Below are 57,671 nucleotides of genomic sequence, written 5' to 3' on the forward strand. Positions count from 1 at the left end.
CTGTATATGTGCTCTAAATAAACTCATCTCTTTGGCTTCTCTAAATGCATCAATCACAGCATAAAACCCTTGCAAGTCGCGTGAGTCAAGCGCAAAAATGTCTTTTTGAATAATACTAAGATGTGTATCTTGTAGTATGAGCTTTTTGGCATCTCCGACAAAAGCACTCACTTCATGCCCTCTTGCCAAAGCCTCTTTGGTAATGAGGCTTCCAGCCTTCCCGCTTGCTGCCAAAACCGCTATTTTCATCACTTCTCCTTGAGATCACCCCTAGGATTCACCTTATCAGCCTTGCCTCCATAACTCACACTATACATTACCATTACAATTCCTAATATACAAGTAAGCAAATGCCAAAATCAAAATTTTTGTGGTTTTCATCATTTTGAGATATAAGTTAAGATACAAGCAAGCAGATTTTAGGGTTGTGTAGAAATTTTTAGACAAGCAAAAACACAAAAAGTGTAACATAAGCGTTCATTGTAGGTTTGCAGGCTAAAAATTTCAAACTCCCTGAAATATAGCTTCTCAAGCAAAGCGTTCGGGCAAAGCCCCATTAGTGCATAGCAAAATAGCAAAAAAGAGAAGATTTAGCTCTCATGGAAACGAGAATCTAGAATCTAAGATTCCTATCTGTGCGATTAAGATTCTCGTTTTGTAGAATCTAAAATTTTCTCAATGCTTTGAAAATATTTTAATTATTTTCAATCACAAGATAATAAACTCTATGACAAAAGCTAGGTTCTACCAAAAGATTTTTTCATATCAATCACATAGCGGAATTTTGCCTTGCCGCTTGTGAGGTTATGATACGCCTCATCGATTTTATCAGCAGTGATAATCTCTGTCTCTGGGTAGATTTTATGTTTCAAGCTAAAATCTAGCATCTCTTGCGTCTCAGCGATTCCGCCGATCATAGAGCCATAGACTTTTTTATTTGCCGCAAAGACTAAGCGCGTCATATCGTTTTCTACGCTCTCTCCTGTTGGCGGTAGCCCGACAATCGCAAGCTCTCCGCCGTGTTTAAGCAGATTGACATATTCCATTGGATCATAGCGCGTAGGAATGGTAGAGATGATAAAATCAAAACGTTCTTTCACATTAGCTAAAGAATCTGTCGTATAAAGCGCCTTTGCGCCAAGTTTTAGTGCTTCAGCCTCTTTGTTTTTATTGCGGGCAAACACGCTAACTTCTGCGCCAAGTTTTAGCGCGTATTTGAGTGCCATTACGCCAAGCCCGCCAAAGCCAGCCACGGCTACCTTGCTTCCTTTGCCAACTTTGCTAAATTTTATGGGGCTGTAAGTTGTGATACCAGCACACAAAAGCGGCGCGACTTTTTCTAAGGGTGCATCTTGTGGCACACATACCGCAAAATCCTCGCTCACCACGATGTTATTGCTATATCCTCCGTAAGTTGGCTCATCATTATGAAAGCAATCTTTGCAGTCATAAGTCAGCACCATTTTGCCATTGTCGCAAAACTGCTCGCGCCCTTCTTTACACGACTCGCATTCTCCGCAGGAATTCACCATGCAGCCAACGCCCGCATAATCGCCGGGCTTAAACTTAGAGACTTTCTCGCCCACGGCTACCACGCGCCCAGCGATTTCATGTCCGGGCACCATAGGGTAGATTCCCTCATGCCATTCACTCCTTGCGCTATGAATGTCGCTGTGGCAGATTCCAGCAAACAAAATCTCAATCAAAATGTCGCGCTCACCTAATGCGTGGCGACTGCCCTCAAAACCCCTAAAATTTGCACTCTTAGAATCCACCGCAAAGCCCTTAAAGCTTATGCGCTTGCCCTCTTTTGCCTCGTTGATGTAGTTTTGCATAGTTGCTCCTTTGTATAAAATTACAATGGCATTATAAAGCCTAACACCTAGTGTTTGTCAAGAGTAAATCATAAAAAATGACAAGAATTTGTAAGCAAGTAAGATAAGTAAGCAAAAAAGTATCGTATAAGTCGTGGATAAAATCGATTACAAAAAAAGAAAAGAAAAGAATAATCCCAACCCAAAAAGGTTAAGGATTATTAATGATTAAAGCTTGCTTGCGTGAGATTTGAGGTATTGTTTGACGCCATCAGCTGTTGGTTTCATTCCTTCTTGACCTTTTTGCCAACCAGCAGGGCAAACTTCTCCATGCTCTTGCACAAACAATAGCGCATCTGCCATTCTTAGCATTTCGTCCATATTGCGACCGAGTGGAAGATCATTGATTACAGCATGTCGCACGACTTGATCTTTATCAATCAAAAAGCTTCCACGCAGTGCAACAGCGCCATTTACAAGCACATCATAATCTCTTGAGATTTGTTTTGTGATGTCAGATACCATAGGAAATGTTACATTGCCGATTCCGCCTTGATCGATAGGTGTGTTTTTCCATGCGAAATGCACTACATCAGAATCGATAGAAACACCAATTACATTGAATCCTTTTTCAGCAAAATCTTTTACTCTATGATCCATTGCTAAAATTTCACTAGGGCAAACAAAAGTAAAATCTTTTGGCCAAAAAAACACTATTGCGCCATTTTTTCCTAAATTTTTTGAAAGTTCAAAATCTTCAACAATTTGATTATTTGGTAAAACTGCTGGAGCCTTAAAATCTGGGGCTTTTCTTGTTACTAACATAGTTATGTCTCCTTGTTTAATATGTAATTTAGACTGATAACAATGGATAATTATTATCATTTGAGATTGTAGCTTGTAATTGTTAATTTATTCTCAGACTTCTAGAGTTTTCATCTCTAAATAATGGAATAAATCATATAAACTTATATTTTTTTGCTAAGATTAGGTTTTTATGTTTTGAGAAGGAGTGTTATGCAGCATTTATTTATTATAGAAGTCAAATACCAAACAAGCCTTGAAGTCGTAGAATCCCACCTTGCCAACCACCGCTCATTCTTGCAAGAATGGTATAAAAAAGGTGTCTTGCTTGCCTCAGGACCGCAGAATCCAAAAGTAGGCGGAATGATTATCGGCAGATTTGAATCCCTTGACAAAGCCAAAGAATTTACCAAACAAGATCCTTTCTACACGCATAATATCGCTACATATCATTTCACAGAATTTGATCCTGTGCTTCATGATGAATGTATAAATAATTTCTTAAATCACAACTAGCACAAGGACAAAAGTCATGAATCAAATCATTCATTTTATCGTAGATACAATTGGTAGCTTTGGCTATCCGGGCATTTTTATCATGATGTTTTTAGAATCAAGCTTTTTTCCATTTCCTTCAGAAGTGGTGATGATTCCGGCTGGATATTTGGCTTACAAAAACGAAATGAATATATCCCTAGCTCTACTTTCTGGAGCATTAGGAAGCCTGGCTGGAGCGATTTTTAATTATATTTTGGCGATATATTTTGGTCGTGCGTTTTTACTCAAATTTGGCAAATATTTCTTTTTCACCGAAAAAACAATGACTAAAATGGAAAATTTCTTTACCAAACACGGAGAAATAAGCACTTTTTTGGGGCGACTTATCCCAGGTATAAGACAATACATCTCTCTTCCTGCGGGCTTAGCGCGAATGAATCTAGTTAGATTCTCGATTTATACGACTATCGGAGCGTTGATTTGGATCACGATTTTGGCGTGGTTTGGGTATTATGTGGGTGTGTGGTTTGGTGATGATTTATCAATCAGCAATCTCCTTGAAATGCTTAGCTCAAAAGCGGATTCTAGCGTGCTTAAAGACAAGCTTCACTATATTGTTTTAGGCACGCTTGGGTTTGTGGTTGTGATTGCAATTATTTATGTGCTCATCTACAAAGCCAAGCACAAAAAGCGCAACAATAAAGCATAACAATGAAACTTGTCATCGCCCTAGACTTAGCAAGCCAAGAAGAAAATCTCGCTCTCTTAAGACAAATCCAAAATAGTGCGGGCATTTTAGACGCGAGCAATGATTGCGATAGTCATGATAGTCGTGATATTTGGGTAAAAGTTGGATTGCGAAGCTTTATTAGAGATGGAATTAAGGGTATTGAGATGATCAAAAATATCGCTGATTTTAAAATCTTTCTTGATCTCAAGCTCTATGACATTCCAAACACAATGGCTGATGCAGCATATGAATGCGCCAAACTTGATATTGATATGATAACTCTTCATAGCAGCTCTGGCAAAAGAGCCATGCACGCTGTAATGGAGAGATTAAGCATACTTTCTAAGCGACCTCTTGTAATGGGTGTGAGTGCGCTCACAAGCTTTGATGAAGCGGAGTTTGCAGCTATCTACAATACAAATATCCAAAATGGTGTGCTGAATTTAGCGCGCATATCTCAAGAAGCAGGGATTAATGGAATGGTATGCTCCGTGCAAGAAAGCCTAGCTATCAAGACAAAATATAATACCCTCCTTACGCTTACACCCGGAATCCGACCTTTTGGCGCAGAATCTTGCGCGAAACCAAACATAGATTCTTGTATAGATTCTCATCTAAACTCTAGCACAGAATCTAGCGTAAATAGCGCAAACAAAGATGATCAAAAACGAATCGCGACAATCCAAGATGCCAAAAACGCAAAATCTGATTTTATTGTTATTGGACGTCCGATCTATGCTTCAGCCACACCGCAACAGGCAATCACATCTATCCTTAAGGAAATCAACGCACAATGAAAGTTATCTCTACGACAGACGAACTCATCGCCTTTAGAAGCGCGCTAGATTCTACGCACTCTTGTATCGGAATTGCTCGTATCGGGCTTGTGCCAACTATGGGCGCGCTCCACAAAGGACATCTCTCGCTTATCACGCGCAGCACCAAAGAAAACACCCACACAATCGTATCGATTTTTGTCAATCCTACGCAATTTTTGCCTAATGAAGATCTCTCCACATATCCAAGACAGCTTGAATCTGATTTGCGTTTATGTGAGGAAAACGGCGTGAGCGCGGTATTTGCACCACATATTAATGAAATGTATCAAAGCCAAAATGAAGTTAAAATCCTAGCCCCAAGCACTATGGCATATATTTTAGAAGGCTTTGCGCGTCCGGGGCATTTTGATGGGGTATTGCAGATTGTATTAAAGCTTTTTTGTCTGACTCGACCTCATAATGCGTATTTTGGGCAAAAAGACGCACAACAACTCCTTATCATCAAGCAAATGGTGCAGAATCTATTTTTGCCAATCACAATCAATCCATGCCCGATCGTGCGCGATGATGACGGGCTTGCCTTAAGCTCGCGAAACATCTACCTAAGCCCGCAAGAGCGACACCTCGCCCTAGCACTGCCAAAGGCGATAAATGCGATACAAAAAGCATATCAAAATGGTGAAACTTCTTGTGAGATTCTGGTGCAAATCGGCTTAGAGCAATTACAACACATTCAAGTCGAATACCTCCAAGCCTGCAACCACAGCCTAGAATCTATCACAACAATAATCCCAAACCAAAGTTTATTTTTACTTTGCGCAAGAATCGGCAAAACAAGGCTTTTAGATAATTTATGGATATAAGGAGAGAGTGATGAGAGCGATAGCAATGATGACAAAAAAACTCAGCATAGCAATGCTGCTTTTTACGCATGCAGTCTTTGGGTTTGAAAGCATTGATGAAGCGTTGAGAAATGGCGTAAGCAAGGGCGATGTGATTTTGTATGGAAATTATGTCGGAATCCAAAAAGGTAGGGCTGTGGAAGTAGGAAGCCCCACTATGGGATTAGCCAACTACGCTCAACTCACAAATCTAGGCTATTTATTAGGTAACGTCGGACTAAGCTATACTTCTGGATTCTACAAAAATTTTAGAGCTGCCATTGGCTTTAGGGCAGTGGCTTCTTTTTATGACGCACACAAAGGATTTCTTGCCCCCACAGGCGGAAGTGGCGATACAAAGGCTGATTTTTTCAATCAAAATCAAGCCACAATCGCAGAATCTTTTATTGAATATTTTGATGGCGATACAAGCCTAAAAGGCGGTAGGATAGCCATTGCAAATGATTGGATAAATACTCTAGGCGATGGAATATGGCTTCGCAATAGATCAATTAAAAACCTTATGCTTGAAGCATTTTGGGTGCATGATTTTGGGCGGATTGATTATTATCAAATGACAAGATTCTATAAGCCAAACACCATAGGGCTTTATAATATCGCTGCCAAATACTACATCATCGATGACGCCCTCACAATCAAAGCCTACACATATTTCGCACCACCGATTTTTACAGCTATGGGAGCAAGGCTTGATGGCAAATTTAGTTTTTTAGATTTTGATCTCAAAGGCTATGTAGGCTACGCATATAGCCTTGAACATAGCAACTCTCTTGCCTCAAGCAATCTCATCAACACAGGCAAAGATGGCAATGCCCTATATGCGCAGATTTCTTTTGGGTTGCCAAATGTATTTGAAATCGCGGGAGGATATATCCACACAGGCAAAGATTCTGGCTGGGGAAGTTTAGGCATTATGGGTAGTAGCATTGATCCGTTTTTTGTATGGGGTAGCAAAGCTCTCAAAACCCAACCAAATGCAAATCTCTTATACGCGCTTGTCAAAACAAAAGTAAGTCGCTTTAATTTTCTCATCGCCTATGGCACAACCTCTTATGACGCTATTTTGAGTCCGTCAGCGCGCGCCTCTGCTCACCAAAATGAGCTCAATATCGCCTTTGAGATTGGCTTTACACGCAATGTGATTGGCGTTCTTAATGTGCTAAATACACATCTTGATTCTAGCGGTATTCCAACTCTTACTCAAGTTAATGGTGGATTAAGGCTTGCATTTTAGCTATCCTAAAGATAATAATTAATCTTAATGCGATAAAATAACGCCATTTTATTTAAGATTCTAGGATTATAATGCAAAAAATAACTGCTGTGCTCGTTGGGCAACCAAATGTCGGAAAAAGCTCCCTGCTTAATGCCATAAGTGGCTCAAACTTTAAAGTCGGTAATTTTAGTGGCGTAACCATTAGCAAATCACAAGCAACTTTCATCTACAAAGATATTGAATTTACCATTATCGATCTGCCCGGCACATACTCGCTCAATGACTATTCACCTGAAGAAAAAATCACAAAAGATTTTTTGCAGACGCGCCAATATGATGTGATTATTAATGTTGTAGATTCTACAAATCTTGAGCGCAATCTCAGTCTATCAGCGCAGATTCTAGATCTTAGTGCAAAAACAATCCTCGCGCTTAATATGATCGATGAGGCACAAAAAGAACAAATCCATATCGACATTCACAAGCTCAATACTATCTTAGGAATCCCATGTATCCCCATATCAGCGGATAAACACTCAAATATCAGCGCGCTTTTAGACGAAATTATCATTACGCACAATAAGCCATTTTGTGAGCCAAGACGCATTTATTCAGACATTCTAGAATCTCAAATCAGCTCCATAGAGCAATTTTTATTACAAAAATCTTTTTATGAGCTCAACACCTACCCAAGCCAAGATAACGCACTATCAATGCGCCAAATCGCGATTTTGCTCCTCAAGCTTGATCCAAATCTCTATGAGTATATTCACAATAAGCCGTGCTATTCTCAAGTTACACATAAAGTCAATGCCACAATCACGCACATCGAGCAAGCATATGGCGGGTGCAATATGCGGGCGATTTTTTTTGATGATGCGTTTTCTTTTGGGCATGGAGTCGCGCAAGAAGTCGTGCATTACCCCAAAAACCTTATGCAAAACACGCACAAAATAGATTCTATCTTGCTTGATAAATATTGGGGCATTCCTATTTTTTTATTTCTTATGTTTGTGTTATTTGAGCTTACTTTTGTCGTTGGCGGGTGGGTGAAAGACCACATAGAAGAAGGCTTTGGCGCGCTTGGAGAAATACTAAGAGAAAGCATTCCTTCAGCGGATTTTGCCTCATTGCTTTGTGATGGCATCATCGGTGGCGTTGGCACTATTTTGGCATTTTTGCCACTTATCATCGTGCTATATTTGGGGATCGCACTGCTTGAAGGCACAGGATATATGGCAAGGGTTGCATTTTTGCTTGATGGTTTGTTTCACAAATTTGGCTTGCATGGCAAAAGCTTCATTCCTCTTGTGGCTGGATTTGGCTGCTCTGTGCCAGCATATATGGCAGCGCGCACACTCAAAAACCCAAACGAGCGACTCATCACATTATTTGTGATAGGTTTTATGAGTTGTAGCGCAAGATTGCCTATTTATGTGCTTTTTGTCGGGGCTTTTTGTCCGCAGCAATACGCCGGCTTGGCATTATTTGGAATCTATTTTTTAGGCACGATTGTTACACTCTTAATGGCAAAGTTTTTGAATCTTACGATATTTCGCGGATATGAAGAGCCATTTGTCATGGAAATGCCAAAATACCGACTTCCAAATTGGCGGACGATTTGGTTTGGGATCTACTCAAAAGTGCTGATGTTTCTCAAAAAAGCAGGTGGCTTTATTTTGTTTGGATCTATGCTTATTTGGTTTGCCTCTCAATACCCCAAAAATCCAGCCCTCCAGCAAGAATACGACACTAGAATCCAAGCTGTGCAAAACTCAAACCTTGATGATGTCAAAAAACAACAAGAAATTTGGTTTCTCACCAACGAGCATAATGAGCAATTCCTCAAGCAAACCTACTCAGGCAGAATCGGGCAGGCGATTATGCCATTTTTTGCGCCTATGGATTTTGATTGGCGATTGTCAATCTCGCTTGTCGCTGGATTTGCCGCAAAAGAAGTTGTCGTCTCAACACTTGGAATCTTGTATGCGCTAGGCGATGAGACAGATGAGCATTCACTCTCGCTCCAAAAAAATCTCAAAGACACAATCTCGCTTTCATCAGCGGTTGCATTTATCGTGTTTGTGATGTTTTATATTCCTTGTTTTGCAGCGACAATCACTTTTGGTAGAGAAGCTGGTGGAATGAAATTTGTCGCGTATTTGTTTATTTTTACCACCGCAGTGGCGTATATTTTCTCACTTTTGGCGTATTATTTGACGCAGTTTTTTTATTCGCATCTTATGTATTTTTTCTAGATTCTAGAATCTAAAATAGATTCTGGTTTGATTCTTTGGATTCTTCGCTAATGCTTAAGACATGACGGGTAAGAGTGCGTCAAAACAATATAGAATCTAGAATCTAATTTACATATTTACATAAAATCCAAATTCTCTCTTTTTTGCTATGCAACTCTAGGGCTTTGCTTGAGAAGCCATATTTCAGGGAGTTTGAAATTTTTAGCCTGCGATGAACTTTTATGTTACACTTTTTTGTGTTTTTGCTTGTCTAAAATTTCTACACAACCCTGACTAAATCTACCTAAAAATAGAGGATTTCTTAATGTGCCATTGCGGTTTGCATAGAATTTAAAACTTGTCATTAGCTTATAGCGAGTAAAACAAACAAAGAATCCATAAAAATCGTCATTGCGAGCAGTTGCAAAACTGCGTGGCAATCCATAGAATCCACTTTTGATTTTTGGATTCTAGAATCTAGATTCTCTTTTGCTTCGTCCTATCGTCCTCGCAATTGATTGGGCAGGTTTGTCATTGCGAGGACGATAGGACGAAGCAATCTAGTCAAAAGGATTGCCGCAACCCTAAGGGGCTTCGCAATGACGACAAAAATAACATAGAATTTTAGTAGAATCTATGCAAACACAATGGCCCACAAAGAAATTCTCTATTTTTAGCTTATTTTTGTAGTTTTGAAAGCTTTGGCGCAAGAGAAAACCAAGTGAGTCACACTATATCGTGCGTCGCCAAAATAACACAAGATAAAGCCAAACGAAGCAATCTGCAAAAAGAGGGGATTTAGATTTATGAAAACTAGAATCTACCCGTAAGCTTACAATCTAATAACCCTAAAACTCAAAATCCCCTTCTTGTCCCTTATTCATACTTCTATATACAGCATTCACATAGCTTTTTCTGACTCCACAGCCAAGCAGTTCTTCGCATTTGAGGCAAGAATCTACATTTTTGCTTTTTTGGCAGTTTTGCAGTTTTGCACTCTCTTCTTCTAGGATTTGCTCAAACATATCTTTATCATTTTGATGACTCATGCGCTCTCCTTAATATTATTTTTTCGCTTCATCATAGCCCAGAGCTGCCCTTACTTGCGCGATCTCATCTTTGCTTCCAAAGTAGCACTCCATTGTGTCATGCAAATTTAAACATGCAGAATCTAAGATTCTGCCATTTGTGCTAATCGCCTCTCCACCGGCTTTTTCATAGATAAATGCAAATGGATACACTTCAAAAAGTTTGCGTAATTTTCCATTTGGCGCATCACTTGTAGCAGGATAGCTAAAAATCCCTCCACCTTTGATGAGAATCTGATGCAAATCCGGCACCATTCCCCCAGAATAGCGCAAACGATACCCTGCTGCAAAAAACGATTCTACTAAGGCTTTATGTGTTGGCGACCAATTTTTTTGCGTGCCACCGGGCGCGTTTATTTTGCCTTTTTGCTGAAGCTTGATTTGAGGTTTGAGAATCCAGCTTTTGCCATCATAAAAATAATGCTCCACCACATTTGAAGCAAACACCAGCTCTAGCCTTGGACCATACACGATATAGCTAGCACCCACAAGGTTTTTTGTCTCAAAGCTCTCTTTATAAATCCCAAAAATACTCCCCACACTCAAATCACTATCAAACAAGCTTGATCCATCAAGCGGATCATAGGCTACCAAAAATGTGCCTTTTTCTTTATAAATCGCCTCTTGCTTCTCCTCGCTACACACGCCTTTGACAGAATCTAAACCCAGCATTTTTTCCTCTATCAATCTATCTGCTTTCACATCGATAGCAAGCTGCGAATCCCCACTTGAATTTGTTGTCGCAAGGTAGTTTGTATTATCTGTTTGTAACGCGCTAGATAGGGCTATGGCGCATTCTTGTATGGCGGTTAAAATCTCTTGCATTTGACACCTCGTTTTCTTTGTTAGTTATTTTTACTTGTTGCGTTTAATTATATTCTTACTTGAATTATGATACGCTTTAAGTTTTAAATTTAGACAAATTTTGAATGATTCAATGTTTAAGGGTTGAGATATGCTTGTTGCGCCGAGTATTTTATCAGCAAATTTTTTGGAATTAGGAAAAGAAGTAGAATCTATCTGCAAGGCAGGGGCGGATTTTGTGCATTTAGACATTATGGACGGGCATTTTGTCCCAAATCTCACCTTTGGAATGCCTATCCTCTCTCAAGTCGCCAAAGTCGCTACAAAACCACTTGATATACACCTTATGGTCGAAAATGTTGATTTTTTTGTGGATTATTTTTTGCCACTTAAGCCTCGCTTTGTAAGCGTGCATATCGAGGAAGTCAAACATCTTCACAGGACAATTAGCCACATTAGATCTCAAGGCTCATCGCCTGCTATCGTGCTTAATCCCCACACAAGCGAACAGGAATTACAATACATTATCCAAGATGTTGATATGGTGCTACTTATGAGTGTAAATCCCGGATTTGGCGGGCAGAGCTTCATCTCAAGTGTGATCCCAAAAGCGCAGAATCTCAAAAATCTTATCCTCCAAAAAAACCCACAATGCCTTATCGAAGTCGATGGCGGAGTCAATGATACAAATATCCTTGCGCTTAAAAATGCAGGCGTTGATATTGTTGTAGCAGGAAGCTTTATCTTTGACGCAAACGACTACAAAAAAGCGATAGATTCTCTCAAATAATGGCACAAGCACACCATCATATATTTAAAAGGCTGTATGAAAACCCAATCTCAAAAGAGGAGTTTTTTGGGTTTTTGGAGACGCTCAAAAACACAGAATCCCAAGAATCTCCGCAAACCCAAATCGAACTCCTCAAAGCCAAAGGCTTTCCGCTGTATGAGGATAATGATTGTTTTGGATTGCAAACCAAAAACACGTCACTTCATAAGCAAAAATTTTGCTTTGTGGATATTGAGACGACAGGTGCGCGCCCCAAAGAAGCGCAAATCATTGAAATTGGAGCGATTTTATATCAAGACGGAAAGATTCTTGATCGCTTTGATGAGCTTATATTTGCGCCATTTGTGCCAGAGATAATCACCCAAATCACCCAAATCACAACAGATATGCTTACAAACGCAAGGCAAGCCCACCAAGTGCTAAGAGAGTTTAAGGAATTTTTGGGCGATAGTGTATTTGTCGCGCATAATGTCGGCTTTGATTATAGCTTTGTAAGCTATGCAATGGAGAGCGAACATCTAGGCGAACTGCTTAATCCAAAGCTTTGCACAATCGATCTTGCAAGACGCACGATTTTATCCAAACGTTATTCATTGCAATACCTCAATGAATTTTTGGGGATTAACACCTCTATCGCACACCGCGCGTATGCTGATGCGCTCACCGCGCTAGAGATTTTCAAAATCTCAACCCTTTGCCTGCCACATTACATTACTACAACGCAAGATCTCATTGATTTTTCAAAGCATTCAGAATCTAAAATCAAGCTACGATGAATGCTTATGCTGCACTTTTTTGTGTTTTTGCTTGCCTAAAAATTTCTACACAATCCTGACTAAATCCGTCTAAAAATAGAGGATTTCTTAATGCTTGCTTGTGTTTGACATAACGTTTTTGTCGTCATTACTTGAGCGAGTGAGACGAACAAAGAATCTAGATTCTAAATCGTCATTGCGAGACTTCTGCTAGGAAGTCGTGGCAATCTATTTGACTGGATTGCCTCGTCCTATCGTCCTCGCAATTGAGGGAGTAGGCTTGTCATTGCGAGCAAGGTTTATCCTTGCGTGGCAATCTATAAGAATCCACTTTTGATTTTTGGATTCTAGATTCTATCATTAAACACTGCTTTGTTCTTAATAATTAAACAAAAAAGAGTAAAATGCCTCCTCACAACAAATACAATTTACGAAATGTTAACACAAGGGGGATTGTGTGTAATGCGTGGGAATGTAATGTATAGAATAAAATTTTCTTTGATTATCTCAAGCCTTATGTTTGTGTTTTTGTCTGCGGATACTGATATTACAAATGATGTCTATAATCTTTCAAATAAGACCAGCGACAACACGGGTAATTTTTATATAGAAAATAAAAGAACCTATAATACTCGGCCTAAAAATTTTACCCAAACATACGCAAATGGCACACTTATTTTTGGTAATAAACAAAAACAAGTCGGAAATGGAAATATTCATTTTGGAGGAAGTGGTTGGCAAGGTGGTTTAATAGGATATATTGGAGCAACTTTCAAAGCTAAAGAAGTCTATCTCACAGGCACTCTAGGAGCTGGCAATAGTTTTGAGACAGGAGGTGGAGCCGCTTTTACATTTAATGCCACAGAGAATCTAACAGCCGATACCTTCACTCTTAATCTTAATATTGCTGGCACGCAAAATAACCACTTCAAAGCCACAGGGCAAACTATCACTTTCAAAAATTCCACACTCAATGCTGATCATAATGGCTTTACACTTGATATGAAAACAACAGGCGGGGATATGAGCTTTGATAATACAAAAGTAAGCTTTGGGGGAATGGTAACGCTCAATTCTGCTGGGAATCTTAATTTTACAAATCAATCATCTTTAGCTTCAAGAGGTAATGTGATTGATATAAAAGCTACAAATGACATTATTTTTGATGATAAAAGCTCACTTACAGTCCAATCAGGCGGATTAACTACTGATGCGTATATCAACTTTGAGGCTAAAAATATCACTCTACACAACATAAACATCACAGCCACGCAAGGAAAAGCACAAGTTAATTTCAAAGCAAGCGATAAACTTGATATAAATAAGTTAAATTTAAATTTTGATCTTATCACTGCTGCTAGTTATTCTAATGCGATATTTGAAGGCAAAACTATCAATATCAAAAACTCTTCGCTCAAAACAACTCCCGGTGCTTCTACAAAAAACGCAAATATTTCTTTTAAAGCACAAGGTGATATAACGCTTGATAATGTAGATATTAACACACATTTAGGCACTTCTGGAAATGGAGGCAGAGTGGATTTTGTAGCCCAAAATCTAAAACATACAGGAACTATTGTAATAGGGAGAGATGGCACAGGCACTAGTGATGAATTTCTTGATTCTGGTATTTGGGGTGCAGTTGTGGATTTTAGCAAGGTTAGCGGTGTGGTAAGTATCGGTAATCTAAAAGCACGAAAGGGTGTTGTGCATCTCAATAAAGACTTTTCAGCTTCAAGTTTAGAAATTCGTCGCACCACAGGCAATCCTACGACAGATTTTGATATGCCAGAGGGAGGAAGTGCGAAATTTGGTAGCATAAACGTGGAAGCTGGGGGAGGAAGCGGGAGTGGGCATAATGCGAGCTTGCAGTTTAATAAAGATAGATTTATGGCTAATACGACATTGACGATTGGCACTCTCAAACTTGGCAAAATAGCTGGATTCTACGCTTCAAATATAGAGACTTCCAATATCCAAAACCTCATACTCGATCATAACGCACGAGCAGAATTTTATAAACTCAACATTATCAATAACGGCTCAATAGAGATGAATGCTACAAGCAGCATTGGTTTGAGCTATTTTGATGTAAAAGTCAATCAATCAAACAATAGCGTCAATAACTATGGAAAGCCAATCCTTTATATCACACATGCTGGTAAGAATCTAAGCAATCTCACAATAGAAGGAAATAAAACCTATCGCTTCATTGACGCAATGGAAATTAAATATATTTTCACCACAGCAAGTGGAAATACACAAACTTTTCATTGTGGAGATTCTGGCACACAAGAGCAATGTGATTACATCAAAAACTCTATTGCTATTTATGAGGGAGCAAAGGGTGAGCCAACAATAAATGCTGATGGAAGTATTGATTATACACAAAGTAGGGTTGATCTTGCCAAACTTCAAGCCAAACTTCAAGCAGGACTCAATAATATTGGATTGCGATATGAAAAGGTTGTAGATTATAGCACCATAGGTATAAAGATCTTAGGAAATAATCCAGATAATCCTTATGATATTAATGATATACGTTACTACATTTGGCAAAAGGGTGGAAAGAGTAGAGGTGATGAATATGTCGCTAAAATCGCAGCAATCTCTCCAACCACAGCAAGACAAGAAACAATCACCCAAACACAAAACGGACAAGTTGTCTATACCAAATATGATGAGCAAAAAAAAGAACAAGTTGTGTGTAGGGATAATACTGCTGGCTGCTCTGCGCATCAAGTTGAGACTTCAAACTCTGATATATTCAAATGGCTTCAATTTGTAAGTATCCACTCAAGAGGAATCACTTTCACTGGCACAAATATTATGGATTATGATATAGGATTTTTTGAACATACTGCTACACAGCTTTATAATACCCTAGAACAACTCTCCTCCACAGAGCGCAAAAGCTCTACCGCAGAAGCCACAAAGCTTGCAGCAGACATTGCCAAAATCCAACGACTTGTCAAACTCTCACGAGTTGATTCTTATGATAATGGTATAAAGTTTGCCTCACTTATGCAAAACAAAAAGCGCGCACATTATGCTAACAACTCTAGCACACGATCAGATATTGAAGATGTAACACTTGATCCAGCATATTTATATAAATTCTCAAACCGCCATACTTATGCTAATAATATCTGGGCAAATGCCATTGGCTCTGCAAGCTTTATTAGTAATGGCTATGGTGCATTATATGGACTTAATGTAGGCTATGATAGGTTTTTAAATCTTGGAGAAAATGGACTTATACTTGGAGTGTTTGCAGCATATGGATATGGGACATATACAGCTGATCTTATCAAAAACAATAGCCATAATGTCAATAGCGGAATCTACTCAAGAGCAATTATTAAAAATCACGAATTTGACTTTAATGCTGGATATACAATTGGTATGAATAATGAAGATATTAATGCGCGTGAGAATATTTGGCTCTCACAATTAGGACAAAGCTATAAATACAATACCCATACATTTAATCTTAATGCAAATTATGGCTATATCTTTGGTATGAAAGGTAAAACACTTGTATTTAAGCCAAGTATTGGAATGTCATATTATATGATTAATGTCGGAAAGATTAATGGTGCAGATAGTTTAATTACGGCTTTTGATCCAAATACTACTAACCAAAGCTTTACTAATTACACAAACAATCTTGGCATACAAAGCCCACAAGCGCTTCAGCATGTGCTAGCTCTTAATGTTGCATTTGAGACAAGGCAGTATTTTCAAAAAGGATCGTATTGGTTTATTAATGTTGGCGCACAACGAGATATTTATATCTCATCAAATAATATTGCAGAAGTGCGATTTGTCGGAAGTAATAACCTTAGCTACAAACAAGGCGATAATCTCAATACCTTTGCAAATGCCACAGCAGGTGGTGAAGTGCAATTTTTGGAACAATTTTTTATTAATTTTGGACTTGGTGGCAAAGTAGGACTAAGCTATAAAGATATAAATATTACAGGAAATTTAGGTGCTCGGTATGTGTTTTAGGGGTAGTGGGGTTTGATTTTGTCAAAAGTTTTAAGATATTGGAATCTAATCCTAGAGAATCTAAATCCTCTCTTTTTTGCTATGCAACTCTAGGGCTTTGCTTGAGAAGCCATATTTCAGGGAGTTTGAAATTTTTAGCCTGTGATGAACTTCTATGTTACACTTTTTTGTATTTTTGCTTGCCTAAAATTTCTACACAACCCCAAATCTACCTAAAAATAGAGGATTTCTTAATGTATCATTGCGTCTGTATAGAATCTAGATTCTATGCAAACAAAAAGAGCGTGTAAAAAATTCTAGATTTTAAGATGAGTTTGCAAGGGTTTGCAAGGGTTTGCAAGGGTTTGATAGATTGTGAAGTTTTGAGCGAGGAAATAGAACATGTAGTTCATTGACGAAGCAAAAAACAAATCTCGTAGCTCAAATCGCTTAAAAGCTAGGATTTAGAATCTATGGAATCTAGATTCTAAAACTATTTCGTGCAAGAATCCGCCAAATACACAATATGCTGCCATACAAATCCGCTCCTATCACTTAGCCCTATCTCGCAAGTGCTTGAGCTACTATATCCTTGCTTGACATCGCTAAATAAAGACTTGCCATTGTGTTCGCCAAAATATTCAAGCGCGCTTTTATTAAGCTCTGGTGTCAAAAAGCCCTTATTGCCTGCAAATCCACAACATTTGACATTGCTATCATACGCGATATTCGCTCCACACAAACGCGCAAGCGCAAAAATCGCCTCCTCCCAATTACACGATTTGCTAGATTCTGCTTTTGTTGAGAGGTTTCGTGTCGAGCAAGGAGCATAAAGTGCTACTTTTTGGGCGTTTGGAATGAATTGCAGAAGTGGGCTCAAATATTCTTGTATAAAAGCTGGCATATCAAGGATTTTGAGCGGTTTTGTGTTGTTTTGGCGCGCAAAATCTGTGATGATTTTTAAAAGCTCAAGCGAGCAAGCACTATGATCGCACACGATTGGAATCGCGCCATTTTCCGAAGCTTGCAAAAGCGATTGATAGGCTTGCTTGGCAAGTTTGTTTGCGATTTTGGGGTGATTTTTGTAAGCTTTAGAGCAGCAAAGCTCCTCTATATTTGGCGGATAAATCACACTAAAGCGAGCTTTTTTGCAAAGATTTTCAAACACTTCAGCGATACTTCTTTTGTCTTTGGCTTGCGCGCTTGGCGCAAAGGCACGATTCAAACAAGAGCTAAAATAAATCACGCGCCCATTTTCTTTATGATTATTTTCTTGGCACTCATTTTTGTGCATATTTTCTCTATTATTTTGATGTTTGTTTTCTTGGCGTTTATCTTCACACTCTTGTGTGATAAAGCGCGAAGTGAGCGCGTAGGTGTTTTTGGTCGGAAAAAAATCCAAAAGCACAGGAGTTTTGCAGAATCTATGAAGTTTTTGCGCGATGTTTTTTGTGAGCGTCTGCCCCAAAAGAGTATTTGCCACATTCGCGCACCCTACCCCAAATCGCATAAATTGCGTGGTTATTTCGATATGATTAGCAAAAAATCGCACCATAGATTCTGTGATTGGCGCGTGAGTTTGGCTTTTGTGTAGTGCGATCTTGGCTGTATCAATCTCTAGCGGGCAGAGTGTCGCACACATCGAGCAAGTCGCGCAAGTCTCCACCCCAAAATATTCATATCCTTTTTGCAATGCTTCAAGCTCTTTTTGCTCGATTTCATTTATTTCATTTAGATTCTGCATTGATTTGAGTCGCTCAATCTCACGATACACAGCGATTCTCTGCCTTGGCGTTAGGGTGAGATTTCTACTTGGGCAGATTTTTTCACAAAATCCACATTCCATACAAGCGTCCAAATAATCCTCGATGAGATTGGCATTTGAGGGTTTGAGATTTTTGAGGTGAATGTCTTTATCATCTGTCAAAATCACATCTGGATTGATGAGATGTGCGCTATCAAAAATACCTTTTATTTTTTGGTTGATTTGATAGGCTTTTGCTCCCCATTCTTTCTCGACAAAAGGCGCCATCATACGCCCTGTGCCATGCTCTGCTTTAATACTTCCGCCAAAGCTTACCACAAGCTCTACAAGAGCTTCCATAAATGCACCAAATCTTTGGCATTCATTCTCATCTCCGAGCATTGGTGTGATGATAAAATGCACATTTCCGCTTAATGCATGCCCAAAAATCACCCCCTCAAATCCATATTGCTTAAAGAGTTTTGCAATCCCCTCCACACCGGGCGCAAAATATTCTATCTCAAAGCAAATATCCTCAGTAATCACCGTTGCACCGCTAGGACGCATAGAAGCAGTATAGGGCAAAAGTCCTTTGCGCACTTTCCACCAAATCTCTTGCTCTTTTGTATCAAAGCTAAAGCGCATACCAAAGCAAGTAGGTATGGATTCTAGCTCGGTGGTGATTGTGGCGATATTACGATTAAGGGCTTCTTTGCTATCTTCTTCAAGCTGGACTAAAATCGCGCAATTTCCTTCTGTGATTTGCTTAATCTCTGCGGGCATTCCTTGTATGTTTTGCACGCTCACAAGCGAGGAATAATCAAGCATTTCAGCAGCACTGACAATAGAGTCATTTTTGGCTAGAATCTTGATGGCTTGGGCGGTTAGGGCTAGATTTTCATAAAACAAAAGAGCGCAAGCTTTATAAGTAAAATCCCGCACACATTCATACTCCACGCGAGAGACAAACCCCAAAGTCCCCTCTGCTCCGATAAAAATATGATCCAAAATACCCTTGATGTCCTCAAAATCCACAAACGCATTAATGCCATATCCTGTCGTATTTTTGATAGCAAATTTGCGTTTAATTTGCGCTGTGAGTGCGCTATCTGATAAAATCTCCTCACGCAAAGCCAAAAGATTCTCCACAATGTGCGGATATGTCACGCAAAAATCTTTAAGATTCTGCTCTGAAGAGGTATCTAAAATATAGCCATCGCTTAAAATCACGCGGATAGATTTAATCGTCTGATAGCTGTTTTGTTTCACGCCACAGCACATTCCGCTTGAATTGTTTGAAAAAATCCCGCCAATAAGCGCGTTATTTATCGTGGCTGGATCGGGTCCTATTTTTCTTTGATAGGCTTTGAGGGCGAGATTTGCATCTGCGCCAATCACCCCACAATCGCACCAAATCGACACAGGCGCGTTGGGCTGGGCTGTTTTATTTGCGCTTGTGTCTGCTTGATGTGAATGCGCCAAACCAGTATCGCTAGGATTATGAGAATTACCCAAATCAAACACTAAAGAGATATTTTTCCAATGTATATTATTACACACTACAAGCACGCTTTGACTTGAAGCCTGCCCGCTTAGAGATGTTCCTGCTGCACGAAAAGTAAGGGCAAGCTTGTATTTATGGCTTAGGGCAAAAATCTTTTGGATTTCTTCTTCTGTGTGCGCCCAAATGACAAGCTTTGGAATGTATCGATAGCATGAAGCATCAATCCCGTATGCAAATCTCCTTAAATAATCCTTAAAAATCCTATGCCCCAAAAATACCTTTGCATCATGATAAAAGTCAAGATAGACTTGATCTAGCCCAAGATCATCGCCTTGATTATTGACAGAATCAAAAATATTATATATATTGCGCTGTGCTGTGTGTATTGCATTATTTCCCATAAAAATCTCCAAACACCAATTTTGGATAAACGATAAAACTATGGATACTAACTTAAAAATTTTTACAATGAGCTTAAAGTGGGAATCCAAAAATATAGAAAAATAATGAAAAATAAAATAGTGGCAAAAGGTAATGGCAGAGGAATAAAAATGAATATAAGGAATGAATATAAGGAATAATAGTAAAGAAATAAAATGGCGGAGCGGACGGGGCTCGAACCCGCGACCCCCTGCGTGACAGGCAGGTATTCTAACCGGCTGAACTACCGCTCCAAAATCTATACGCCAAAATTTAGAATCTATAAGTGGTGGTCGCTATAAGACTCGAACTTATGACATCCACCTTGTAAGGGTGGCGCTCTACCAACTGAGCTAAGCGACCAAAAATTAAGGGAAATAAAAAGTGGTGACCCCGAGGGGACTCGAACCCCTGTAGCCACCGTGAAAGGGTGGTATCCTAACCGCTAGATGACGGGGCCACTACTTATATTCAAAGATGGTGACCCGCGTTGGATTCGAACCAACGGCCCATTCCTTAAAAGGGAATTGCTCTACCAACTGAGCTAGCGGGTCTTAAGAAAAATATAATCAGAATCTAAGTGTATAAATAAAAAAGCAAATTGTATTTTTTTTAAAGGTTTTTGTCAAGGGCTTTTATAGATTTTTTAGTAATATCTCCAAAGCTTTTATGCAAGAGTGCTGTTGGATTTCAACTCTATTGCCCCCAAATAAATGCCTCTCAATCACAGGTTTTTCACCCCTTTTTTGCATACCTATAAATACCATTCCAACGGGCTTTTTGACACTGCCTCCGCCAGGACCTGCGATACCGCTTGTCGCTAAAGCTATATCTGCCCCAAATAAATCAAGCGCGCCCTCAAGCATTTCGGAGACGACTTCATGGCTGACTGCGCCAAAGTTTTGGAGTGTGTATGGATTGACACCAAGATTTTGCTCTTTGATAGTATTAGCATAGCTTATGATTCCGCCCAAAAATGCTAAGGACGCGCCTGCGTTTTTGGTGAAACAATACGCCAAAAGCCCGCCCGTGCAACTCTCTGCGGTGGCTATTGTTTTGTGTGCGAGCTGCAAACGTTTCAATGCGCATTCCTCCAAACACGAGGACACAACAACATTTTTGCCAAAAAACGCCTCAAGCTCTGCGATAAAAGCCTCTACATTTGCGCTCTCTCCTGCAATCATCACCCCATCTTCACTTTTATTATCATCTGCACTTGCACTATTTTCGCTTTTGTTTTTACTTGCGCTATTATTTTGGCTTGGATCTCTCCACTCTACATTATGCTTTGTAAGCATTGCTTGGCACAAAACAAACGCACTCTGATTATCCATATTCAAAAAAAACACTTTTTGATTGACTTTTGACTCAAGAGACATCAAGAACTCCTTATAAATTCTCTGTTAAATTTAAGGTAATTTTAAAAAATTAAGCTTATCATATCAAAACGAGCTTAAAATATGCGAGTTTATAAAGTCATATAAGGATCACCACATGTCAAAAGAACATAAAAAAGTCATTATGATTCGCCCAGAATCCATAAAAACTGACGCCAAAAATATCTACAAAAAAAATGGCAAAATCGGAGAAAAATTCTATCTTCAAGAGATTGCAAAGCTACAAATTGAGCTTGTCAAGCTTCAAAATTGGGTCAAAAAAACAAATCAAAAAATAGTCATCATCATGGAAGGACGAGATGGTGCAGGCAAAGGCGGGACGATAAAAGCCCTAACAGAGCATCTCAATCCTCGAGGCTGTCGTGTCGTGGCTTTGGCTAAACCAACAGAATTAGAGCGCACACAATGGTATTTTACCCGCTACATCTCGACATTACCAAGTGGTGGGGAAATCGTGTTTTTTGATCGCAGTTGGTATAATCGCGCTGGCGTTGAGCGCGTAATGGGATTTTGCACGCAAGAAGAATACAAGCAATTCATCTATCAAGTCTCAAATTTAGAGCAAATGCTTATCTCAAGCGGAACGATGATTTTTAAATATTTTCTTGATGTGGGAAGAGAAGAGCAAAAAAGACGCGTCAAAAGACGCAAAACCGATCCGCTTCGAATGTGGAAACTTAGCCCAATAGATGCAAAATCGCTTGATTTGTGGGACGATTATACCACTGCATTTGAAAAAATGTTTTCACGCACACACACACCGCACGCGCCTTGGGTGATCGTGGATTCTAATGACAAAAAAGCCGCTAGACTCAATATCGCAAGAGATCTATTAAGCAAAATCGATTATGAGGGCAAAGATCCTTCTTCTGTTTGTTTGCTCGCTGATCCAGCCATTCTCCACCCATATTCTCAAGCTCCCCATTAATAAACACTCTATTGGCTTTATTATGGGCTTTGTTGATATTTTTTTGATTGGATTTATCGCAGCCCTAACTCCCGGACCTGATATTTTGCTTGTGCTACAAAGCACACTTTGCTTTGGCGCAAAAGCAGGGCTTCGCGTGCTATTTGGCATAGCCACAGGCTGGGTTTTATTTTTGGGGATTGTGTATTTTGGATTGGCACATTTTCTCTCTCACCCAATAGCACAAACTCACCCAATAGCACAAATTTGTATCGGAATGTTTGGAGCGATATATCTCACATATACCGCATATCGCATACTCATTGCTCCACAAACTCATATTACACTTAGTGATCTCTCCACAAATCCCAAATTTGCAGAATCTAACACAGAATCTAATGCAAAATCTCATATCGCAAAACCCAAATCCCTAGAATCTAAAATAGTAAAATCTAAAAAGGCAATTTTAAGCACACCTTATGGCTATTTCAAGGGCTTATTTGTCAATCTCTCAAACCCAAAAGCGATAGTGTTTTTTGGCATTGTGATAGCACCATATATGGATACACATCTTACATCAAGCATTATTGTGCTGTTTATAAGCTTATGGAGCGCGTTTTTGAGTGTGATTATTGTCGCGGTGTTTTGTAGAGACAAGCTCATGCAAAAAGATTTTGTATGGCAGAGGATTCTTGTATGGATTCATAGAATCTGTGCGGTTTTGTTTATTGGATTTGGGCTTTTGCTCCTTTGGCATAGCATACAAAATCTAAAAACACTATTCTAAATTTTTGTGGCTCTAAATGTTTGTGATTTTTAATTTTTATCATTTGCATTTACACTTATAATTCCAAAATTCCTTGCAATTTTGATAATCTTTGCAATCCTTACGCATTCTCTTTTAAAGTATTAAAATGCTTTCTAAGGTTTGTTTTTATATAATGCGAATTTGTGCGCTATTTATGCTTATTTGTAAGGGTTGCAATGTTTGATTCTCGGGCTGATTCTCGGCTTTTTACTTATGTGTGTATGTTGATTGTGATTGGAGTTGTGATGAGCTATTCACTCACAACCTACACGATTTTATTATACAATTACAGCAAGTTTCATTTTTTTGAGCGCGAATGTATCGCTGCACTGATTGGGATTTTGATGATGTGGATTCTCTCTCAAACAAACCCCGATCGATTTTTTCTCAAAATCGGATTCTTGCTATTTTTCTTTTCGTTTTTTGTGATGATTATTATGCCATTTTTGCCTGAGAGTCTCGCCACTTCAGCCGGTGGAGCAAAGCGGTGGATACGACTTCCTTTTATCTCTATCGCGCCATCAGAGTTTTTTAAAATCGGCTTTGTGTTTTTTTTGGCGTGGAGCTTTTCGCGTAAATTTGGCAAATCCGCAGAATCTAGCACACGCACAATCGCACAAGAAATCCTCATAATCCTTCCATACATCGCGGTATTTTTAATAGCGGTATTTTTAATAGCAGTGCTACAAAATGACTTAGGACAGGTTGTTTTGCTTGCGCTAACTCTTGTTATTATGCTAATTGCTGCGGGCGGAAGCTCTGGGCTTTTTGGGATTTTAATCCTTACTTCAGGCTCACTTGCTACGATTTTTATCACCATCTCGCCACATAGGATTTTGCGGCTCAAATTATGGTGGGCAAACGCGCAAGATTCTATCCTCACGCTCTTACCTACGCGCTTTGCGGATTATCTGCGCGTGGATAATCTTCCAGAGCCATACCAAATCTATCACGCTACAAATGCTATCTATAATGGAAGCTTTTTTGGAAATGGGCTTGGCAATGGGGTTATTAAGCTTGGATTTTTGAGCGAGGTGCATACAGATATGGTGCTAGCAGGCATTTCTGAAGAGCTTGGATTTGTGGGGCTTTGTGTGTGCGTGCTTTTGCTTGTGTGCGTGGTGTTTCGTATCCTCAAAAACGCTAATCGCGTGCAAAATGATGTATATTATCTCTTTTGTGTAGGCATTGCTATGCTTATTGGATTAAGCTTTGTTATTAACGCCTTAGGCATAGCAGGAATGATTCCGCTCAAAGGTATCGCTGTGCCATTTTTGAGCTATGGAGGAAGCTCTATGCTTGCAAATTGCCTTGCCATAGGGCTAGTGCTAAGCCTCTCACAAGCTGCTAAATACTCCAAACCCTAGAATCTATATCATGGCAGCTCCAGCACTCATCGCCATTGTCGCTCCAACCGCAAGTGGCAAAAGCGATCTTGGATTCTGCCTTGCCAAAGAATGCGATGGCGAGATTTTCTCGATTGATTCTCTAAGCATTTATAAATACATCAATATCGCTTCAGCCAAACCCAGCCCAGCCCAGCTTCAAGCCATTAGGCATTATGGTATAAATGAGCTAGAACCACAAGAGCATTGCAACGCGATAGTCTTTGTCAATCTTTTGAATCAAGCCATTCAAACCACATCAAAAAAAGTATTATTTATCGTGGGCGGAAGTGGATTTTATCTTTGGAGTATGATTGAAGGGTTATCGCCCATGCCACAGATAGATTCTGCTACCATTACGCAAATCACACACCACATCGCTTCATTGCCAAACCCCTACACTCTGCTTAGCCAAATCGATCCAGAATCTGCACTCCATATCAAACCAAGCGATACATACAGAATCCACAAGTGCCTAGAGCTGTATTTTGCGACTAATCAAAAGCCGAGTGCATATTTGCGCACTCACCCCAAAATCCCACTTCCCTACCCGATACAACTCTACTCTATCCAGACACAAAGATCGATTCTACGCCAAAACATCGCCATACGCACACAAAATATGATAAAAGAAGGAATCATTAACGAAGCACAAATGCTACTTGAGCGATATAGCGCGCAAATCCAGCCATTTAAAGCGATAGGATTGAAAGAATGTTTAGCGTATTTGGAGCAAAAAATCTCTCTTGCAGAGCTCCAATCTCAAATCACCACACACACAAATCAGCTTGCCAAACGACAAGAGACATTTAACCGCTCTAAATTCCCAAACGCAATCACTCTACCAAAAGACAAACTTTATACAAAAATCCTTGCAGACATAAAAAATCTGCTATAATCAAAGATTGTATTTTTAGATTCTCAACTTTAAGGAGTATGTATGAAATTTTTTGGCGATGAGCAAAAAAATAATAAAACAATCAAATGGGTCTTTGGTATCCCATTAGTCCGCGAAGGCTATACACTTTCACTCTATTTTGGAAATTTTCCACTCGTGCAACGAATAAGATATATTACTTATATGACTAATATTTATGTATGGGGGGGGGGCAAGGAAATAAATGATTTTGTATTCAAAATCTGCGGAATCACAATTTATACAACACATCGCTACAAAGCATATACCAACCTCCCAAGCCTCCAAAAAAACACCCTCATCAATCAATCCCTAGCCACAGATGATAAGATTTTAGACAAGCTACAATCTTTATGCGCAAACCTTGATACAGCAAGCAAACAGACAATTTATGCGATCATCTCGCGTGAAAGACAAGCCTACCACTCCCCAAATGGTAGAATCTACACACTCACACAGCAAGAATTAGATGAGCTCAATTTGATTGCGACAAATTTTTACCCAAAGATTTTTGAGATTGCGCCAAAAATTTTTTATTATAATGGCTATTTGCTTCCTATCAAGCAATTTGAAACAAGCGTTTTTTGGCATAAGCACAGCCTCAATATCCTAAAAACCCTTCCCAAAATCAAAAACAAAGACATTATAGATGTAGGCGGATTTATCGGCGATAGCGTGCTTATACTCAAAGATTTCACCACAAAGACAATCCATACATTTGAGCCAACAAGCAGCAATCATAAACTCCTCTTGCAAACCCTAAAGCTTAATAACATCTCGCGTGCTATCCCTGTCAAAAAAGCCTTAGGCAGTAAGCCAGATACACTCACAATGAGTATTTATGGTGGGGCTTCAAGTCTTATTAGAACCCACAAAAACTCCCCAAAAGAGAGCATAGAAGTAACCACACTTGACATCTATGCTAGAGAGCATAATCTTGACATTGGCTTTATCAAAGTCGATATAGAAGGCTTTGAAATGGAATTCCTAAAAGGCGCAAGAGCCACGATAGAATCCCAAAAACCCGCTATGCTGATTAGCATTTATCACAAAAGCGATGATTTTTTCTATATCAAGCCCATGCTAGAATCTTGGAATCTAGGCTACACATTTTATGTGCATAAGCCTATTGATGGGGGCATTTCTGGCGAAATGGCACTTTTTTGCGAAGTTTTAGATTCTAGCGATTTGGACTAGAATCTAAGCTATTGTTTTGAATTTGGCTTTATTGCGCTCTGATTGCGCTTAAAATTATCCCATCGCTCCAAAATTGCATCAATAATCACCTCTGCGCCATTTTGGCTTACCTCTTGGCAGAGGCGCGATGAGAGTGTGGCGATTGTATCAGGGGTTAGCGTATCAAGGATTGCAAAAAAGTGCTCCTTAGTGAGATCACTTTGTAATAGCATACTTCCTAAGCCCTTTTGCACGAAATATTGCGCATTATAGACTTGGTGATTTTGTGCGGCAAATGGATATGGAATGTATATCATCAAAAGCCCCATAGCAGCGTTTTCCCACACACTACTTGCCCCTGCGCGCCCCACGCACACATCAGCTTTTTTGAGATAGCTTACAATATCTTGAGAGAATCCAAACAACTCAACACAATCCAAAATACCTTGCACCAAATACGCCTCCCGCACGCGCATCTCCTCATTTTTGCCACATTGATGAATGATATGTATATCCCTTGATAAAAGCTCTTTAGCAATTTGCAATGCAAAATCATTGATAGCTTTTGCGCCTTGAGAGCCACCGATAAACATAATCGTGCGCAATTCCTTGCGAATGCGCCTAGAATCTAGCACTTCTTGCTTGAGTGGATATGGAGTAGATTCTTTTGCAAATGCGCTAAAAACTTGTTTGGCAAAAGGCGTGAGAATCGCATTAAGCTTGCCTTTGATTGCGTTTTGCTCGTGGATAAAGAGCCACTTACGCCACAATATCGCCCCTATGCTCGCTGGTCCTGCGCTAAATCCGCCCACACTAATCACAATATCAATATGATGTGTCTTAAAAATAGTGCGAACCTGCCTCAAAGCCTTAATTTGCGCGATGAGTGCTTGAATCTTTGCTATGCCTTTTTTATTGACAATGCCTGTTGTTTGCAAAAAATAACTTTGCAAAAACACATCGCTTTTTTCAAACCATAACCTATCTTGCCCGCTTACTGAACCGACATAAATTGCTTGTATGTTTCTTTTTTTGAGCTCTTGAGCCAATGCTTTTGCGATCGCTAAATGCCCGCCTGTCCCACCACCTGTAATCAAAAAATGAGGCATTATCGCTCCTTAAGAAAAGATTGCAATGGCTCTTTGAAGCCAAAATTTGGATAATCCATCATCGAAAGCGCGACTTGTGCGGCTTGTTTATTGGTAAGATGAAAGACAATCGGTGCCAAAAAATTAATCGTAGAATCTTGAATGTGGCTATGCAAAGTCAGCGGACAATACACTTCAATTTGCGAATTGCTTGTAATGCCTAATAAAAGCTCGATGTATTTTGGAATCTTAAAGCTATATTCGCGCAGTGCGTAGGGATTGATAAGCATTATTTCAATGGGTGTTGTATCTAGATTCTGGCTATCTATCTTGTGTGGCTCTTTATTGTGAGAGTCTTGAGATAGATTCTTGTTTTTATGTTTTTGATTTGTATTTTTGGGTTTATTTTTTTGTGTGATTTTTGCAAAATATTCATCTATTTTTTCAAACTCATATCGCGTGATATATTCAAACCCTAAAACAGGGGCTTTGAATTCATACTCCATACCTATCCCTCTTTTAATATTTTCTCTCTCAATGAAGCAAAACTCATACCAGTTGAAACTTATCGCCAATCCAAATCAATCCAAAAATAGATATACTTTATTTGTTTTTTTTTTTTGTATAATAGACGCTTGATTTTAGATTTTTGGGCTGCATATTGGTATCACGCATTTTTAAAAAATTTTTAAAAAAATATTGTAGTCTAAACACTAATAAAACAAAATAGAATCTATATCGTGCTGATTAGTTTCTTATCGTTTTTGTGATGTATTTTGTATATTATCTCAAAAAATAATCCAACGATTTTTGAACTCAAAATCGCTAAAGATCTATCAAACAAAAAGGCTAATGATAATGTGGCGTGTATTCGATTGCATAAAACATTTAAAAATTTTGCTTGTCGAAAGTGATGTGATGTGTGGGGAAATCATCAAAAAACTTTCATGAAATACTGCTTAAGCTTTGAGTGGGCAAAAGATGGCAAGGATGGATTAGAGATGTATCATCAGCAAAAATTTGACCTCATAATCTGTGATATTATCCTGCCTAGACTCAATGGCTTTGATATGCTAGAAGAGATTTTGTATGAGAATCCAAATCAAGATTTTATCATTATCACCTCATACGATACAGATATCAATCTTATTAAAAGCCTCAAAATGAAAGCGTTTTTTTATTTTAGAAAACCTATCGATATGCGTGATTTGCAAATTATTTTAGTCAATTACGCACTTAATAATCAAAAACCAACACAATTTCATTATCTTGAAAATGGCATAAAGCTTGATATGATAAATGAGCAAATCTACAAAAACGATCAAGAGGTGTTTTTATCGCCCAAACTCAAAAAATTCTTTTGGTTTCTTATGTCAAACGCCAATCAAGTTGTCGCGTATGAAAGTATCATCTCGTATGTGTATGATAATGAAGCCAGTCTCAATACACTTCGAATGGCGATTGTGAGAATCAAGAAATTTTTAGAAAGTGAGGATATTATCACCAATGTTTCAGGTGCAGGCTATCTACTCAAAATCAACAAAACCGAACCAAACACCCATAATAAACTCGCATAATTTATAGCTTATGTTTTATGTGAGTTTAATCTATTTTTAGATAATATTACAGATTAAAAACTTTACTCCACACAGAATCTATAAAGGGTAGAAATGTCCGCTAAAGAAATCAACCAAAACCTAGAAAAGCTTTTCAAAGAAACCGATCAAAAAATGGTCTCGCATGAAGGGATCGCTCAGATTCTGCAAAAGCCACCAACCCAAGCACAAGTCAAAAAAATCCAAGAGCTCGCAGAAAAATACAAATGCAAACTTGTCAGTGCTTCTGAACTTGCTAAAACGCTCAATACCAAAGACAAAATCAAGCTTGAAGAAGAGCGCAAAAAGATTCTTGATGAAGAGCTTGAGAGCGAATTTGACTTTATGAAAGAGCGCGAACTGCTTGAATGGAGCAGAAGTGATAGCCCCGTTAGAATGTATTTGCGCGAAATGGGGCAGATAGAGCTTCTCACAAAAGAAGAGGAAGTCGAATTTAGCAAGCAAATCGAATTTGGCGAAAATATCATCTTAGATGCGATTTGCTCTGTGCCATATTTGATTGATTTTATTTATGATTACAAAGAAGCACTCATCAATCGTGAAAGACGCGTCAAAGAATTATTTAAAAGCTTTGATGATGAAGAGGGCGAAAATGGGGAAGATGATTTTGATAGCGATGATGAGCTTGATGAACTTGATGAATACGAAAATGGAGAATCTAGACGTCCAGTCTCCAAAAAAGATCAACGGCGCATTGAAAAAGTGCTAGAGAGCTTCAAAGCTCTTGATAAAGCCAAAAAAGATTGGCTTAAAACCATAGAATCTAACGCCTCACAGCCAGAAGATGATTTGTTTTTGATTCTAACCCTCGCGCACAAAAAAGAGATTTTAAAGACAAAATTGCTCGATCTTGGACCCACAAGCAAGCTTATCAATGAAATCGTGCGCGCTATGGAAAATAGCCTAAAAAGTGGCGATGGATTTGAGCGAGAGCTCAAAAGACTTGAATACAAACTGCCGCTTTTTAATGATACATTAAGAGACAATCACAAGAAGATTTTGGATAATATCACCAATATGACGCGTGAAGACATCGTCGCTGCGGTGCCAGAAGCAACAATGGTAAGCGTATATGTCGAGCTTAAAAAACTCTTCCAAACAAAAGAAGCAAGCGATGGCGGGTTTGATCTTGATCCAGAAAAACTCAAAGAGATTTTGGAGCAAATCAAGCGCGGAAAACTCATCTCTGACAAAGCCAAAACCAAAATGGCAAAATCTAATCTCCGCCTTGTCGTAAGCATCGCCAAACGTTACACAAATCGCGGACTGCCATTTTTAGACCTCATACAAGAGGGCAATATCGGGCTTATGAAAGCTGTGGATAAATTCGAATACAAAAAAGGCTTTAAATTCTCCACTTATGCGACATGGTGGATACGACAAGCAATATCACGCGCAATAGCCGATCAAGCGCGCACAATTCGGATTCCAATCCATATGATTGAGACGATTAATAGAATCCACAAAATTATGCGTAAATATGTGCAAGAAACAGGCAAAGAACCAGATGTTGAAACAATCGCTCAAGAAGTAGGTTTAAGTGTAGATAAAGTCAAAAATGTGATAAAAATCACCAAAGAGCCTGTGAGCCTTGAAGCACCAATTGGCAATGATGATGACGGGAAGTTTGGGGATTTTGTCGAGGATAGAAGCAGTATCACGCCAATGGAATATATCCTCAAAGAGGATTTGCGCGCTCAAATTGAAGATGTGCTTGACCAACTCAATGAGCGCGAAAGAGCCGTGATAAAAATGCGCTTTGGGCTACTTGATGATGAGAGCGATCGCACATTAGAGGAAATAGGTAAAGAGCTTAATGTAACGCGTGAGCGTGTGCGACAGATAGAATCTAGCGCAATAAAAAAACTCAAGCACCCAAAAGTCGGACGCAAACTTAAAAATTACATCGAAGAATAATGTAAAAAATAGTGTAAAGAATAACGACAAGAATAGTAAAAAATAATATAAAATAGCGTGAAAATAGCAAAAAATAGATGTAAAAATAGCCGTGCAAAATCGCTCAAGCAAAGAAATAATCCGATACACATAAAAACAAAAAAGCAAACAGAAGCATGAAATATAAGAATCCAAATCAGAATCTAAAGCGATGGAATCTCACAAGTCGTATGCCACATTTTAGCTATCATCTCCTTATAGCCCTGTGTTGTTGCATTTTTGGCATTGTGTATAATCTCTCTTTTTGGGAGAGGGCTTCGAGTTTTGTTAATCAAAATGGTGGATTCTCATTATATGTCTCGCTCTTTGTTGCGTTTGTGCTGATTATTTGGCTTTGCATTGAGATTATTACTTTTAGGGTGTATGCGCGCTATATGCTAGCACTTTTATTTTTGATTTGTGCGTGTAGTGCGTTTTTTATGGATTCACTCAAAATAGGTATTAATAAAAGCATTATAGAATCTTTGCTTAACACGAGCTTTCGAGAGGCAAAAGATTTTTTGAGCCTAAAGTTTATTGTGTATTTGATTGTTGCGGCATTTTTGCCAATGTGTATTCTTTTTTGCATTCCGCTTCGCCAAACTTCATTTATTCAAGACTGCAAGCAAAAAGCACTTATTATCCCTTGTCTTATTATTTTGATTGGCACTCTTTATGTTACACAAGGGCAAAAAATCATCTTTACTTTCAAAAACACAGGCGGTTTAATGTTTGTGCTAAATCCCATAGCCCCAATTCGTGCTGCTGGAGATTATGTGATTGACAAAGTCATACTTCCTAAATCCTACACGCACATCGGCTTAGACGCCCACACTCTTGCCAAAAACAAACTCTTTGTGCTAATAATCGGAGAATCTGCTCGGGCGCAAAACCTTGCCTCCTATGGATATAACAAAAACACAACGCCATTTACAAGCAAAATCCAAAATATTATTTATTTCAAAAATTTCTACTCTTGCGGTGTGATTACAGCTATTTCTATCCCATGTATGCTGACACATCACACACAGCAAACCTATATCCACAGAGATTTAGCCCAATACACAGATAACCTACTTGATGTCGCGCAATATGCAGGCTATAATGTATGGTGGGTAAGCAATAATGGAGGCGGTTGTATTGGCGGGGTGTGTAATAGACTGCCGCAATCGCAGATTGTGTATTTTAATCAACCCAAACAACTCGATACAGATATGCTTCCTCAAATCCAAGACATCATCACACATGCCAAACCAAATACCTTTATCGTGATAAATCTCTTAGGAAGCCATGGTCCTCGCTATGATCTCAAATACCCCAAACAATTTGAATACTTCACACCCGTATGCCAAGATGAAACGCTCGCAAACTGCCCGCAAGAGCATATCATTAATGCTTATGATAATTCGCTGATTCATACTGATTTTTTTATCTCAGAAGTGATTGCTATGCTTGAAAAATCTCACTTTATAGATTCTAGTCTATGGTATGTAAGCGATCATGGCGAGAGTTTGGGTGAGTTTGGGCAATATATGCATGGTGGGTTTCCCTATACCATAGCACCACAAACCCAAAAACATATCCCATCAATGATATGGCTTAAAAGCCCATTTGGGGGGAGGGCAAAGAACAATCAAAGTATGCCATACCAAACAAACCATACAAAATGGCAAAAAATCCTAGAATCTAAACAAAACCACATGCTAAGCCATGATTATATTTTTTCTACCATTCTCTCACTTCTTGAGATCCAAACACAAATCTATGATAAAGATTTTGATATTTTGCGCTAAATTTAAGTATAATGCGATACAAATCAAGGAAATCGCAAGGAAATCGTATGCTAACTTACAAAGATTCTGGTGTCAATATCGATGAAGGCAACGCGCTTGTAGATAAGCTCAAGCTATTAGTCAAAACGACATTTGATACAAATGTGATTGGGGGATTGGCTCTTTTTCTGGAGTGTATGCCCTGCCTTCAGGATACAAAGAGCCGGTTTTGTTAGCAGCAACTGATGGCGTAGGCACAAAACTTCGCCTTGCTATCGAGTCTTGCAAGCTTAGCACTATTGGAATCGATCTTGTCGCGATGTGTGTCAATGATCTTATCTGTAATTTTGCAAGCCCGATGTTTTTTTTGGATTATTATGCCACAGGCAAACTCCACAAAGATCAAGCTTTGAGAGTCATTGAGGGCATTGTAGAGGGTTGCAAAATCGCTGAATGCGCCCTTATCGGTGGAGAGAGTGCTGAAATGCCCGGAATGTATGCACAAAACGACTTTGATTTAGCTGGATTTGCAGTAGGTATCGCAGAAAAAAGCGAAGTCCAAGCAGAATCCAAAATCAAACAAGGCGATGTGCTTATCGCACTGCCAAGTAGCGGATTGCACTCAAATGGCTATTCATTAGCGCGCAAGATTTTGTTTGAGACACTCAAGATGAAATTTGATGATATGATAAATGGCACACCGCTCATTGATGTGCTATTAGCGCCTACAAACATCTATGTCAAAACCTTCAAACACAATAAACATCTCATCAATGCCCTAGCGCATATCACAGGTGGCGGAATAATCGAGAATCTACCTAGAATTTTGCCTCAAGGCTTTGGCGCACATATACAAACCTCACTCATTCCAAAACAAGAAATATTCAACATCTTATCACAGCACATCGACAAACAAGAAGCCTATCGAGTGTTTAATATGGGAGTTGGTATGATTTTTGCTTTACCAACAAGTAATGTAGATGTCGTTCTACGCAATACAGGAGGTTTTGCTATAGGAGAAATTGTCGAAGGTGAGACAATCCGAATCATTGACTAGACTTAATTGAGATTATGATAAGGGATAAGAAATAAAATGAAATTCAAAATGTTTTTCAGAGCATATACACTACCTTTAGTGATCCTGCTTATAGGCGTTGGATTATATTATATCATCGTTGTTTATGGGATCAAAAAAACCCCTAACTTCGCCTCATTATCAACGCTCAATACCCCAATCACACAAGATCCACTATCTCAAATCAATATCACGCAAAACAATCCAACCCCAAATCAACTAGAATCTCAAGATAAAGAATCTCAAGACAATCCTCAAGTAGATTCTGCAAACGCTAATACAAATGCGACTTCCACAAATACAACTTCTAGCACTACTGCGCCTGAAAGCCCAATTACTCTCACCCAAGCAGAGCTGACTACACAAACGCAAAATCTACCAGTAGAGATTTTAGATCAAGAGCCTGCAAATCCTCAAGATCTAAATCAGAATCTAAACCCAGAACAGAATCTAAATCAGAATCCAGCCCAAAATCTAAATAATTATTTTGTCAATGTCTATAATGCCAATGTCCGCCAAGCCCCATCAACATCAAGTCAAGTCATAGATAAAGTTTTCTTCGGACAAGAGATTGCAGTTCGCGAGATCAAGGATAATTGGGCACAGCTTGCATCTGGAGGATTTGTCTCACATGCCTTACTTTCTGCTGATAAACCAATAATCATAGCCTTCAGCCCATCAAGCACGCTCAATATCCGGGAACAGCCATCAACAAGCGCAAAAATCATCGGCTCTTTGCGCCCAAATCAAGAAGTGCGTATCACACAAATCCAAAGCAATGGCTGGGCGCAACTTGAATCTGGAGGATTTGTTTTATACCAACTCCTTAAAGAAAAACAATGAAGCAATTTTGTGTCTTTGGGAATCCAATAGCACATTCTCTCTCGCCACTTATCCATAATGCCATCTTGCAATCGCTTAATCTTCCATATCTGTATGGGCGATTTCACTTACAAGAGGCTAAACATCTCAAAGCCACATTTTTGCAACTCAAACTCAGTGGCGCAAATATCACACTTCCATTCAAAGAGCAAGCCTTTAGGCAAGCTGATGAAGTGCGAGGGATCGCGCAAGAAATCGGTGCTGTAAATACCTTTGTCTATGAAGATGGCAAAATCATCGGCTACAATACCGATGCGCTTGGATTCTGGACGACGATTAAAGACAAAAACATTCAAACCGCACTTCTTATAGGCGCGGGCGGAAGTGCAAAGGCAATCGCACTTATCCTCAAACAAAACAACATCAATGTCTTTGTTACCAATCGCTCGACTGATAAAGCACATATTTTTGAGGAAAAAAACATTCCTTTTGTAAGCCAAGATAAACTTCTAAACACGCGCTATGATCTCATCATCAACGCCACAAGCGCGACTTTGCATAATACTCTGCCTTTGAGAGAATCTCTATTGTATCCTTTGTTTGAGAGCGCAAAAATCGCGTATGATTTGATGTATGGCGGGCAAAATATATTTTTAGATTCTGCAAAGCGACACAATCTACACACGCAAGATGGGCAAGATATGCTAATCTGGCAGGCTATTTTTGCATTGCAGCTTTTCTGTCCTGAGCTTAGCCAAAAACTATGCGATAAAGAAGCGTATCGCATTATGTCTTTGGTTTGCAAGTGAAAGAATTTCTGATTTCACTCTGCTTTGGAATACGAGAGATTCCAAAAAAGCATCTTGCTCTTTTTGAGCAAATCAAATCCTGCGGGGCGATTGATAAATCCTACTCTAAAGGTTTTAGACTTGCCAAGCAATTTATCATCGCACAAGCCCACATCACAAATCATGGAGTTTTCCTCACAAATATCGCCTACCCCAAACAAAAAGATATGCGTCTCAAACACCGATCAAAATACCTCCGCGACCAAGATCTAGCCCTTGTGCTTGTCGCGACAAAATACCCCAAAATCATTAAGATTCTCTCATCAGATAAGCACAATCATCCTCGCCTCATTTATCTTGAAAAGAAAAAAGGCAAAATCATAGGCATATCACTCAAAAATCAAGACACAATCACATTGCCATTCTCACAAAAATCCTTGCTTGAGTTACCAAAATATTGTGTTTTGAGCTATGATAAAGATCGCATTTTAGATATTTTTGGCTCTCTTTTAGACCCACAAGTCGATGAGGCGATTTCACTATATTTAGGAGGGCGAGAATCTCATTTTTCAAAAGATGCGCTAAATCTTGCCCAAAGCTTTGGAGAAGAGGTGGATTCTAGTTTGTATCCGCACAGAAGGGATTTAAGAGGGCTTGATTTTGTAAGTATCGATCCAAATGACGCCAAAGATTTTGATGATGTGATTTTTTGGGATCAACAAAACTCTACCTTATACATCGGTATCGCCGATGTCAGCGAATATGTAACCCCAAACACAGCACTTGATTTGGAAGCCAAAAACCGCTGCTTTAGTTTGTATTTTCCGCATATCTGCCACCCTATGCTACCAAGCGCACTTAGCGAGAATCTATGCTCTCTGAAAAAAAACCAAACAAAGCTTGCTATGGTTTGGGAGATTACACTTCACAAACGTACCAAACTACCCTTGCGCGCGAAGCTTTTTGAAGCCCTCATCACCCCAAAGCAAAATCTAAGCTACGAAGAAGTGGATTTGTTTTTGCAAGATTCTAAAAATAGCAAGAAAAACCACCCAAAAGTCTATCCATTTGCATGGCTTAAAAATCTTGCTTTGGTTACCCAAAGGCTCAAATCTCACCGCTTAAAATTTGGATTTGATTTTTATTCTGAAGAGATAAAACAGCATTTAGATTCTAGCCAAATGCTCTCACACATCACGATACAAACACCAACCCTAGCCCATAGCCTCATCGAAGAATGTATGCTACTTGCAAATATTTCAAGCGCGCAAATGCTTAGAGACAATCTCAATAGTGAGGGAATCTATCGTGTGCATAATGAACCTACAAAAGACAGAATCCATGCTCTTTTTGTGCGATTAAGCGAGCTTGGTTTTACAATCCCAAAAGGCAAGCTCCACGCACAAATCCAAGCAATCCAAGCCCTTGCTAAGCCCACTGCCAAAGAAATCGATAAACTCATCATAAAAGCCCAGCAAGAAGCCCATTATGCATATCATGCAGAGAAGCATTTTGGTTTGGGGTTTGATGCTTATACGCATTTCACTTCGCCCATACGGCGATATAGCGATATTCTCGCGCATAGACTCTTAAAGCTCCTCCTCCAAACATCAAATGCCAAAACACAAAAGCAACTTCATTTTGTCCTAGAATCTATACAAGCTATTATCCCAATCCTCAATGAAAAAGAAAGGCAAATCGCCAAAATCGAAATGGACTTCAAAGACAGAAAATACGCTCGCCTCGCGTATGCCAATAAAGGCTTAATAGTAGAGATAAGTATCATTGATGAGCGATACCCAATACTTGCCACAATCACCAGTGAGATATTGTTTGGAGCGAGGGTGTATGTAGAATCTAGCACAGAGCTTGAAGTCAATCAAACCTACAAAGCCTCCATTATAGACGCAAATATTGCAAGTGGCAAAATCTGGACTCAAATCATATCTTAACTACTCTTGACTGCATCTCAATCATCAATAAAATCGCCCTGCTCTATCTCGCCCAAAAGCTTAAATCTAAAGCCTTGCTCCAAAAGCTTTGGCAAAGCTTTTATCATACCTTGTGCGCTTTGGCTTTGAGGCTGATTCATATGCGCTAGGATAATATCTCCACTTTTGGCGCGCAACAAATTTGCAGCAACCCTATCCGCACCCAAAGTCGCACCATAATCCGCACTAAAGCTAAATCCAGCCGCCCTATATCCCAAATCACGCAGAATCTGCAAAGAAATCTCATCATAATATGCCGTGCCTGATCGAAAAAATCGCGGAATTTTTCCTGTGAGATGTGAAATCACATTGGCATTGATTTGTATTTCTTGGAGAATCTCTGAGAGTGATTGCGTGGATTTGATATGATAAATCTCGCGTGGAGTGATAGAGAGCGGACGATGCAAAAAGCCATGATTTTGGATTTCAAACAAAGGATTTGAAGCAAGATCCAAAAAATACTCTCTATTTGCAGCAATCCACCTCGCATTGACAAAAAGAGTGGCTTTGATATTGTACTGGATAAGAAATTCAATCAATACACGATCGATTTTTGAGCCATTTTTGCCTCCACACGCATCAAGAGTTAAGGCAAGCTCTTTTTGCTCTATGCCATTTATGCGACTTGGTTTAAATTTTTTGATAATACCTTTTAGATTCTCGCCCCACTGGCTTGATGGATTTGCTTCCTTTGCATGCGCGCGAGTATAAGCTTCAATATAAGCGTGAGTGTAAGTGCGATTAATCATTATGTATGATAGAGATTGGGCTGTGGGTGTGTTTTGCAAAGAATCAAAGTTCATCGGCACTACAAACGCAATCCACGCAAGCCATATAAAGTGGTGCATATAGGATTTTTTCATTGCGCGTGCATATCCTTGAGTGTATCTCCTCGTATATGCTTGATGTGTTTTTTGGTGTGTGCTGTGTGTATTGTCATTTGAGATCCGCCCAAGTTCTGCCTATTGCGATATTTGATTGCAGTGGCACTTTGAGCGTATAGATTCCATTCATAATCTCTGAAATCCTTTTGGCATTCTCTTGTACGTTGTGCTTAGGAAGCTCAAAAATCAGCTCATCATGCACTTGCAAAAGCATTTTGATAGCAGTGCCCTTAAATTCTTGGTGGATTTTTAGCATCGCAAGCTTAATCAAATCCGCCGCACTGCCTTGAAAAATAGAATTAATCCCCTCACGCAAATAATTTGCTCGCATAAAATCCGTAGCCCTTGAAAAATCAAAATACCGCCTATGCCCCAAAAGTGTTTGAGAATAGCCATTGTTAAGGATTTCTTCTTCTTTTTGCTTGAGAAAGTTTTTTACCGTTGGAAATGACTCAAAATAATTTTGTATATACTCTCTGGCTTCTTTAAATGAGATTTTTAGGGTCTGTGCGAGTTTTTGCGCGCCCATTCCATAAATAAGCCCAAAATTTATACTCTTTGCGACATCTCGCTTTTCTTTCGCGCATTCCTCACCAAATACAAGCTTTGCTGTTTGGAGATGGATATCAAGATTATTGGCAAACGCAGAAAGCAGCACCGGATCAAGCGAAAAATGCGCCAAAAGTCGCAACTCAATTTGCGAATAATCAATCGATAAAAGCGTGCTATCATCTCTGCTTGCTACAAATCCTTGACGAATCTCGCGCCCTTGCTCTGTGCGAACGGGAATGTTTTGGATATTTGGCGATTTGGAGCTTAATCGCCCTGTGGCTGTGCCTGTTTGGAGAAATAAAGAGTGGATTCTGTGATTTCTATTAAGCTTTAATATAGGCTCAACATAGGTGTTTTTAAGCTTGGCGATTTCTCGGTATTCCATAATCTTACAAATGATAGGGTGCGCGTCCATAAGCGCAAGGAGCGTTTTTTCATCTGTGCTGTATCCGCCTTTGATTTGACGTTGGGCTTTGAGTCCTAAAGTCTCAAAAAGCACATTGCCAAGCTGTTTTGGTGAATTAAGATTAAACACGCTTCCTGATAATTCAAAAATCTGCTTTTCTAATCCCAAAAGCTCTTTTGAAAATCGCCTTGAAAGCACTTCAAAATGTTCTATATCAATCGCAATACCATTGCGTTCCATTTCAAGTAACACATAAATAAATGGAAATTCTAGCCTTTTTGCCAAATCAAAAATATGCCCCAAACCCTTTTGTATAAGGTGGTCTTTGAGGCGATAAAACAACGCCATTGTCGCGACTGCATCTTCTGCGGCATATTGCGTGGCGATGTCAAGATTTACACTTGAGAAGTCTTGATTTTTATCGACAAGTTCGACAAACTTTATCATCGTGTATTTAAACCATTTTTTCATCTGCTCATCAAGCCCGATTTTACTCACGCTATCGCACAGCCACGCCAAAATCATAGAATCATAAATCTCTTTTTGTGGCATGATACCAAGTCTGTTTGCGATTGCAAGATCATATTTGAGATTATGCCCGATGATTGAATGCTCAAAAATAAGAGCGATCGCTTTTTTGGCTTCTTCTTGTGTGAATTGCGTGCCAACGCCCAAATATTTATGCCCAACAGGCACATAATAGCCAACTTTGCCATCAATACAAAAGCTAAAGCCAACAATTTGCGCTTCAAAAGTATTTAAGCTTGTCGTTTCGCAATCATAAGCGATAAGTGCGTCTTTTGGAGCTGTGGAGAGGATTTTTTCAAAGTCTGCAAAATTATCAATCATTTTTGACTCAAAGCTAAAACTCGCGCTAGGGGCTTGCACTCGTAAGCCACCGATTGATTTTTGTGCGTTTTTTTGGACTTCATATTTGACATTCATAGGTTTTTTGGTAAGTCGCTGTATAATTTTTATAAATTCATATTTATCCATTTCATCAATGATATTTTTGAGTGGATTTTGCATTGGCATAGCAAATTTTTTGAGATCAAAATCAAGCGGCAAATCTTTTTTGAGCGTTACAAGCTCTTTGCTTAGATACGCATCTTCTTTGTGAAGTTTGATGAGATTAGAGATTTTTGCGCTTACGACATTGCTTATATCATCTAGATTCTGATATATCGCATCTAAGCTACCAAAATGCCCGATAAGCTTTGAGGCGGTCTTACTCCCAATCCCCTTAATCCCGGGCACATTATCGCTAGAATCTCCAACCAAGCTTTGATAATCAATGAAATTTTTTGGAAAAACCCCAAATTTATCAAAACATTCCTGCTCGTGAATCTCGATATTTTTGATCGGATCATACAAAAAAATATTGTCATTAATGAGCTGATACAAATCTTTATCATGGCTAATGATTCGCGATTTGATTCCCATTTTTTCAGCCTTCATCACCAAAGAAGCGATCGCATCATCTGCTTCATATCCGTCAAATTTAATGCTTGCAAGTCCCATTTTGTCGATCCATTCGATTGCGATTGGTAATTGCAAAATCATATCTTGCGGAATCTCAACGCGATTGGCTTTATAAAGCGGATAAGTGATTTTGCGCGTATTGATTCCATCTCCTTCGAGCGCAAAAGCAATAAAATCGTGAGTATTTTCAGAATGAAGCTTCATAATTAAATTTGCAAACCCCATCAAAAGCCCAGTAGGAAAGCCTTGAGAATTTTGCAACGGCGGAAGCGCATAAAAGCTACGAAAAAAAAAGCCAAAAGTATCGATTATGGTAAGTTGTTGCATTTGTCCCCCTAACAAACATAAAATCTAAAAATGGCTATTGTAGCATTTATTTAAAACAAATACAGAATTTAGAATTTAGAATCTAATTTTCATGTAATCTAAATCCTCCCTTTTAGCGTATTTCATGGAGTTTGAAATTTTTAGCCTGCGATGAACTTCTATGTTATACTTTTTTGTGTTTTTGCTTGCCTAAAAATTCTACACAACCCTAAAATCTGCCTAAAAATAGAGGATTTCTTAATGCTTGCTTGTGTTTGCATAGATTCTAGTAGAATCTATGTTGTTTTTGTCGTCATTGCGAGACTTCCGCTAGGAAGTCGTGACAATCTATATTTTTGAATTTTTGACTAGATTGCTTCGTTGCTTCGCGCCTCACAATGACGAAAATGACATAATCTACTTTAAAATCTAAATTTTAAAATTAATCTTTGTCATCAGATAACTTCTATCAATCGTGGTTGTCCCACTAAATGCAGAATCAGACACCCTGCTCCATGCGATATTTTTAACCACACTTGTGTAATAATTAGCAATAAAGAGCACATCGATTTTTTGGGTAACGCTCCATATCGTGCTAAATTTAAGTGAGTATTCATCGCTGCTTGGGGCTGTCGTGTATCGCCCATCAAGATTAAACTCCAAAGCAGTTACAAATGGAGCAAGATTCTCATAATGTGCTCTTGTGAAAATCATCGTTGTCAGCGCATCGGGTGCCGCGATAGCATTTAGCGAAGCACCGAGGACTTGAACGGAATTATCCCAAATATTCACACCTAGTGGCGAGCCAAAAAGCCCGATTCTCGCATTGGCAAATCCGATGTTTTTGTATAATGCCAAAGAGACGCCATAATGATCCAAAAAGTCAATATCTTCTCGTATCAAAATGCTTGAAGTAAAATCTGGCTTTTTGTCAGCGAGTGGGGTAAGCAGCACGCCAATTTGGGTGAAGCTATCATAAATTGGAAAGATGACATTAAGCCTTGTGTTTGAAGCGATTTTTGAAGGATTGCCAAATGTTGCAGAGGCATTGATCCCGGGTGCGCTGTATTCGCTAATCCCATAATAATAAAATGCGCTCAAATCAAAATGATCGTTTTTGTAGCCGAAATTTGCGGATAATAAGCCATTTGGCGTATAAGCTCTTGTGTAATCCCAAAAGAATCCATCGCCAACCAATGCCCCGCTACTGATTCCAGAGATTTGTGCGTAAAGATTCTGTGAATTGGCTTTGAGCTTTATCCCTTCAGCATACGCGTTGTAATAGTTTTCGTCATTTTCATAGAATCTACCACCGATGATAGAAAAATGCTCTCCTTTATATGAGATATTTGCATTGTGTATAAAGTAATTGTGCGTATTATTTGATGAGGACGGACTTTTGGCGTCATATCCTGTCCAATAACCGATGTAGTTGTATGCTTCATTGACAAAGCCACCGCTTGTGCTTGCAAATCCGCCAGCACCATATCCATAACGAGTAGAATCATAAGTGAGCCCAGCACCCGCTCCACCTAGTTTGATTTCTAATCCTTTGTAAGAATATATGCCATTTATTTGCCCCAAAACATAGCCATAGCTATCTGTTGGACTCGCGCCCCTTCCGTTAAGACCAAATTTATTATATATCTCAACGCCAGCTTCAAGTGCAAATTTTTGTTTTGCACTAGATTCTCGTTCATTAAGGTTTCTTTCTTGAGAATCTAACTCTTGAGTGATGTCTTTAGAATCCACATCTCTAGAATCCACTTGTGCTAACGCCATACTCGTGCTGATACCAAGCAAAAAAGCAAATCGCATAGTCTTCATTATTAACTCCTTAATTTGATTCTTTTATCAAAGAATCAAGATTTATTCTAAAATATTTCTATATAAATAAACCTTAAATTCAAAAATAAAATACTAAAAATTGATAATTTATTAAAAATTTTATGCAGAAAATAGCTTTTTCTGCTGTGTATTTATGGCTTTTTATTCGTATTTATCGATATTAGATGGTGCTTTTGATAAGCTTTGCAAATTCTTGAAAAATTAGAGTAGATTCTCGTGGTCCCGGGCTTGCTTCTGGGTGATGTTGGATTGAAAACACTGGCGCGTTTTTATACGCTACACCCTCAATCGTAGAATCAAACAAATTTCTATGAGTGATTGTAGCGATTGCTTCAATCTCTTCAGGCACAGAATAGATGTGGTTTTGGGCTGTAATTTCTATGGAATCTGTGGAGATATTTTTTACAGGGTGATTGCCACCATGATGTCCAAATTTCAGCTTATATGTCTCATAGCCATTTGCGATTGCCAAAAGCTGATGCCCAAGGCAGATTCCAAATATCGGAATCTTAGCTTCAATCAAGAGTTTAATTTGCGCGATTTGAGCTTTGAGAAACTTTGGATCACCCGGACCATTTGACAAAAATACCCCTTGAATCTCGCCTTGTTTGTAACGCGAGATAATATCATTTGCGCTAAACTCATAAGGCATAACCTCTACTTCCAATCCAACATTAACAAGCTCGTTTAAAATACTTCTTTTGATCCCAAAATCAATAGCGATGATTTTGTGCTGTGTGGGTGGAATCTGATAATCCATAATCGCAAAATCAAAAATCCCATTTTTGTGAGTATAGGCTGTTTTTGTGGAGACATAATCGATGTGATTTTCAGATTCTATGGGTGTAGCATTGCGTAATAAAGACGCAAGCTCGTTTTTATCGTGTATTTGAGTAGAGGCTATCATCATCATCGCACCTTGCGTGCGGATTATTTTTGTAAGTGTCCGCGTATCAATCTCACAAATCCCCAAGATATTATGAGAATCTAAAAGCTGCTTTAAAGACTGCTCAGAGCGAAAGTTTGATGGCATATCATGATAATGTCGCACAATCACCCCGCGACAAAAAATACTTCTGCTTTCAGTATCTTTTGTATTCACCCCAACAATGCCAATCTCTGGCATAGTAAAAGCGATAAACTGCCCAGTATAGCTCGGATCAGTGATGATTTCTTGATAGCCTGTAAGAGAGGTATTAAATACAACCTCGCCGATACTCGTTCCATTTCCACTAAATGCCTTTGCCTTGCAAAACAAACCATTGGCAAAATAGAGCGATACATCTTGCATTATAAAAATCCTTTTTTGCGTAACTCTTCATTATAAAGCTTTTCATACACAAGCTCATACTCATCAGTTCCGACCAAAAGCTTTCGTTTATATGTTTTTATTTTTTGCATAATTTCATCTTGGATATTTTCATGAAGCTTAGAATACTCATCAATCGCCTTAAAAATAATGTTTTTGACTCGGTTTTTGTTGATATTAAATTCTATGTATTGCTTGTTGTATAGAGAATCTAAAATAATATGAGAGAGGGCATTGTATCGATCGTCCCATTGCAATAAAAAGTGCTTCTCTTCGGCTAATTGCTTTTTTATCATCCAAAACAACTGCCTCTCATCAGCTCGTAAAAATTCCGCTTCTTGCTGATTTTTCTCCAAAATCTCTTGTGCTTTTTGATCGATGCTTACTTCTTTTTTGTAGTCTGCTTCCAACACATCTTTGGCGATTTTAGCGATTGTCTCTAATGGAACTTTTAGGGTAACAAGATGTGAATTGTATAAATCAAGAGCGATTTTGTTTGCGATATATCCAATATGCGTTAATTTGAGTCTCATATTTCCAACCTTTATCTAACCTCGACTATAAATTGGTGAGTATTGTAGCGTGTTTTATCTAAAAATGGATTTAACTCTACATGTAACTTTGGTGATGAGATTACCACAAAAGCCGATCGTTTGTATCTTGCTGTTTGATGTTATTTGGCAGGGGTGAAGTGTCTGTATAGTAAAAAACTTGCTTGTCGATAGTTTTAGATTTTACACCATTTGGTATAGGAAAACTCCTGCGCAATGCTGGCTCAACTTTAAGGACATTACTCATAAATTCCGCAAAAACAGGAGTAGCAACTAGCCCCGCGCTTTCGTATTCTCCAATGGATTTATTATCATCTCTTCCATACCAAATAATAGCCTGAATATCTGGAGTAAAGCCACAAAACCACAAATCTATATTATTATTTGTCGTGCCTGTTTTGCCTGCGACTTCGATTCCATTGACTTTTGCTCTTCTTCCTGTCCCATTTGTGATGACATCTTTGAGGATTGAGATTGTCAGAAACGCTTGCTCTGGAGAGGTGATAAATTCTGATTTTGTATCAAAAGGAAATACATTGCCATGAGAATCTACAACACTATCAATAAGAAGCGGATCAACCCTCGTGCCGTAATTTGAAAAAATAGAATATTCTCTAGCCAAAAGCAATGGTGTAGCATTCAAGCTTCCAATCGCAATTGTCATATCATTATTAAAATTACTAAATCCATAGCGCAATAGCCCATTATACACATCGTTAAACCCAATAAGCTGCACGACATTAAGCGTGGCAAGATTTCTTGAATACATCAAAGCATTTTGCAGTGTAACCATTCCTTGAAATTTACCGCTGACATTTTTTGGCTTCCACTCATCAAAATTCCTCGCTGCATCAGGAACTTGCGTCGCTATTGAATACCCTTTGTCAAATGCCATTTGATAGATAAATGGCTTAATGCTACTTCCGACTTGCCTATTTGCATCTACGGCTCTATTGTATGGACTTTCGTTATAATCGACCCCACCCACAAGTGCTAGAATCTTGCCTGTTTTAGTATCAGTTACAACCATTGCGCCATTAAGCAAACTTCGAGGAGAATCTTCCTCTGTTGCTGCTGTGTTTTTTGAGGCTTTTTGCAATCGCTCTTGAATATTTTTATATCCATTGGTGATGGCTTGCTGTGCTAGGGCTTGGTATTCAAGATCGACATTGAGCTTGATTGTGTATCCACCGGTTTTAATGTCTTTGATATTGCTAAGCTGCTTGAGTGTAAAATCCGTTACATAAGGGGCGATATTTTGGGTTAAAGTTTGGTTATAGACAACCGGAATCTCCACAAGCGAGGCATCTTGATATTCTTTTGAGATCCAGCCCAAATCATACATTCTTCGTATAATATCATTTGCTCTAGAGAGTGAAAAATCAATATTTTTTGTCGGATCATAAATGCTTGGTGCGCGAGGAAGCCCAACAAGCATTGCGATTTCTTTGAGGGTAAGCTGCGAGAGCGATTTTTTGAAATACCCCAAAGCCGCAGTTTTTACTCCATAATACCCATGCCCAAAAAATGTATCATTAAGGTATCGCTCTAAAATCTCTTCTTTTGTCAAAACACGCTCAACTTGAAATGTCAGCAATGCTTCTTTAAATTTTCGATTTAATGTCCGCTCTCTTGTGAGGATTGTATTTTTGATGAGTTGTTGTGTGAGCGTGCTTCCGCCCTCGGCAAATCGTCCGCTTTTGATGTTTTTTAGGGTTGCGCGAATGATCGCATCATAATTAATCCCGCCATGCTCAAAAAACAAAGTATCCTCTATTGCTAAAAGTGCTTCAATCATTCTTGGCGGAATCTCATCAAATTTGGCATAGAATCTAAATTCTGTGTCAAACACATTGGCGATCAGTCTATTTTTGCGATCATAAATTTGTGTGGCTAATTTGGGGTGGTAGTTTTTGACTTTGTCAATATCTGAACTCAAATCCATATACAGCACAAAGATATAACCTACAATCCCCACCACAAAGACAATGAAGAAACATAAGGCAATTTTTTTAAACATAATCTACGCTTATTTACATTTCAAAATCACTCATAGATTTTAGTTATTCATGCGCTTGTTGTGCCTGTTGCACTTGTGTGGGTTGCGCTTGTGCGGGTTGCGCATGTGTGGGCTGGTCATTGAGATGTGCTTGTTTTATGATTTGTTCATTTTTTTCTGCAAGCATTTTATCAATACATTGCATTACGCCATTGCTTCCTTCTTCCATAGCTGAAACTTTTGCATCAATGTAGGATTTGAGTGGCATACCATTTTCGATAGATTGTGCCAATGTATTTGCTTCATTATGGACTGTCGCATGATAAGCATCAAGCTCTCTATATCCAGCAGTATCGCTAAAGTTAGCCTTACCATCGCCTTGAAAATACCATTTACCCAATCGGCAATTTGTATGCGGAACTTGATTAAACGAATTATTGATTTTAAACAAAATCGCATAAAGATTGTTTTTAAACACCGTGTGATCGAGCTTTGCAAGCGTGCAGAAAATCTGATTATCACAAATTTTGACAGAATATTTAGCAGCTTGTGCGGCTGTTTTTGTGTCTTCAGCCATTGCATAGATTTCATCAATGCCGCTTTTGACTTCTTGAGTGAGATGTGAGGTTTCTTCAGTGCTTGTTTGTATATCGCTTGCTTCTTGTTGCATGGATTTTACGACAATAGCAATTTCTTTTGTCGCTTTTTGTGTTTTTTCAGCAAGCTTTCGCACCTCATCAGCAACAACAGCAAACCCTCTTCCATGCTCGCCAGCCCTTGCTGCCTCAATCGCTGCATTAAGTGCAAGTAAATTTGTCTGCTCAGCAATATCATCAATAAGCGAAACCACATTTGTGATTTCATTGCTTCTTTGGGCAAGTGAGGCGACTAATTCCGTTGCGTTTTGCATTCTTTCGTATAAAGAGCTGATATCGCTCTCTACGCTTGCACTTTTATCTTTGACTACCGCACTGACATCTTCGTTGTTTTGGGCTTTTTCAAATAATGTTTTTGTCTCTTCTAGGATTTTTTGCAAAGAAGTTTGCGTCCCGACAATGCCATCTTTTAGGCTTTTGTAATACACAGAAAAAAGATCAAGCCCATTTGTATTGCAACGATAATCCGCCTCCACAAAGCGATAAAATTCAACACCATCAATTTCTAAAAACTTAACGCTATATGTGTGATCGCCAGTTGTAACCTCAGATGATTCTTTGTTTAAATGCTGCACGATTTCATTGAGATTTTTAAGATCTTGAGCAAATGAATTTTTAAAGATCACTTCACCATTTTTGATCCCAACCATACCTTCTTGCATAGAAAATCCAACGACTTTTTTATACAGCTCGATTTCTTTTTTGAGGCTTGCAATCTCTGTTGCTTGCTTTTCTATTGTTAATTTTACTTCACGACTTGAACTTCCAAACATTGTTTATCCTTTGCCCTCAGTATTTTGTGTTAGAGTTGGCTATTATATCTCAAAAAAACAGCAAAAGTTGCTAGATTTTTTATATTTATTCTCAAATGTTTGAAAAAATTAAATCATTTTTATTGTAAAATAAGAATCATTCAAATACAAAAGTTATCCACAATATTAAAGAATACAGACCAAAAAAGGAGCAAGAGCGATGAAAAATAGACTAGAAACCCTAGAATCTATTCTTAAAAGACTTAGACATTCTATCAAGCAAAATGGACTCAAAAGTTCAAAACAACGCGAAGAAATCATCTCTGTGCTTTACAAAAGCGGACGACATCTAAGCCCCGAAGAAATCACCGCCGAACTCCGCACCAGAAACAAATCAACCAGCATTTCATCAGTGTATAGAATCTTGGGGTTTTTGGAGAAAGAAAATTTTATCACTGCTTTAGAGCCGGGCAAATCAGGCAAAAGATACGAAATAGCTGCAAAAGAACATCACGATCATATCATCTGCCTAAATTGTGGAACGATACTTGAATTTGTCGATGAAGAGATAGAATCTCGTCAGATTCAAGTCGCTAATGCCTACAAAGCAAGACTTGTAAGCCACGATATGCGCCTTTTTGTGATTTGCGAAAAATGCCAAAAAGAAAAATCATAGAATTTCGCTTTCATTTTTACAATTATTTATAAAAGAGCTAATTTTAATGTTTAAAAAAATAATTTTGGGTGTGGCATTGTTTTGTGCTTCACATTCCTTGCATGCAAAAAGCGATTTTGAAATGCTTGGAGATGTATTGACGCTTGCTCCGGTTGGGGTTATGGTTGTAAGCCTTGGAATGAAAGATTATGAGGGCGTGTGGCAGCTTGCAGCGGGGACTTTGGTTACGCAAGGGACGATAGAAATCATCAAAAAAAGCTTTCAATACGCACATGATAATGGCAATAGTGTAGCCTTTGCCAAACGCCCTTGTTGTGATAGCTATAAAGGAATGCCAAGCGGACATGCCGGAGGATCATTTAGTGCGGCTGGGTTTGTGTTTTATCGCTATGGTTGGAAAAGCGCGCTTCCTTTAATTGGCATTGGTATTGTAACTGATGCTTCAAGGGTGTATGCTGGCAAACACACGATTTGGCAAGTGCTTGTTGGAAGTGCCATCGCATGGGGTTGGGCTTGGGTTTTTACCACGTCTTATAAACCTAGAAAAGTCATCATCACGCCCGATATTACGACCGATGCGACAGGAAGAGGCATATATGGGGTAAATATGAGTTATAGTTGGTGATGAGATTTGCATAGATTTTATAAAAAAATAGAGAGAATCTACCCAAGCAGAATCTAAAACAATCGCGGAGGCTCTTGTGAGCTTGCCTGTTGCTTTATCACAAAGCTTTTGCGATGAAGCGGGCTTAGCCCATATTTGCTAATCGCATCGATATGTGATTTTGTGCCATATCCTGCGTTATTGTTGAGATTGTATTGCGGGTAGAGCTTATCAAGCTCTTGCATTTCTCGATCCTTCGCACATTTGGCAAAAATCGATGCACAAGAGATATGCGCCACCTTATCATCGCCTTTGATTATGGATTGTATGGTTCGTTGATGATTTGAGCGAAGATGAAAGCAAGTGTTGCCATCTATATAAAATACCCCACATCGCGCCTCAAAATACCCTATAATCTTTTCTATGCTCTCTTTTAGACATCTGCTTAAGCCCTTAGAATCTATATCTTTGGCTTCTTGGCGCACGACAAAATACCACATATCATCTCTACTTTTTAGCAAGGATTCAATGGCAAATCGCTTTTGTTTAGAGAGCTTTTTACTATCTTTGACACCCAAATCCTTTAGCTCACTCATCATCTGCTCCTCGCCTACCACGCCAGCGACAAACAAACTTCCACATAAACTTCCCCTGCCAGCCTCATCGATCCCGCAAATCAAAGCCATAATTTTAATCTCCAATTTCGCCAAGTTTTTAATAAAATCTAAAGTTGTGTCATTGCGAGACTTCACAAGAAGTCGTGGCAATCCAGCCTCTTGCATGTCTTAAGCGTTAGCGTTGCAATCTATGCTTTACTTAAAGTGGATTCTCTTTTGCTTCGTCCTATCGTTCTCGCAATGACGATTTAGATTCTAGATTTTATGTTGTTTTTCATCATTGCGAGGCGCGAAGCCGACGTAATCCAGAATCCAGTGCGACGCACGAAAAGTAGCGACTCATTCGCTCACCTTGCAAAACCCCAAAATTTATTCAAAAATCTAGAATTTCTTTACGCTCTTTTTATCTCCATAGAATCTAGAATCTATGCAAACACAAAGGGGTGTAAGGGGTGTAAAGAAATTCTCTATTTTTAGGCAGATTTAGTCAGTGTTGTGTAGAAATTTTTAGGCAAGCAAAAAATATAAAAAAGTGTAACATAAGCGTTCATTGTAGGTTTGTAGGCTAAAAATTTCAAACTCCCTGAAATATGCTAAAAAGAGAGGATTTAGATTCTCTATAAATTAGATTCTAGAATCTAAAGCGTGCGGATAAAATCCCCCAACCGCTCTAACCCTCGCTTAATCTGCTCCTCTGAGCATGCAAAGCTCATTCGTATAAATCCCTCCATACCAAACGCACTACCCGGCACAAATGCCAGCCCCGTGCGCTCCAAAGCCTGCTTACAAAACTCCAAACTCTCGCCACCTTTTGATGCATTACTTTTTAATGCATCATTTAACGCGCTATTTTTCAGCGCACCTTGGATATTGATAAACAAATAAAACGCCCCTTGTGGCTTTAGCACTTCCAATCCATCGATATGATTTATCATCTCGCACGCTAGATCGCGCCTTCTAGCAAATGCCTCTCTCATAGATTCTATTTCAGAATCCACCTCTCCATTGAGCGCGACTATCGCGGCTTTTTGCGTGATTGAGTTGATGTTTGAAGTGCATTGTGATTGAAGATTCGTCATTTTTTTGACAAGCTTTGTATCAGCGGAAGCGAGATAGCCTATCCTCCAGCCAGTCATCGCCACTGATTTGCTTAGCCCATTGATTGTGATCGTCCGCGCAAACATATCAGAATCCACAGCTCCCACAGAGCAAAACCCCCCGTCATACATAAGCTTTTCATAGATTTCATCAGCAATCACGGCGATATTGCTTCCTTTAAGCACGTGCGCTAACTCTGTAAGCTCTTGCTTAGAATACACCATTCCAGTGGGGTTTGATGGCGTTGTGAGAATCAATGCTTTGGTTTTATCTGTGATAACGTTTGCAAGCTGACTTGGGGTGATTTTGAACTGCGTTTGCGCGGAAGTCTCTAAGAATACATTTTTGCCCCCACTATAGGTAACAAGCTCAGGATAAGTTACCCAATATGGCGAAGGAATAATCACCTCATCGCCAGAATCTACAAGTGCTTGAAACACATTAAATAACGATTGTTTCGCGCCATTGCTGACAAGAATTTGATTTGGCTCATAATGTAGGTTGTTTTCTCTTTTGAGTTTGTTTGCAATCGCGACTTTGAGCTCTGTGATACCCGATACAGGCGTGTATTTGGTAAATCCAGAATCTAGCGCGCGCTGTGCGGCTTTTTTGATTGGCAATGGCGTATCAAAGTCAGGCTCACCTGCTGAAAAGCTCAAAATATCGCGCCCTTTTTCTTTGAGCTCAGAGGCAAGAGTCGAGATAGCGATTGTGGCGGATTCTGAAAGGTTTGAGATACGAGAAGAACAGCAAAATTCCATAAGCAACTCCTTTTTGCTTGGCATTATAGCAAATATTTAAAACGCAAAAAAAGAATCGCGAAGTTTTTGGAATTGTAAAGGCAGAATCTAGATTCTATGCAAACACAAAAAGAGCGTTAAAAAATCCTCTATTTTTAGGCAAGATAGAATATATGGATTGCCACAGCCCTAAAGGGCTTCGCAATGACGACAAAAACGATAGATTCTAGATTCTATATTTTCTTAAACCACCTTGAAATTCCAACAACAAATGATGAGAATCTAAGCAAATTTCACTGCATTTTTTAGCGATTTTTGCCATAGGTAAGGATTTAGCTCGCACCATATTTGTCCGCCTATGTCGTTTGCATTGTAAGCACCAGCGCAAATTTGCTCTATTTGTTTGGCGGTTTTGGTAGGATTTTCTACTAGCTCGCATTCCAAAAAATCCCTTGAATGCACCAAATCAAGCGCCCATTCTTTAAGCCCATTATGTGCTTTGTCGCGCTCTAGCCACTGCATAAAAGGCGAATTGAAGCCGATTTTACTTTTTCGCCAAGTTACACCCTTTGGCATAAAGCTATCCACACTATCGCGAATTAGCCTTTTTGTGTAGCCACCGCGGATTTTATAATCAAATGGCAGACTAAAGACAAACTCCACAAGCCTATGGTCCATAAATGGCATACGAATCTCCACGCCATTAATCATCGAATATCTATCGTAGTTTCGCAAAAGTGTCGGCAAAATTGTTTGATAAAAAATCTCATAAAGTTGCGCGCTAAAATGATCGAGCGTGTCAAAATGACGATGAGTGTGCGTTTGCGGAAGTTTGAGCTTGTAGCCGGTGGTTTTTTTGATAAAGGTTTTTAGGAGGAATTTTGCTCCTTCTTTATAAAGTGCTTTATTTGGGCAAGGCTGGGCGCGCGTTTGGTTTAGTGTATGCAAAATATCAAGTGCTTTTTTGGGGCGGAATCTAGCGTCCCAAAGTGCCTCGATAATATGCCCATATCCACTAAAAAGCTCATCTGCGCCATGCCCATCAAGCGTAACACTCACGCCATTTTGCTTCACAGCCTCATAAGTGGCGATCATTGGAATCGGGCTTGTGATATAGACATCTTCAAACATATAAAAATAATGCTCGATTTTATCCCAAAATTTAAGCGGATTTATCTCCAAAAAAGTCGCTTTGATATCTAAAAAATCTACAACTTGAGAGGCATATTTACTCTCATCAAGTGGCGTGTCTTTGAAGCAAGCTATAAAAGCGTGCTGCCAGTCTTTGGATTCTCGCGCGTTAGATTCTTGGAGATTTGATTCTCGTAGATTTGATTCTTTGGGGTTAGATTTTGCGCCTTGATTATGCAAATATGCCATCGCACACATCGTAGAGCTAGAATCAAGCCCTCCGCTTAATGCCGTGCCGATAGCCACATCAGATCTCATTCTCATCTTCACAGAATCCAAAAATAATTCCCTAAATCGCTCCACTGCTTGAGTGTAGCTTGGAAGTGGCGTGATGAGGTGATTAAGGATTGAATAATATCGCTTTACTTGAAGCGTTTTTGGTGGGGTTTGCGTCTTTGTATATGGCTCATAATAGGCAAAATGTGAGTGAGGAAAACGTTTAATGCCCTCAATTAAGGTGTGTTCGCTTCCTTCATAATCAAATATATTTTCTATTTTTGTCATCGTAGAAAAATCGCTAGCAGGGCGAACTTCGCGCAAATATGGATAAATCGCTTTCATCTCGGAGGCAAATACGAATATATCTTGATTGTTTTTGTCTTTGGTGAAGGCATAAAAAAGCGGTTTTTTGCCAAATCTATCACGAGAGAGAAAAAGTCGTCTTTTTTGGCAATCCCAAATCGCAAGCGCCCACATACCATTGAAGCGATTGAGGCACTGCTCGCCCCATGCATCAAAGCTTGCAAGGATTACTTCAGTATCAGAATCTGTGTGAAATATGTAGCCTTTGGCGATGAGCTCTTGACGTAGCTCTAAAAAATTATAGATTTCACCATTAAAGACAATATAATATTGCCCCCCCCCCCCGACAAGATTTATAAGCCATTGGTTGCTTGGCATTATGACTCAAATCAATAATCGATAATCGCCTATGCCCCAAAGAAATGCACTCATCATGATATACACCAAAATCATCAGGTCCTCTATGTGTGAGTGTGTCAAGTGCTTGGGCGAAGTGGTTTTTATTTGTATTTGGAATAGTGCCTAGGATTCCGCACATTGTAGCTCCTTTTAGTATTTATTTTGCTTGATAAGCTAGCCTTGTCATTATAGCTTTTATATTAGCTTGAAAGGCTTAATTTTATGGTTTTGGTGCTACAATTTTGCTTTTTTGTTTTGCTCGCAGATAAAGACACAGACAAGGAGGATATGTAGAAAATGCTTTTAGATTCTTTACTTGCGCGTCAATGATGACAAAAACAGCCTAGAATCTAGAATTCAAGATCTAGATTCTAGGCTGAAGTCTATTTTACATAATTTACATAAAATCTATTTGGAATCTATTTGCGTGAGGTTGGCGTATCATGGACTATGCTTACTTCGCCTTTGATGTCGCTTAGGATAGCGCATGCTGCTTCAGCTGCACTTCCGATAGCGCATGCTACTTGCGTGGTTACGCCCGAAGCAAGCCCTGCGGCATATACGCCTTCTTTAACCATTTGGCGACCAGAGCAAGCCAGCTTGATTTTGTTTGGTTTATTCATAAGTGTGTGCGGGCGGACTATATCGCCTAGCCCTTGTATGTCAAACCGCGAAGCACCTGTTGCAAGCACGACATATTCACCCTTTTGGCTAAAGTCTGCACCCTTCACCACAAAATCTCCCTTGCTTCCGCTCACTTCAGTTACACTTCCTTGAATGTATTTGACTTTGAGTAATGAGTCGATTTGCTTTTTTGTTGTCTCAAGGATTTCTTTTGCCTCCGCACCCATTGGAAACAACGGCATATTATAAATCGCTGCAATTTTCAAATCGCCCTTGTCATCATCAATGATAGTAATATCAAAGTCTAATTCACTATTTTTGGCTGACGCAAGCACGAGAGCTGTCGTGAGCCCAGCGATACTTCCACCTACAATCACTACTGATTTTTTCATGTTTTATCCTTATATATAAAATAAGCCTAGATTCTACCCTAGCTTAAAATACATACATTAAACATAATGAAATTTTTAATTATTTTTATCATTGATTTTATCGTTTGGGATTTTTTGGATTTTGCAATGATAAAGCCTATAAAAATAAACATAAGAATATGCTATAATCCTAGCTTTTTAATTTAATCCCAAACAAAAAGGCAAAAAATGAAAAATAATGAATATACAATTTGCTTTACTTGCGATGATAATTATATAAAATATTGCGCTGTGGCAATGAGTAGTATAATCTCTGCAATAGTAAATCAAAAAAATCAAGCAAATAATGCTTCAAATAGCCATATTATCGAGGGGGGGGGGCAATATAACCTTAAAAATTTAGCAATAGATTCTGCTGATTCTATTTTAGATTCTGCGTCTAAACCCAAATCAGATTCTCATTTTTCACAAAATCTAGTAAATAAAATAGATTTAGATTCCACATTAAATTCCGCTTCCAAAGATTCTATCTTTCAAGATTCCGCCTCAAATCTTAATCTAACCCAAAATCCAAACACTCCAAACCAAAATAACTCTACATTAAATCACACTCCTATCGCATTTCATCTTATCACTGATACACTAAAGCCAAGCACGATTGCTAAACTTCGCAAACTAGAATCTAAACTTAATGCACTCTACCCCGCAAGTATCACACTACATCATCTAAGCCAAGATGAGTTCAAAGATTTACGCTCTTGGGGAGAAGCAGGGCAGAATTGGTGTGCGTATTTTCGCCTAAAGCTTGGTGATATTTTAGCTCCCTCGCTAAAAACCTGCCTTTATCTTGATGTTGATACATTTGTTTTACAAGATATTCGTCCATTGTTTGAGATGGATTTGGAGGGCAAAAGTATCGCTATGGTGCGTGATGTTACAAATATCACATCAATAGTCAAAGACAATGTTGTCAAATCCACTGATTATTGCAACTCTGGCATGTTGTTTATCGATCTTGACAAATGGCGCACAAAAGATATGAGCCAAATTCGCGGATTTAAATACAATGAGGCTCCCGATCAAGACTTTATCAACTATATCTTTAAAAATGAAAAAAAGATTCTGGCATTTCAATGGAATTTCTTATGGTTTGATGAGAGGAGATTACGATTTGATTCTGATAAACAAATCATCAAAAATGGCTTCAATGGAGCCTTTGATGTAATACCTTGTGTGTATAGTTTAGAAGAATTCCGCCAAGCACTCCAATCTCCTGTAATAGTGCATTTTATATGTGGTTACAAACCATGGGAGAAAATTGACTGGAATCCAAATGGCAAACCAGAATTTGTAAAGCACCCTTATGATAAAGCTTGGTGGCAAATAGCAAAATCTACACCTTTCTTTGCAGAGATAAAGAGATCTTACACAAAGCGATCATTTAAAGTTAGCACTCTTGCATATCTCAAATATTACGCACCATTTGTGTTTTATACCCTTCGTGCGATAAAGCGCGCATTGAAGGGGGTGAAGGTATTGCCAAAATAAAACAAATTAGATTTTATCTCTGCTCTTGGAGTTCACAAATGATTTGATTATAGGATTTGCCTTGCTTGGTTATGAAGTCATCAAGGGCTTTGAGGCTTTGCTGCATTCCACCTGAAGCCTCTAGCGCGCATAGATTCTGATATAGTTCGCTTATGGTTGGGATCACTTTGAAATTTGGCTGTCTGCGCACAGAATAATACCCGATAATCTGCCCTCTATCATCATAAGATGGCGTGATATTGGCAAACACCCAATAAAACTCTTTGTATTTATTGAGATTTTTGACAAACGCAAAAATTTCTTTGCCACCTTGCACATAATCCCACAAAAGCTTAAACACACAACGAGGCATATCTTTATGGCGCACAATGCTATGCGGGGCGTCGATAAGCTCAGACTCGTTGTATTTACTATAACGCAAAAAGTCTTGATTGCAATAAGTGATGAAGCCTTTGAGATTTGTTTTGGAAGTGATGAGTGTTTGCCGCTCCAAAAGAAGCCCAAACTGCGGATCTTTCTGCATATAAACCCCCTAAATATGTAAAAGTGCTTTATTGTATAGCAATTTATCTTATTTTAAACTTTTATATCGATAGAAAATATCAAGTGCTTTTTTAGTGAGATTTGAAATAGGCGGGAGCGCATCAAGGCTAAAAAACTCCGCTGCATTAAGCGCATCTAGCGCATTTGGTGTGTTTGACATATCTTGTGGATTTGTGTTTTGTGGATTTGTATTATTGGGCGCGATTTGAGAATCTAACTTGCAAGAATCTAGATTCTGG

At 38.9% G+C, this 57,671-nt stretch carries 47 protein-coding genes, 4 tRNA genes and 1 pseudogene (2 of these 52 running past the window's edge); 25 read left to right on the top strand and 27 right to left on the bottom strand.

Annotated elements, in window-relative coordinates; translation table 11 throughout:
• From DY109_RS11785 to DY109_RS01755, 3 genes are all read right to left on the bottom strand, one after another.
• Positions 1–249: the 5' portion of a Rossmann-fold NAD(P)-binding domain-containing protein gene (locus tag DY109_RS11785; protein WP_023947193.1), read on the bottom strand. Its footprint begins 99 nt before the window's first position; 249 of the gene's 348 nt are visible here — the first part of the coding sequence; the start codon lies at positions 247–249; its stop codon lies beyond the left edge, outside the window.
• Between the two features lie 488 nt (positions 250–737).
• Positions 738–1,835, bottom strand: a complete 1,098-nt coding sequence (locus tag DY109_RS01750) for an NAD(P)-dependent alcohol dehydrogenase (RefSeq protein ID WP_023947196.1) — start codon at positions 1,833–1,835, stop codon at positions 738–740.
• Between the two features lie 207 nt (positions 1,836–2,042).
• Positions 2,043–2,639: a peroxiredoxin gene (locus DY109_RS01755; RefSeq protein WP_023947198.1), complete on the bottom strand. Its 597-nt coding sequence runs from the start codon at positions 2,637–2,639 to the stop codon at positions 2,043–2,045.
• A 192-nt stretch (positions 2,640–2,831) separates the two neighbouring features.
• On the opposite strand from DY109_RS01755, the gene DY109_RS01760 reads away from it, so the two are divergent.
• The 6 genes from DY109_RS01760 to feoB all read left to right on the top strand — a co-directional run bounded on the left by DY109_RS01760 (position 2,832) and on the right by feoB (position 9,001).
• Complete coding sequence (locus tag DY109_RS01760) at positions 2,832–3,134, top strand: YciI family protein (RefSeq protein ID WP_023947200.1); 303 nt, start codon at positions 2,832–2,834, stop codon at positions 3,132–3,134.
• A gap of 16 nt (positions 3,135–3,150) precedes the next feature.
• Positions 3,151–3,825, top strand: a complete 675-nt coding sequence (locus tag DY109_RS01765; RefSeq protein ID WP_023947202.1) for a DedA family protein — start codon at positions 3,151–3,153, stop codon at positions 3,823–3,825.
• 2 nt (positions 3,826–3,827) lie between these two features.
• Complete coding sequence (gene pyrF, locus DY109_RS01770; protein WP_023947203.1) at positions 3,828–4,643, top strand: orotidine-5'-phosphate decarboxylase; 816 nt, start codon at positions 3,828–3,830, stop codon at positions 4,641–4,643.
• Positions 4,640–5,488 carry a pantoate--beta-alanine ligase gene (gene panC / locus DY109_RS01775; RefSeq protein ID WP_023947205.1) on the top strand — a complete coding sequence of 283 codons (849 nt, stop codon included), beginning with the start codon at positions 4,640–4,642 and terminating at the stop codon, positions 5,486–5,488. The genes pyrF and panC overlap by 4 nt, the downstream gene beginning before the upstream one ends.
• Before the next feature lie 10 nt (positions 5,489–5,498).
• Positions 5,499–6,761: an Opr family porin gene (locus DY109_RS01780; RefSeq protein ID WP_023947207.1), complete on the top strand. Its 1,263-nt coding sequence runs from the start codon at positions 5,499–5,501 to the stop codon at positions 6,759–6,761.
• Between the two features lie 71 nt (positions 6,762–6,832).
• The gene (feoB, locus tag DY109_RS01785) at positions 6,833–9,001 is read left to right on the top strand and encodes a ferrous iron transport protein B (RefSeq protein WP_023947209.1); all 2,169 of its coding nucleotides are present in this window, start codon (positions 6,833–6,835) and stop codon (positions 8,999–9,001) included.
• 827 nt (positions 9,002–9,828) lie between these two features.
• On the opposite strand, the gene DY109_RS01790 is transcribed toward feoB, so the two are convergent.
• Positions 9,829–10,029, bottom strand: coding sequence for a hypothetical protein (locus DY109_RS01790; RefSeq protein WP_023947213.1), 201 nt, complete (start codon positions 10,027–10,029; stop codon positions 9,829–9,831).
• A gap of 15 nt (positions 10,030–10,044) precedes the next feature.
• Positions 10,045–10,893, bottom strand: a complete 849-nt coding sequence (locus DY109_RS01795) for a class 1 fructose-bisphosphatase (protein ID WP_023947215.1) — start codon at positions 10,891–10,893, stop codon at positions 10,045–10,047.
• Positions 10,894–11,023: 130 nt separating this feature from the next.
• Between DY109_RS01795 and rpe the strand changes: the two genes are divergently transcribed.
• The 4 genes from rpe to DY109_RS01815 all read left to right on the top strand — a co-directional run bounded on the left by rpe (position 11,024) and on the right by DY109_RS01815 (position 16,721).
• Complete coding sequence (rpe, locus tag DY109_RS01800) at positions 11,024–11,662, top strand: ribulose-phosphate 3-epimerase (RefSeq protein WP_023947217.1); 639 nt, start codon at positions 11,024–11,026, stop codon at positions 11,660–11,662.
• The gene (locus DY109_RS01805) at positions 11,662–12,438 is read left to right on the top strand and encodes a 3'-5' exonuclease (RefSeq protein ID WP_023947220.1); all 777 of its coding nucleotides are present in this window, start codon (positions 11,662–11,664) and stop codon (positions 12,436–12,438) included. The genes rpe and DY109_RS01805 overlap by 1 nt, the downstream gene beginning before the upstream one ends.
• 441 nt (positions 12,439–12,879) lie before the next feature.
• Positions 12,880–16,431 (top strand): vacuolating cytotoxin domain-containing protein, encoded by a 3,552-nt coding sequence (locus DY109_RS01810; protein ID WP_181894612.1) that lies wholly within the window; start codon positions 12,880–12,882, stop codon positions 16,429–16,431.
• Positions 16,432–16,436: 5 nt separating this feature from the next.
• Entirely contained in the window at positions 16,437–16,721 is a 285-nt protein-coding gene (locus DY109_RS01815) for a hypothetical protein (protein WP_023946525.1), read from the top strand.
• A 182-nt stretch (positions 16,722–16,903) separates the two neighbouring features.
• On the opposite strand, the gene DY109_RS01820 is transcribed toward DY109_RS01815, so the two are convergent.
• The 6 genes from DY109_RS01820 to DY109_RS01845 all read right to left on the bottom strand — a co-directional run bounded on the left by DY109_RS01820 (position 16,904) and on the right by DY109_RS01845 (position 21,457).
• Positions 16,904–20,059, bottom strand: coding sequence for an FAD-binding and (Fe-S)-binding domain-containing protein (locus DY109_RS01820; protein WP_023949638.1), 3,156 nt, complete (start codon positions 20,057–20,059; stop codon positions 16,904–16,906).
• A gap of 196 nt (positions 20,060–20,255) precedes the next feature.
• Positions 20,256–20,332, bottom strand: a tRNA-Asp gene (locus DY109_RS01825).
• Positions 20,333–20,365: 33 nt separating this feature from the next.
• A tRNA-Val gene (locus DY109_RS01830) sits at positions 20,366–20,441 on the bottom strand.
• A 22-nt stretch (positions 20,442–20,463) separates the two neighbouring features.
• Positions 20,464–20,538: transfer RNA gene (locus tag DY109_RS01835), tRNA-Glu, on the bottom strand.
• A gap of 18 nt (positions 20,539–20,556) precedes the next feature.
• A tRNA-Lys gene (locus DY109_RS01840) sits at positions 20,557–20,632 on the bottom strand.
• A gap of 81 nt (positions 20,633–20,713) precedes the next feature.
• Positions 20,714–21,457 carry a CinA family protein gene (locus tag DY109_RS01845; RefSeq protein ID WP_023949637.1) on the bottom strand — a complete coding sequence of 248 codons (744 nt, stop codon included), beginning with the start codon at positions 21,455–21,457 and terminating at the stop codon, positions 20,714–20,716.
• A 115-nt stretch (positions 21,458–21,572) separates the two neighbouring features.
• On the opposite strand from DY109_RS01845, the gene ppk2 reads away from it, so the two are divergent.
• The 5 genes from ppk2 (at position 21,573) to DY109_RS01870 (ending at position 26,688) form a co-directional block, all read left to right on the top strand.
• On the top strand, positions 21,573–22,403 hold the full coding sequence (gene ppk2 / locus DY109_RS01850; protein ID WP_023949636.1) for a polyphosphate kinase 2: 831 nt from the start codon (positions 21,573–21,575) through the stop codon (positions 22,401–22,403).
• Positions 22,404–22,425: 22 nt separating this feature from the next.
• Positions 22,426–23,169: a LysE family translocator gene (locus tag DY109_RS01855; RefSeq protein ID WP_023949635.1), complete on the top strand. Its 744-nt coding sequence runs from the start codon at positions 22,426–22,428 to the stop codon at positions 23,167–23,169.
• Between the two features lie 197 nt (positions 23,170–23,366).
• A complete protein-coding gene (locus DY109_RS01860) occupies positions 23,367–24,557 on the top strand; it encodes an FtsW/RodA/SpoVE family cell cycle protein (RefSeq protein ID WP_023949633.1) in 1,191 nt (396 codons plus the stop codon).
• Between the two features lie 10 nt (positions 24,558–24,567).
• Positions 24,568–25,473: a tRNA (adenosine(37)-N6)-dimethylallyltransferase MiaA gene (gene miaA, locus DY109_RS01865; RefSeq protein WP_023949631.1), complete on the top strand. Its 906-nt coding sequence runs from the start codon at positions 24,568–24,570 to the stop codon at positions 25,471–25,473.
• Between the two features lie 42 nt (positions 25,474–25,515).
• A complete protein-coding gene (locus tag DY109_RS01870; RefSeq protein WP_244916627.1) occupies positions 25,516–26,688 on the top strand; it encodes an FkbM family methyltransferase in 1,173 nt (390 codons plus the stop codon).
• An 8-nt stretch (positions 26,689–26,696) separates the two neighbouring features.
• Here DY109_RS01870 and DY109_RS01875 read toward each other — a convergent pair whose 3' ends face one another.
• Together DY109_RS01875 and fliW are read right to left on the bottom strand one after the other, a co-directional pair.
• Entirely contained in the window at positions 26,697–27,776 is a 1,080-nt protein-coding gene (locus tag DY109_RS01875) for a UDP-N-acetylglucosamine--N-acetylmuramyl-(pentapeptide) pyrophosphoryl-undecaprenol N-acetylglucosamine transferase (protein WP_023949625.1), read from the bottom strand.
• Positions 27,776–28,261 carry a flagellar assembly protein FliW gene (gene fliW, locus DY109_RS01880; RefSeq protein ID WP_023949624.1) on the bottom strand — a complete coding sequence of 162 codons (486 nt, stop codon included), beginning with the start codon at positions 28,259–28,261 and terminating at the stop codon, positions 27,776–27,778. Before fliW ends, DY109_RS01875 begins: the two co-directional genes overlap by 1 nt.
• A gap of 441 nt (positions 28,262–28,702) precedes the next feature.
• Between fliW and DY109_RS01885 the strand changes: the two genes are divergently transcribed.
• The 7 genes and pseudogenes from DY109_RS01885 to DY109_RS01915 all read left to right on the top strand — a co-directional run bounded on the left by DY109_RS01885 (position 28,703) and on the right by DY109_RS01915 (position 37,715).
• Positions 28,703–29,332 (top strand): response regulator transcription factor, encoded by a 630-nt coding sequence (locus DY109_RS01885; RefSeq protein WP_115737740.1) that lies wholly within the window; start codon positions 28,703–28,705, stop codon positions 29,330–29,332.
• Positions 29,333–29,425: 93 nt separating this feature from the next.
• Complete coding sequence (gene rpoD, locus DY109_RS01890) at positions 29,426–31,288, top strand: RNA polymerase sigma factor RpoD (protein ID WP_023949620.1); 1,863 nt, start codon at positions 29,426–29,428, stop codon at positions 31,286–31,288.
• Positions 31,289–31,443: 155 nt separating this feature from the next.
• Positions 31,444–33,099 carry a phosphoethanolamine transferase gene (locus tag DY109_RS01895; RefSeq protein ID WP_114996747.1) on the top strand — a complete coding sequence of 552 codons (1,656 nt, stop codon included), beginning with the start codon at positions 31,444–31,446 and terminating at the stop codon, positions 33,097–33,099.
• 47 nt (positions 33,100–33,146) lie between these two features.
• Positions 33,147–34,135: pseudogene (gene purM, locus DY109_RS01900) on the top strand (phosphoribosylformylglycinamidine cyclo-ligase).
• A gap of 36 nt (positions 34,136–34,171) precedes the next feature.
• Positions 34,172–34,996, top strand: coding sequence for an SH3 domain-containing protein (locus DY109_RS01905; protein ID WP_023949614.1), 825 nt, complete (start codon positions 34,172–34,174; stop codon positions 34,994–34,996).
• The gene (locus tag DY109_RS01910) at positions 34,993–35,784 is read left to right on the top strand and encodes a shikimate dehydrogenase (protein WP_023949613.1); all 792 of its coding nucleotides are present in this window, start codon (positions 34,993–34,995) and stop codon (positions 35,782–35,784) included. Before DY109_RS01905 ends, DY109_RS01910 begins: the two co-directional genes overlap by 4 nt.
• A complete protein-coding gene (locus DY109_RS01915; RefSeq protein WP_023949612.1) occupies positions 35,781–37,715 on the top strand; it encodes an RNB domain-containing ribonuclease in 1,935 nt (644 codons plus the stop codon). The genes DY109_RS01910 and DY109_RS01915 overlap by 4 nt, the downstream gene beginning before the upstream one ends.
• A 17-nt stretch (positions 37,716–37,732) precedes the next feature.
• On the opposite strand, the gene DY109_RS01920 is transcribed toward DY109_RS01915, so the two are convergent.
• From DY109_RS01920 to DY109_RS12295, 7 genes are all read right to left on the bottom strand, one after another.
• On the bottom strand, positions 37,733–38,617 hold the full coding sequence (locus tag DY109_RS01920) for a polysaccharide deacetylase family protein (protein WP_023949611.1): 885 nt from the start codon (positions 38,615–38,617) through the stop codon (positions 37,733–37,735).
• A gap of 73 nt (positions 38,618–38,690) precedes the next feature.
• On the bottom strand, positions 38,691–41,405 hold the full coding sequence (gene polA, locus DY109_RS01925) for a DNA polymerase I (protein ID WP_023949610.1): 2,715 nt from the start codon (positions 41,403–41,405) through the stop codon (positions 38,691–38,693).
• Positions 41,406–41,813: 408 nt separating this feature from the next.
• Positions 41,814–43,211 (bottom strand): outer membrane family protein, encoded by a 1,398-nt coding sequence (locus DY109_RS01930; RefSeq protein ID WP_023949608.1) that lies wholly within the window; start codon positions 43,209–43,211, stop codon positions 41,814–41,816.
• A 181-nt stretch (positions 43,212–43,392) separates the two neighbouring features.
• Positions 43,393–44,523: a glutamine-hydrolyzing carbamoyl-phosphate synthase small subunit gene (carA, locus tag DY109_RS01935; protein ID WP_023949606.1), complete on the bottom strand. Its 1,131-nt coding sequence runs from the start codon at positions 44,521–44,523 to the stop codon at positions 43,393–43,395.
• The gene (locus DY109_RS01940; protein WP_023949604.1) at positions 44,523–45,074 is read right to left on the bottom strand and encodes a DUF507 family protein; all 552 of its coding nucleotides are present in this window, start codon (positions 45,072–45,074) and stop codon (positions 44,523–44,525) included. The genes carA and DY109_RS01940 overlap by 1 nt, the downstream gene beginning before the upstream one ends.
• Positions 45,075–45,174: 100 nt before the next feature.
• Positions 45,175–47,112: a penicillin-binding protein 1A gene (locus DY109_RS01945; RefSeq protein WP_023949602.1), complete on the bottom strand. Its 1,938-nt coding sequence runs from the start codon at positions 47,110–47,112 to the stop codon at positions 45,175–45,177.
• A gap of 43 nt (positions 47,113–47,155) precedes the next feature.
• Entirely contained in the window at positions 47,156–48,520 is a 1,365-nt protein-coding gene (locus DY109_RS12295; RefSeq protein WP_023949600.1) for a methyl-accepting chemotaxis protein, read from the bottom strand.
• 199 nt (positions 48,521–48,719) lie between these two features.
• Between DY109_RS12295 and fur the strand changes: the two genes are divergently transcribed.
• Positions 48,720–49,175, top strand: coding sequence for a ferric iron uptake transcriptional regulator (gene fur, locus DY109_RS01955; RefSeq protein ID WP_023949599.1), 456 nt, complete (start codon positions 48,720–48,722; stop codon positions 49,173–49,175).
• Positions 49,176–49,221: 46 nt separating this feature from the next.
• A complete protein-coding gene (locus tag DY109_RS01960) occupies positions 49,222–49,800 on the top strand; it encodes a phosphatase PAP2 family protein (RefSeq protein ID WP_023949598.1) in 579 nt (192 codons plus the stop codon).
• Positions 49,801–49,853: 53 nt separating this feature from the next.
• On the opposite strand, the gene DY109_RS01965 is transcribed toward DY109_RS01960, so the two are convergent.
• The 5 genes from DY109_RS01965 to DY109_RS01980 all read right to left on the bottom strand — a co-directional run bounded on the left by DY109_RS01965 (position 49,854) and on the right by DY109_RS01980 (position 55,362).
• Complete coding sequence (locus DY109_RS01965; RefSeq protein WP_023949597.1) at positions 49,854–50,561, bottom strand: ribonuclease HII; 708 nt, start codon at positions 50,559–50,561, stop codon at positions 49,854–49,856.
• A gap of 473 nt (positions 50,562–51,034) precedes the next feature.
• Positions 51,035–52,255, bottom strand: coding sequence for a pyridoxal phosphate-dependent aminotransferase (locus tag DY109_RS01970; protein WP_023949595.1), 1,221 nt, complete (start codon positions 52,253–52,255; stop codon positions 51,035–51,037).
• A gap of 261 nt (positions 52,256–52,516) precedes the next feature.
• Entirely contained in the window at positions 52,517–54,325 is a 1,809-nt protein-coding gene (gene asnB / locus DY109_RS01975; protein ID WP_115737742.1) for an asparagine synthase (glutamine-hydrolyzing), read from the bottom strand.
• Entirely contained in the window at positions 54,261–54,485 is a 225-nt protein-coding gene (locus tag DY109_RS11100; RefSeq protein WP_147291154.1) for a hypothetical protein, read from the bottom strand. The genes asnB and DY109_RS11100 overlap by 65 nt, the downstream gene beginning before the upstream one ends.
• Before the next feature lie 280 nt (positions 54,486–54,765).
• On the bottom strand, positions 54,766–55,362 hold the full coding sequence (locus DY109_RS01980; RefSeq protein ID WP_023949587.1) for an FAD-dependent oxidoreductase: 597 nt from the start codon (positions 55,360–55,362) through the stop codon (positions 54,766–54,768).
• A gap of 207 nt (positions 55,363–55,569) precedes the next feature.
• On the opposite strand from DY109_RS01980, the gene DY109_RS01985 reads away from it, so the two are divergent.
• Positions 55,570–56,889 (top strand): glycosyltransferase family 8 protein, encoded by a 1,320-nt coding sequence (locus tag DY109_RS01985; RefSeq protein WP_023948743.1) that lies wholly within the window; start codon positions 55,570–55,572, stop codon positions 56,887–56,889.
• 13 nt (positions 56,890–56,902) lie between these two features.
• Here DY109_RS01985 and DY109_RS01990 read toward each other — a convergent pair whose 3' ends face one another.
• Both DY109_RS01990 and mutY read right to left on the bottom strand, forming a co-directional pair.
• Positions 56,903–57,412, bottom strand: a complete 510-nt coding sequence (locus tag DY109_RS01990; RefSeq protein WP_023948741.1) for a PAS domain-containing protein — start codon at positions 57,410–57,412, stop codon at positions 56,903–56,905.
• Positions 57,413–57,460: 48 nt separating this feature from the next.
• A protein-coding gene (gene mutY / locus DY109_RS01995; protein WP_023948739.1) for an A/G-specific adenine glycosylase crosses the window boundary here: on the bottom strand, positions 57,461–57,671 show its final stretch. The gene runs 1,046 nt beyond the window's last position; 211 of the gene's 1,257 nt are visible here — the last part of the coding sequence; its start codon lies off the right edge, out of view; it ends in the stop codon at positions 57,461–57,463.

The organism is Helicobacter fennelliae (assembly GCF_900451005.1).
Taxonomy (GTDB): Bacteria; Campylobacterota; Campylobacteria; order Campylobacterales; family Helicobacteraceae; genus Helicobacter_B; species Helicobacter_B fennelliae.

Coding starts and splice junctions, on each gene's coding strand:
- feoB (WP_023947209.1), top strand. CDS start 6,833: ATGCAAAAAATAACTGCTGTGCTCGTTGGGCAACCAAATGTCGGAAAA.
- DY109_RS01845 (WP_023949637.1), bottom strand. CDS start 21,457: ATGTCTCTTGAGTCAAAAGTCAATCAAAAAGTGTTTTTTTTGAATATG.
- DY109_RS01755 (WP_023947198.1), bottom strand. CDS start 2,639: ATGTTAGTAACAAGAAAAGCCCCAGATTTTAAGGCTCCAGCAGTTTTA.
- DY109_RS01780 (WP_023947207.1), top strand. CDS start 5,499: ATGAGAGCGATAGCAATGATGACAAAAAAACTCAGCATAGCAATGCTG.
- DY109_RS01870 (WP_244916627.1), top strand. CDS start 25,516: ATGAAATTTTTTGGCGATGAGCAAAAAAATAATAAAACAATCAAATGG.
- DY109_RS01795 (WP_023947215.1), bottom strand. CDS start 10,893: ATGCAAGAGATTTTAACCGCCATACAAGAATGCGCCATAGCCCTATCT.
- DY109_RS01820 (WP_023949638.1), bottom strand. CDS start 20,059: ATGGGAAATAATGCAATACACACAGCACAGCGCAATATATATAATATT.
- DY109_RS01905 (WP_023949614.1), top strand. CDS start 34,172: ATGAAATTCAAAATGTTTTTCAGAGCATATACACTACCTTTAGTGATC.
- rpoD (WP_023949620.1), top strand. CDS start 29,426: ATGTCCGCTAAAGAAATCAACCAAAACCTAGAAAAGCTTTTCAAAGAA.
- DY109_RS01765 (WP_023947202.1), top strand. CDS start 3,151: ATGAATCAAATCATTCATTTTATCGTAGATACAATTGGTAGCTTTGGC.
- DY109_RS01930 (WP_023949608.1), bottom strand. CDS start 43,211: ATGAAGACTATGCGATTTGCTTTTTTGCTTGGTATCAGCACGAGTATG.
- DY109_RS12295 (WP_023949600.1), bottom strand. CDS start 48,520: ATGTTTGGAAGTTCAAGTCGTGAAGTAAAATTAACAATAGAAAAGCAA.
- DY109_RS01875 (WP_023949625.1), bottom strand. CDS start 27,776: ATGCCTCATTTTTTGATTACAGGTGGTGGGACAGGCGGGCATTTAGCG.
- miaA (WP_023949631.1), top strand. CDS start 24,568: ATGGCAGCTCCAGCACTCATCGCCATTGTCGCTCCAACCGCAAGTGGC.
- DY109_RS01960 (WP_023949598.1), top strand. CDS start 49,222: ATGTTTAAAAAAATAATTTTGGGTGTGGCATTGTTTTGTGCTTCACAT.
- DY109_RS01920 (WP_023949611.1), bottom strand. CDS start 38,617: ATGAAAAAATCCTATATGCACCACTTTATATGGCTTGCGTGGATTGCG.
- DY109_RS01895 (WP_114996747.1), top strand. CDS start 31,444: ATGAAATATAAGAATCCAAATCAGAATCTAAAGCGATGGAATCTCACA.
- carA (WP_023949606.1), bottom strand. CDS start 44,523: ATGCAAGATGTATCGCTCTATTTTGCCAATGGTTTGTTTTGCAAGGCA.
- DY109_RS01990 (WP_023948741.1), bottom strand. CDS start 57,412: ATGCAGAAAGATCCGCAGTTTGGGCTTCTTTTGGAGCGGCAAACACTC.
- DY109_RS01910 (WP_023949613.1), top strand. CDS start 34,993: ATGAAGCAATTTTGTGTCTTTGGGAATCCAATAGCACATTCTCTCTCG.
- polA (WP_023949610.1), bottom strand. CDS start 41,405: ATGCAACAACTTACCATAATCGATACTTTTGGCTTTTTTTTTCGTAGC.
- pyrF (WP_023947203.1), top strand. CDS start 3,828: ATGAAACTTGTCATCGCCCTAGACTTAGCAAGCCAAGAAGAAAATCTC.
- DY109_RS01860 (WP_023949633.1), top strand. CDS start 23,367: ATGTTTGATTCTCGGGCTGATTCTCGGCTTTTTACTTATGTGTGTATG.
- DY109_RS01945 (WP_023949602.1), bottom strand. CDS start 47,112: ATGTTTAAAAAAATTGCCTTATGTTTCTTCATTGTCTTTGTGGTGGGG.
- DY109_RS01805 (WP_023947220.1), top strand. CDS start 11,662: ATGGCACAAGCACACCATCATATATTTAAAAGGCTGTATGAAAACCCA.
- DY109_RS01750 (WP_023947196.1), bottom strand. CDS start 1,835: ATGCAAAACTACATCAACGAGGCAAAAGAGGGCAAGCGCATAAGCTTT.
- fliW (WP_023949624.1), bottom strand. CDS start 28,261: ATGGAGTATGAATTCAAAGCCCCTGTTTTAGGGTTTGAATATATCACG.
- DY109_RS11100 (WP_147291154.1), bottom strand. CDS start 54,485: ATGTGCGGAATCCTAGGCACTATTCCAAATACAAATAAAAACCACTTC.
- rpe (WP_023947217.1), top strand. CDS start 11,024: ATGCTTGTTGCGCCGAGTATTTTATCAGCAAATTTTTTGGAATTAGGA.
- fur (WP_023949599.1), top strand. CDS start 48,720: ATGAAAAATAGACTAGAAACCCTAGAATCTATTCTTAAAAGACTTAGA.
- DY109_RS01790 (WP_023947213.1), bottom strand. CDS start 10,029: ATGAGTCATCAAAATGATAAAGATATGTTTGAGCAAATCCTAGAAGAA.
- DY109_RS01985 (WP_023948743.1), top strand. CDS start 55,570: ATGAAAAATAATGAATATACAATTTGCTTTACTTGCGATGATAATTAT.
- DY109_RS01965 (WP_023949597.1), bottom strand. CDS start 50,561: ATGCAAGAGGCTGGATTGCCACGACTTCTTGTGAAGTCTCGCAATGAC.
- DY109_RS01855 (WP_023949635.1), top strand. CDS start 22,426: ATGGGCTTTGTTGATATTTTTTTGATTGGATTTATCGCAGCCCTAACT.
- DY109_RS01760 (WP_023947200.1), top strand. CDS start 2,832: ATGCAGCATTTATTTATTATAGAAGTCAAATACCAAACAAGCCTTGAA.
- asnB (WP_115737742.1), bottom strand. CDS start 54,325: ATGCCAAGCAACCAATGGCTTATAAATCTTGTCGGGGGGGGGGGGCAA.
- panC (WP_023947205.1), top strand. CDS start 4,640: ATGAAAGTTATCTCTACGACAGACGAACTCATCGCCTTTAGAAGCGCG.
- ppk2 (WP_023949636.1), top strand. CDS start 21,573: ATGTCAAAAGAACATAAAAAAGTCATTATGATTCGCCCAGAATCCATA.
- DY109_RS01970 (WP_023949595.1), bottom strand. CDS start 52,255: ATGGAATTTTGCTGTTCTTCTCGTATCTCAAACCTTTCAGAATCCGCC.
- DY109_RS01940 (WP_023949604.1), bottom strand. CDS start 45,074: ATGAGACTCAAATTAACGCATATTGGATATATCGCAAACAAAATCGCT.
- DY109_RS01810 (WP_181894612.1), top strand. CDS start 12,880: ATGCGTGGGAATGTAATGTATAGAATAAAATTTTCTTTGATTATCTCA.
- DY109_RS01980 (WP_023949587.1), bottom strand. CDS start 55,362: ATGAAAAAATCAGTAGTGATTGTAGGTGGAAGTATCGCTGGGCTCACG.
- DY109_RS01885 (WP_115737740.1), top strand. CDS start 28,703: ATGAAATACTGCTTAAGCTTTGAGTGGGCAAAAGATGGCAAGGATGGA.